Here is a 57,671-nt window from a genome sequence, read left to right on the forward strand (position 1 = left end):
GGTACAAGATGTGATAGCACATTAGAATCATTACTGAAAAAACTAGAGAATTTCAAGGTGACTTTTTACTATACAGATGGATGGGGGAGTTATGCTAGGTTATTAGACCCTAAAAAGCATATTATCAGTAAAAAATACACTCAACGGATAGAACGAAGTAACTTGAACCTTAGAACGAGATGCAAGAGGCTTGCACGTAAGACAATCTGCTTTTCCAAGTCATTGGATATTCATGATAAGGTTATTGGTACTCTTATTGAACGTATAGCTTTTTAATAGGCGTAACTGCAATATGGAGGCATGACCAAATCGAGCTTTAATTTCAAAAATTTGCTGCATTTATGTTTTTTTGGATTCCTGCTTTCGCAGGAATGACATAAAACTAGCCATGTAACAACGTCGGCTTAACCACGGGATGACACAGTGGGTTTTGCCGATCTACGCAACAACGCTTTCTTGCAATGATGGAAAAGCCTATCCATGCAACAATAGAAAGCAGTTTACTATATTCATTTATTCAGTTATATCCATTAAGTCAAAATTTTCTCCTAAAATACTAAAGTTAGTATCTTTCTCAAGACATAAAATATTAAAGCTAGTTTCTTCTTCGAGAATATATTCCATTAAGTTAAAATTTTTCTCAATGTATGAAATCATTGATTCGTCCGCCTTATCAGCCATTTCTAGAGCTTCAAATTGACACTCTCTTAAATAATATTGTGCTTTTTGATAATAATTAGATCTTTTGTGTATTTTACTATACATTTCTATAGCTTCAGCGTATTTATCTAGATTGTAAAAAGAACTACCGCAATTAAATAAAGCACTTTGATAGAGTGAGAAATGGTTATCAGAGATCTGACTATAATATTTTATGGCTTCTATAAATTTCCCTTGTTGAAAGTAACACTCTCCTATATTAAACAGAGCATGAGGATAAGATGTGCTACTTTGATCTATTTTGCTATAAGCTTCTATAGCTTCTTTATATTGCTCATTCCTAAAATAATTATTTCCTTTCGTAAGATTTGGATTAGCCATGGTTCCTCCGTATTTTAATTAGATTTTTTTATAAAAAAGTATATATTACCATGAAATATGATCCCCATGTTTCATGGTAATATATATGTATCTAATAAATGTGCAAGAGGTTTTTCGTCTGAGCTACGGAACAGCAGTAAGTTTTGATGAAGCAATTCAGTAAAAAATTCTGATTTACAGAATTTTTTTTAATTATTTTCTAGATTGCTATGCAGTCTTGTTAGATGGCTCATTCTATGTCATTCCCATGAGGCATTGTTGCGTGGATCAATTTCATCTCTGTCATCCCGTGGCTTGACCACGGGATCCAGTAAAAATACTAAAATTATTAGTATTTGTTTATTGTTTTTATGGACCCCGGGGTCAAGCCTATAGTACTGGGCAGTTTTTGAGAAGACCTCGATGACATCCCTGCGAAAGTGAGGATCCAGGCTAAAAAATCTTAATTTCAAAAATTTTCTGTATTTATACTTTTTTTTCTGGATTCCCGCTTTCGCGGGAATGACATAAAGAGCATTTACCGGCCCACGCAACAATGCCTATGGGGAATGTGATATAAGAGTCATGCAACAAAGCAATCTTATTGCAGGAATAACATCAAACTAACTATTAAACTTAGCATCAAATAGCTCTTTATGTATCACCGTCCAAATTAGGTGTATCTTCACTAAGTGTTTTAATTTCATTAAGTAAAAAGAATTGTGATTTAGCAATTTCTACTAATCTAGAACCTGTTTTAGTCCCAGTATTAGCATCAGCATCAGAAACATAACCTCCTTCTAAAGGTAATATGTGCACTGAAGTAGCAAGTGCTTCGATGTTTTCTTCAAAAACCTCTTGATAAGGCAGGTTATGAAAGAGGTCTATTATTTCTGCTTTTAACATCTCTATAATTGTTATATATTTCTTATGCTTATCCTTATCAGGATTAAATATCGAAAGATCAGCTTTATGCTTAATTAATAATCTGCAAATATCTTTATATGTAGGATTTTCCGGTTTATCTATAAGTGAATTTAATGCTAAAAGAACTACTTTACCTCTTTCTAACATTACAGCATTAGGATTACCGTCATGCTCTAATAAAACTTTAAGCATTTCTATATACGTAAGTGGATCGTGTTCCGGTTTAGAACCTAAAGCTTTATAATTGGGTTCATAGGCTGCGATTGCATCAGATACTACTAAAGCAACAGGATCTTCTGAGTGGTCATGTGCTGTTGCGCCATATTTAAACAACTTTTCTAAAATTTCGACATTACCTTTTATTATTGCTGATATAACGCCTTGAGATGCAATAGCTTCTTTTATTAGGTCGTGCCTCCGTATTGCAGTTTAGAGTAAATAGTCTATAATCCTCAAACAGTAATAAGAGAGAATTATAGTTAAGGAGTTATGGCAAAAATAGATGTTAAGTGTAGATATTGTAACAACACAGAAGAAGTAATAAAGTCAGGATATTCAATTTCAAAACAACAGAGATATCAATGCAAGCGGTGTAATCGATATTTTTAATTGGAGTATATTAATAATGCATCTAAGCCTGGAGTTAAGGAGCAAATAGTAGAAATGTCAATCAACGGCTCTGGAGTTAGAGATACAGTAAGAGTATTAAAAGTGGGTATCAATACAGTTATCCGTGTTTTAAAAAAATCTAGTATTAAAAAACAATAAATCATTCTATCAGTACAACAGAAGTAATTATTGCTCCTGAGATAGATGAACAATGGTCTTATGTACAGAATAAATCCATACAACGATGGCTTTGGTATGCCTTGGATAAGATTTCGTTAAAAGTAGTTGCTTATACGTTTGGTACAAGATGTGATAGCACATTAGAATCATTACTGAAAAAACTAGAGAATTTCAAGGTGACTTTTTACTATACAGATGGATGGGGGAGTTATGCTAGGTTATTAGACCCTAAAAAGCATATTATCAGTAAAAAATACACTCAACGGATAGAACGAAGTAACTTGAACCTTAGAACGAGATGCACGAGGCTTGCACGTAAGACAATCTGCTTTTCCAAGTCATTGGATATTCATGATAGGTTATTGGTACTCTTATTGAACGTATAGCTTTTTAATAGGCGTAACTGCAATATGGAGGCATGACCGAACCTATTAATTCTCTAATATCATCTAAGCTTTTGTGATTTTTTACTGCTTGAAGAACTGTAAAATCTATAATTGTTTTGGAAAGGGTTGAATCTACTAATTGCTTAATATCTTGCATGCTTCTATGTTTTTCTATTAAATTTTTAATAGAAAAACATAGAAGGTTATCTGAATAAAATGTATATACAAGTTGCTTGATATCTTTTATATCTTTGCTTTTTTCTATTAAAAAAACAAGAGATTTTATTGTATCAGCATTGTTATCTAATAACTCTAATATTATTTTTTATCTTTTATTTTAAATGCCCTATTTAGTGCTGTTCCATGTATAGGATCAATTTTGTTAATTTGATTAGTTTTGATAAGTTCTTTAATTTTTTCTTTAGTTTCTTCTTTAAATTTTCCTTTTAAAAGTTGTTTTTCAGTTTTCAAAGAATCTCTTAGAGCTTTAAACGAGAGGCTTTTACGCATAATTTACCTAAATTAATTTATAGCGTGCGTACTATAGATTAATCTAAATAAATTATCAATATCTTAATTAATAGTAAAATAATTTACGATCTCTTAACTTTAAGCTGTATTTGATGATTCTCTAATTCTACTTTACTTACATAATCAGGCGTGAAATTTTTAGCAAACTCGCCTAAAGTTTGTTCTTTAATAAAGTCTCCATAATTATCAATTATCTTAGATAAATCAAACTCGCTTATTATTGCAATTAAAATCCTGTCGGTTATAGAGAAATCGGCATCTTTTCGAGCCCGTTGTATAAAGCGTACAATGTCTCTTGCGTATCCTTCTTCTATTAATTCAGGAGTTAGCTCTAAATCAAGTATGAACAAGCTACTATCATCCTCAAAACTTGCTGCTCCTTTAATGTGTGAATACGGCTCTAAAACTAGCTTATATTCGTCGCTATTCAAGGTCTCACCGCATATAGCTAAACCGCCTCCGATAGCTTCCCACTCGCCTTTTTTAGAGGCGGATATTATCTCTTTCATTTTAGCGGGAAGACGTTTACCAAGCATTGGGAAATTAATCGATAGTTTTTTGCTTGCGTAATTCTCTAAATCATCACGATAAATTACTGATTTGACATTAATTTCATCTTTAATTAAATCTTCAAAGCTTTTTAGTTTATCATTATGTTTACTGATAATAGTTATACTAGCAAGCGGCTGCCTTACTCTGATATTTTCAGTGCTTCGGATAAACAAGCTATTACTGCAAATATCAAGTACGTTATCCATGGTAGCAACTAGCTCGTGATTTATCTCAAAGCTTGAGAGAGTAGGGTAGTTGCATAGATGGACAGAGATAGAACCGTCATTGCGAGGCGGTGTTGCCGGCGTGGATACTAAACCGTCATTGCGAGGCGCTGAAAGTGCCGCGGCAATCTCATGAGAATTTCCTGAGATTGCTTCGTCAAGACTTAAGTCTTTCCTCGCAATGACGTCCGGTCGTTTATGACATAACCCCAAATATATCGCCTCCGAAATCATAGGCACTAGTGCCGACATCGCAATTGCCATAGTCTCTAAACATGAATACAGAGTATTATAAGCATTTTGTTTATCTGCATCTTTTTCGCTTTTCCAAAACCTTGCCCTACTTCGTCTGATATACCAATTATTCAATACTTCAAAAAATTCTGAAACTGCGTGATAAGCCGTTTGCGTATCGAAATTATCTAAACTTTCTTCAATTTTATTTACTGCTATTTTGAGCTTAGACAATATATAAATATCAAGCACGTTTTGAGAAGTAAAATTAAGCTCACCTTTAAGCGAATCGGCATTAGCATACATCGTAAAGAAATGGTAGGCATTCCAAATAGGTTTGATGAATAAACGCAGAGTATCAAATACCATCTTACCGTCTTTATCGATTAACAGCTCCTGACCTTTAACAACGTTTGAAGAAAGCATCGTAACTCTTAAAGCGTCAGAGCCGTATTTATCAAATAGCCCCAGCGGATCGGCGTAGTTATTAAGACGCTTTGAGAGCTTTTGACCAGTAGCGTCTAAAATCACGCCGTGACATATACAGTTTAAAAACGGTGTGCGATCAAATAAAGCGGTAGATAATAACATTAAAGTATAAAACCAACCACGTGTTTGAGCTGAGTATTCAACTATAAAATCAGCCGGAAAATGATCCTCAAACCATTCTTTATTTTCAAAAGGGTAGTGGGCTTGCCCGTATGGCATTGAGCCGCTTTCAAACCAGCAATCAAACACATCTTTGATTCTACGCATTGTTGATTTACCGGTTGGATCGTTAGGGTTGGCCCGAGTCAGTTCATCAATAAACGGACGATGTAAATCAGTAACCTTAACGCCGAAATCTTTCTCTAATTCCCCTATAGAACCGTAAACATCTATACGTGGATATTTTGGATCGTCAGATTTCCATACAGGTAGCGGCGTTCCCCAAAATCTATTACGGCTTATTGACCAATCACGGGCATTTTCAAGCCACTTACCAAACAAATTATCTTTAACATGGAAAGGTATCCAGTTAATTTGCTGATTAAGCTCTACCATTCTATCTTTAAACTGTGTAACCTTTACGTACCATGATGGAACGGCCTTATATATAAGAGGCGTATCTGTTCGCCAGCAATGAGGGTAATTATGAATATACTGCTCGGTTTTTAGCCAATTTCCTTGTTCTTTTAATTTGATTATTATTTTGTCATTAGCATCAAATACTTGCAAGCCCTCTAAATCAGGAATTTCTTTGGTGAACTTACCGCTATTATCAACAGGGCAAACAAGCTCAATACCTTTCGATGCACAAAGTATTTGGTCATCTTCACCAAAGCCGGGAGCCATGTGTACGACTCCCGTACCGTCACCCTCAACCACAAAGTCGCCGGCAAATATCTTGAAGCTGTTTGGATGATTCTCGAAATAGCTAAATAACGGCTTATAGCTCAATCCTTGAAGCTCTGAGCCTTTAATAGTAGTAAATTTCTCATCCCCTTTTAGTTCTAGCTCTTTTGTATATTTAGAGACGGAAGAGGCGGCTATAATGTAATAAATATCTCCTTTCGGTACTAACGCATAATCGATATCACTACCGACGGCTAAGGCTAGATTTGAGGGAAGTGTCCAAGGCGTCGTGGTCCAAGCGAGGATTCTATATTCTATGTCACGTCTGTCCCCTTCAATGTCATCCCCGCGTAGGCGGGGATCCATTTTTCCCTGGATTCCCGCTTTCGCGGGAATGACATCGGTTAGTACAAAACTAACAGTTACAGCTTTATCTGCTCGCTCACGATAAGAATTATCAAGCCTTGTTTCAAAATTAGAAAGCGGTGTTTCGCATGCCCAAGAATACGGCATTACCCGCATAGATTCATACAATAACCCCTTATTATATAGCTCTTTAAACGCCCAAAGAACGGATTCCATAAAGTTCTTATCCATCGTTTTATAAGAATTTTTAAAATCCACCCATCGTGCTTGACGAGTTACATATTCTTCCCAGTCACTCGCATATTTCATTACCGAAGCTCTGCAATGGCTATTGAACTTCTCTATACCGAAATTAGTTATTGCAAGACGCCCTGAAATACCAAGTTCTTTCTCTGATTGCATTTCAGCAGGAAGACCGTGACAGTCCCAGCCGAAGCGACGCTCAACTTTCTTACCTTTTACGGTTTGATACCTAGCATATACGTCCTTAATAAAGCCGGTAAGCAAGTGACCGTAATGCGGCAAACCGTTTGCAAAAGGCGGACCGTCATAAAAAATAAATTCTGACTCTCCATTCCTATCATCAATAGATTTTTGGAATATATTATTGTCTTGCCAAAATTTTAGTATCTCTCGCTCTATAGCAGCAAAATCAGCATTTGAACTAACCTCAGGGTAATATTTAGTATTTGTCATTATTTTAGAAATTATTATAATAGTTTGGTTTATTATAATAGATAATGACACAGAGATAAATATATAATTTGTACTAAACTGTTTAATTTTAAGAGACAAATGAAAACCAAGGAACTTTCTAATACTAAAAACTGTGTTAACTCCTATTTGAAAAACCTACTCGATGTCATTCCTGCGAAAGCAGGAATCCATAAAATAAAACTAAAAAACAAAAAATGTATTGGGTATATATTATGTTCTAATAAGCATGGTACTTTATAGTGTATACAGAAGAGTTTACTTATATTAAAGAAGCAATCACAAGAGAGAAAAATTTGAAAAAGTGGAAACGTAACTGGAAAATAGAACTGATAGCAAAAGCTAACGGAAAGATTTAGTTGAGTAGCCCTATGGATTCCTGCTTTTTCAGGAATGACATAAACCTATCTATGCAACAACATCACAATTTCCTCGCAATGACGATACTATACGAATAATATTAAAACTTAGAATTTTCTTTATTTGCTTCTTGATATTTCTGCTTTAAAAATTCATCAACAAATGATTCTGATTTAGAACCATGTTGTTTAAACAATTCTTGAGCTTCTTTTACAGCCTTATGAAAAGTGATTAAATGTAATTCATTACTAGCTTTATTTATAAGTTTCATAGTATTTCTAATTTGATGAAAAATTAATATTACCCATTAAATATACCTACGTAAACATTCTAACTATGGGTATATTTGAAGGGTCGAGTAATTTTTTCATCTGTGAGAAAGTTTTTACTATATTTTCTACGGCAGCCTCAATAAATTTATCGGTTTCAATATAATTCTCCGATTCGTCTTGTATGTAAAAAAGAATAGAGGATACATAAACCGATAGCAATAAACCTCTTTTAGTATAATAGTTAAAATCAAGAGATTTATCTCCGGCATAACGCCAAATAGCATCACAGCTACGGAAAGCAACCTCAGTTCCTTGCATCGGGTTTAATGCAAAATAAGCAGCATTTTTGCTATGAATAATAGGGAGTACAGCTTTGATCCTAATCTTTACCGCTAAAGATATTTTTTCTCTTATTTTTGCCGGCTCTTCTATTGTCTTTAAGCTTTCTAGCATAATATTATCTAAGTAGCTTTCAAAGAATTCTATTATTTCAGATAAACCTTCCGGAAAAACTATTAAAGCATAACCTTTTGCAAAGCCGCATTTTTCTTCTGCTTCTTCAAGTAGTTTATTATTCCATTCATTAAACGGTAATAATTCTAATAAAGATTGCACGAAACTTATTTTTTTGATATGGTGTTCTTCTTTAATGCTCATATTTTTTAACCTTGACATATAACTTAATTATAGGGTATAGTTCAATAAACCACAATATCTTTTAAGGAGAGTAATTTTAGTGATACTAGTAAATGTTCACGCCGGTAATTGTGACAATACGCTTAAGAATTTTAAGAAAAAGCTACAAAGAGAGCTTTATTTTCGTAAGATGAAAGAACAGCGTTATTATGAAACACCTTCAGCGAAGCGTGTTCGTAAAGCACAAGAAGCAGCGAGAAGACGGAGAAAGTTTGCTCGTAAAAAAATGTTTGATGAATAAAATTTCAAACAATTTTAATACTAAATAAAAAGCTAGAAATATTAACATTTCTAGCTTTTTTTGTTATTTAGATTGCTTCGTCAAATTACTTTGTAATTTTCCTTGCAACAAAGCCACGGGTGCTGCCCGCATGGCTCGATGTCATTCCCGTGAGGCATTGTTGCGTGGACCGGTAAAACTCACTGTCTCACCCCGTGACTTGCTAACTAGGTACATAAAAACAATAAAAAACACTAATAATTTTAGTATTTTAACTGGATACCGTAGTCAAGCCACGGTATGACAGCAAAAGTAATGGATTCCTGCTTCCGCAGGAATGACATAAAACGAGCCATGCAACAACGCCTATGGCTGCGTAGCTCATGACGATTAGGTATCCACGCAGCGATGCCTCCGCAGGAATGACATTAAAGTACAAATATTCCCAATTAGCTTTTTTTATGTTATAAAGAATTGTTATAGCCATATAAACCGATCTATGCTTAGTTATCTTAAAAAAAATTTACGTTCTTATTTTTCTAGTAGAGTGCTAATTTTTACTTTAGCAACGGCAGCTATTATTTTTGCGTGTGCTACTTTTTATGTGATATCTTTAGAATCGAAGAATTTTAGTACGATTATTGGGTTCTTATTAATTGATTTAGCAATTTTTTTAATTTTAGGCGTTTTACTAACTCAAAAATTTTTTACTAAAAATAATAATAACGATAGTTCTAAATTACAAAATCGTATTGTAATTGCCTTTAGTTTAGTTGCAGCTATTCCAACTATAATTGTCTCAGTATTTTCTGTTTATTTTTTTAATCTTAGTGTTCAAGCTTGGTTTGATAAGAAGATTTCTACAGTTCTTGATCAATCCGTAATAGTTGCGGAATCTTATATTGCCGAGCATAAATTACAGCTAAAAGAAACGGCTCTAGCCGTTGCTGAAGATTTAAGCGATATGTATTATGATTTAATTCATAATCCCGCTTTATTTACTAAAACACTTAATACCGAAGCAGAGATGCGTTCGCTTGATGAAGCTATAGTTTTAAACAAATCTACTAATACTATAGTAGCTAATAGTTATTTAAGTTTTTCATTATCATTTGCAACTATTCCTGCACATTTAATTAAAAAAGCGGATTTAGGGGAGCCGGTGGAAGTAAAATCCGATCCAACCAAAATAAGGATGCTGATTAAATTAAAAGAATATAATGATGTGTATTTATTAGCCGGTAGATTAGTAGATAATAAAATTATCGATCATATAGATGCAACTAACGGAGCAGCTGCCGAGTATAATAGCCTTAAAAACGAAATAGATAATATACAGATTAAGTTCTCTATAATGTTTATCTTTATTGCCTTGTTACTTCTTTTTGTAGCTATAAGTTTTGGAGTTATATTTACCGCTAAAATAGTAAAGCCTATTAAAAAGTTAGTTACTGCAACTGACAAAGTTAAAGACGGTGATTTAACGGTACAAGTGCCTGAAAATGAAGTGGATAAAGACGAAATAGGTACGCTTTATGCGGCATTTAATAGAATGATCAAGCAGCTTTCTCGTCAGCAACGCGATTTAGTTATAGCACAGAGGGCTATGGCTTGGTCGGATGTTGCAAAAAAAGTAGCCCATGAAATCAAGAATCCGTTAACTCCTATTTTACTTGCTTCTGAAAGATTACTTAAGAAATTTAGTCCTGAAATTAAGGAAAAGGCAGAATTTGAAAATTATTTAAAAATGATTATTCGCCATACTAACGATATTAAAAATATAGTGTCCGAATTTGTTCTTTTTGCACGTCTTCCTGCTCCTAAATTTACGAAAAGTGAATTAGTTTATTTAGTTAAGCATATTGTTGAAGCGCATAAATTACTTAATGATAACATTTTGTATAAATTTGAGTCTAACGTAGATCAATTTGATTTTATGTGTGATGCTACCCAAATAAATCAAGTTATGATCAATTTATTGAAAAACGCAGAAGAGTCAATAGAAGGGCGAGAATCCGGAAAAATAGAAGTTACTATAGATGCTAAAGACGATTTTATTAGCGTTATTGTAATAGATAACGGTAAAGGATTTCCGCCTGAGTTAATAGGCAAAGCTACCGAAAGCTATGTTACGACCAGCAGTAAAGGTATGGGAGTAGGGCTTGCTATAGTTAAAAGAATAGTCGAAGAACATTGTGGCATTCTAGATATAGCGAACAGAGAAGAAGAGGGAGCAATAATCGATATAAAATTCGATTTAAAAGAATTGGATTTGAAAGTCGGACGTTTCGGAGGTTAGAATTATAGTATAGGACAATTCTTGAAAAACCCTGTATGCCATCCCTAGCCCAGCATTATTGCATGGATCAATTCTACCGCTGTCATCCTGTTACTTGATCACTTAATAATAGGCAAAAAGTTATGAATATAGAAATTACAGAGCTTTTAGCAAAAGAACTTATTGCAGAACAATTCCCTAATTGGGCTAATTTATCAATTAAATCGGTTGAATTTAGTGGTCACGATAATAGAACCTTTCATTTAGGCGATGAAATGTTGATTAGATTACCAAGTGCAGAAAAATATGTAGAGACGGTTTCAAAAAAACGGTCATGCCTCCATATTGCAGTTATGCCTATTAAAAAGCTATACGTTCAATAAGAGTACCAATAACCTTATCATGAATATCCAATGACTTGGAAAAGCAGATTGTCTTACGTGCAAGCCTCTTGCATCTCGTTCTAAGGTTCAAGTTACTTCGTTCTATCCGTTGAGTGTATTTTTTACTGATAATATGCTTTTTAGGGTCTAATAACCTAGCATAACTCCCCCATCCATCTGTATAGTAAAAAGTCACCTTGAAATTCTCTAGTTTTTTCAGTAATGATTCTAATGTGCTATCACATCTTGTACCAAACGTATAAGCAACTACTTTTAACGAAATCTTATCCAAGGCATACCAAAGCCATCGTTGTCTGGATTTATTCTGTACATAAGACCATTGTTCATCTATCTCAGGAGCAATAATTACTTCTGTTGTACTGATAGAATGATTTATTGTTTTTTAATACTAGATTTTTTTAAAACACGGATAACTGTATTGATACCCACTTTTAATACTCTTACTGTATCTCTAACTCCAGAGCCGTTGATTGACATTTCTACTATTTGCTCCTTAACTCCAGGCTTAGATGCATTATTAATATACTCCAATTGAAAATATCGATTACACCGCTTGCATTGATATCTCTGTTGTTTTGAAATTGAATATCCTGACTTTATTACTTCTTCTGTGTTGTTACAATATCTACACTTAACATCTATTTTTGCCATAACTCCTTAACTATAATTCTCTCTTATTACTGTTTGAGGATTATAGACTATTTACTCTAAACTGCAATACGGAGGCACGACCTGATTTAGTAATAATTTGGACTTTTCTTCAAAATGAAGCAAGAAAAGTTTTTAAAGAGAAGCTACCCTTAGATGATGATACTTGGGATAGAGCAAGAGGCTGGGCTTTGTGGAAAGCTTTAATTGCTCCATTAGATGGTCTTTATGCTGTTAAGAATTTACAAATTATTCATGATATTTTATATGAGCATGAAAAGTTATGATTTAGATAGGTATTTATTAAATACTATATCAATGAGTAAAGATATATGCACAGTATATAATAAAGAATATTAGCATTAGTTATGATTAGATTTTAACTAAAGTTTTGTAATGATTATAAGCTGTAAAAGCAGGATCTAAATTAGATATATAGAACAAAAATAAAAAAAATAAAATAATTTCAAAATTGTAGTTGACAGGGCTGATTATATTGCATATAACTACACCTATTCCAAAGCGATAAATGAAAAAAAGTCGCAGCTGTTTTTAAAAGTAAATAATTAGATATAGATAGTGACAGTAAACATGTACATATCACAAAAGTGGTAATTAAACCTGTCAATTTTTTAAAGTAAAACTGACAGAATCAAACTTGAGAGTTTGATCCTGGCTCAGAACGAACGCTATCGGTATGCTTAACACATGCAAGTCGGACGGACCAATTGGGGCTTGCCCCAATTAGTTAGTGGCAGACGGGTGAGTAACACGTGGGAATCTGCCCATCAGTACGGAATAACTTTTAGAAATAAAAGCTAATACCGTATATTCTCTACGGAGGAAAGATTTATCGCTGATGGATGAGCCCGCGCCAGATTAGGTAGTTGGTGAGGTAACGGCTCACCAAGCCGACGATCTGTAGCTGGTCTGAGAGGATGATCAGCCACACTGGGACTGAGACACGGCCCAGACTCCTACGGGAGGCAGCAGTGGGGAATATTGGACAATGGGCGAAAGCCTGATCCAGCAATACCGAGTGAGTGATGAAGGCCTTAGGGTTGTAAAGCTCTTTTAGCAAGGAAGATAATGACGTTACTTGCAGAAAAAGCCCCGGCTAACTCCGTGCCAGCAGCCGCGGTAAGACGGAGGGGGCTAGCGTTGTTCGGAATTACTGGGCGTAAAGAGTGCGTAGGCGGTTTAGTAAGTTGGAAGTGAAAGCCCGGGGCTTAACCTCGGAATTGCTTTCAAAACTACTAATCTAGAGTGTAGTAGGGGATGATGGAATTCCTAGTGTAGAGGTGAAATTCTTAGATATTAGGAGGAACACCGGTGGCGAAGGCGGTCATCTGGGCTACAACTGACGCTGATGCACGAAAGCGTGGGGAGCAAACAGGATTAGATACCCTGGTAGTCCACGCCGTAAACGATGAGTGCTAGATATCGGAAGATTCTCTTTCGGTTTCGCAGCTAACGCATTAAGCACTCCGCCTGGGGAGTACGGTCGCAAGATTAAAACTCAAAGGAATTGACGGGGGCTCGCACAAGCGGTGGAGCATGCGGTTTAATTCGATGTTACGCGAAAAACCTTACCAACCCTTGACATGGTGGTCGCGGATCGCAGAGATGCTTTCCTTCAGCTCGGCTGGACCACACACAGGTGTTGCATGGCTGTCGTCAGCTCGTGTCGTGAGATGTTGGGTTAAGTCCCGCAACGAGCGCAACCCTCATTCTTATTTGCCAGCGGGTAATGCCGGGAACTATAAGAAAACTGCCGGTGATAAGCCGGAGGAAGGTGGGGACGACGTCAAGTCATCATGGCCCTTACGGGTTGGGCTACACGCGTGCTACAATGGTGTTTACAGAGGGAAGCAAGACGGCGACGTGGAGCAAATCCCTAAAAGACATCTCAGTTCGGATTGTTCTCTGCAACTCGAGAGCATGAAGTTGGAATCGCTAGTAATCGCGGATCAGCATGCCGCGGTGAATACGTTCTCGGGCCTTGTACACACTGCCCGTCACGCCATGGGAGTTGGTTTTACCTGAAGGTGGTGAGCTAACGCAAGAGGCAGCCAACCACGGTAAAATTAGCGACTGGGGTGAAGTCGTAACAAGGTAGCCGTAGGGGAACCTGCGGCTGGATTACCTCCTTAAAGACTAAATTAGTACATTGCTTATATTTATATAAGTAATTACTCAGTCCAAATATTTACTGTCACTATCTTTAACTAATTGTTTGCTTTTAACTACTAAGCAGTTTCTTCTACAGATCTTAAAATCTTTCTATAACATCTTCCCAAGTCATACGATAAAACTACTTTTAGCAGCTTTGTTATAGCTATTAGTTAGCAATAAGATAATATACAATATATAATTGACATATCAACTTTAACTTTATTTAAAGTACTAAATAATTAATTTAAAGGTATAAAATGAAACTGTATAAACTTGTTACTATATTAATGAGTACCATAATCTTGAGCGGTTGTGCTACAATTTTTTCCGGTACGACTCAAGATATTCATGGTAAGGTTATAGATAATAAGAATAACGCTACTTTAGAAAATGTAATATGTACTGTTTCCGATGGTACGGGAGGAAGTTATGCCTTACAAAATAATCCAGGGATAGTAAAGGTACGTAGAACTTCAGGGGCAGTGTTAGTTGATTGTAAAAAAGAAGGATATAAACAACTTAATATTGCTGTTGGAGATAATTTTAATAGCGTAACTCTTATTAACGTGTTGTTTTGGCCAGGGTTTATTGTAGATGCCTTAAGTGGATCATATAAAAAATATCCTTCTCATTATTTAGTAGCAATGGAGAATATTGCTCCTTGTGCGAAATAAGAAATTATTTATATTTTAAATAATTGCGAGGAAAAATTGAAAATTTTGATGAAGCAATCTAATTAAATTCTGAATTACCATGCCCTCTACGTTTGCGGTGTTGTCGCATGGCTCAAAAATGCGTTTTATGTCATTCCTGCGAAAGCGGAAATGATATAAATAAATCATGCAACAATGCTTACGTTCATTCGCTAATAGCGATATCTGTTGATAGTTAGCAATACCTGTCAACAGAATCTAGTAATTCTTGACATATTTTTATATTAATAATATCTTTCTATTAAAATTTGGGAGATATTTAGATTAACTTATGAAAATAGCTAAATCACAGGCAAAGATACTTTTTTTCAGCATTAGATGAATGGAATAATACCGGTTTACTTGATGATAATACGACTATATTACTTAAAATCGATATGGAAATATTAAATTTTGATTGGAAGAAATTAGCTAGATATTCTTTTTAGATTTCTTTAATATGTATAGTTATTGCTATTAATGCTATTTTGTCTGATCGTTATCTACGAGAATTATTAGAATATATTTTTAATGCCCCGTATCTGCTGAAATTTATTACCTTATCAACTTTATCGGGAATAATATATTTTGTTGGTTTTAAAAGACAGCAACAAAAACCAGAGAAAATTTTTAGCAATGGGGTAATATTATTTTTAGGGGTCTTAACCACTGCTTGTGCTATTTATCAACTAGGAAAAGCATTTGATTCAGGGAGTGGACATTTTTCCATTTTATTGCTTTTATCTTTTATTGTTTATGCCATATTAGGATATTTCTCTAAATCAAATTTAATTTGGTGCTTTGCTTTAATTTCACTAGGTAGTTGGATGGGAGCAGAAACCGGGTATATGTCAGGATGGGGAGCATATTACTTAGGTATGAATTATCCATTACGTTTTATATTATTTGGAGGAATCTTAACATTTTCTGCTCTTGCACTAGAGGAAAATAAAAAATTCAATCATTTTACTCAAGTAACTCTTGTAATTGGTTTATTATATTCATTTATTGCAATGTGGTTATTATCAATATTTGGAAATTATGACCCTGAAGATTATAGCACCTGGCGGTTGGTAAAGCCGATAGAATTATTTCATTGGTCTTTATTATTTGCCTTAATGTCCGGAGCAGCTATTTATCACGGTTTAAAACAAGATAATTCGATAACTAAAGGATTTGGAGTTACTTTTTATTTATTAATTTATATACAAGATTTTTTGAATATTTTTGGAATACAACTCATAAAGCAGTATTTTTACAATTCTAAGAATAAGCTTTTGGCGGCTTGGAAACAAAGCGGAGAAAATTTGGAATCTTACTGCAAAAAAATAATTAATATATACAAGTTCTGCTATTGTAAGGAACGTATATATTCAGATGGAACTTAAAAAAACTAGCAGCAATATCTTTGTAAGCTCTTGGATGCTGAACATTTAATAACTGTTGTCATTCTTCATCTTGTGAACTCTTTGCTTTTTTAGCTGCAAATTATAAGAAAGTAGTTTTTAAGCAATAATATATAAATTAATTATTTTTAATTCACAAAATTTCTTAATAAAACATAATAAATATCCTACAATAATATTAAAAAACATTAAGGGCAAAATATATGAATTATTTAGGATATGGTGGTATTTCTCTTGGAACAATACTTGCAATAGTAATATCGTTTAATGTGAATAAATCAATATTATGGGCTATCATTCATGGATTTTTTGGATGATTTTATATAGTATATTATTTGTTATTTAGAAAATAAACTTCTTGCATAACCCCCTTTTAAAGATGATTTGTACGTTAATCCAGTATTGCCGCGTAGACCTGCTTTTCGTCACTGCGAGAAGAACTACGTAGTAATTCGACGAAGCAATCCAGTAAAAATGCTGATTTACAGAATTTTTTTAATCTTTTTCTGGATTGCCACGTCGCTTCGCTCCTCGCAATGACGACTGGGAGTCCACGCAAGCAAGCCTTTCTCGCAAGGCGTTGTTGCGTGGAGATTAAAAAAAGTCAATATAGCGCTTAGAGTATAAAAATAATTAAATTTTATATAATTCTAAAAGCTATATTGAGCTTTCCCAAGGGCAATCATTTCATTTAATATATTTATCTTAGTAATTACTTCGTTTTTTCTTCCTTTCTCTGTTTTTTGTTGTAAGTTAAAGCCAAACGTTCGCTTCAACCTAAACATAAACGATTCAACCCTTGACCTTTGATGATGTAGAAGTCAAGATTTAATCTTACAGACATTATAAAAATTATATCTGAATGTCTGATAAGTTATGACTGTCAGATGAGTATTCAAGATATAAGATTTCATTATTCTTTTCAACAGCTAACTTTTTACTATCCATAAAAGTCTGCATAGGTGTTTTTCCATAGCAATATTTACCGGAATGCGGTCTTTCATTATTATAATATTCTAGCCAAATATCAAGATCTAGTTGTAGATCATCAAGATCAGTATAGATCTTTTTACGCATAGCAGTATCAAAGAATTCTTGTTTCATAGTTTTATTAAAACGTTCACACATACCATTTGTTTGAGGAGAATATGCTTTAGTAGTAGTATGCTCAATACCCTCAATGCTTAAGAACAATTCAAAAGCATGATGTTCTATATTACCTTTATACTCACCACCTCTATCAGTTAAAATACGAAGTACTGGTATTTGCTGACTCTCATACCATGGTAACACTCTATCATTAAGCATGTCAGCAGCGGTAAGTGCTGTTTTATCAGTATATAGTTTAGCCTCTGCAACCCGAGTGTAACTATCAATAAACACTTGAGAATATACCTTGCCTATGCCTTTAAAATTACCTACATAATATGTGTCTTGGCATCCTAGATAACCTGGATGCTGTGTATCAATCTCACCATGAGCTTCTTTCTCGCTACGCCGTTTCTCTAATACTTGTAACTGAGCTTCGGTAAGAACAATACCATCCTGAGCCATTTTGGCTTCTAATGCTTTAAGTCTTTTATTGATATTATTTAAATCATTACGTAGCCAAATAGGTCTAACTCCTCCAGGTGATACAAGAATACCAGTCTTTTTAAGCTCATTTGATACTCGCAGCTGACCATAAGCGGGGTATTCTATTGCCATATCTAATACTGCTCTCTCTACGGCAGGATCAACTCTATTCGCTATAATTGGCTTCTTCCGACTAATCTCATATAATGCTTCTTCTCCTCCTGTTTCATATAACTCTTTAAACCTATAATAACTGTCTCTACTGTAACCCATAGCTTTATATGCTGACGATATACTACCAAGACTCCTAGCTAATTCTAGTAATCCTATTTTTGGCTTTATTATTTTTTGATTTAGATTCATCTCTAATCCTCCATTTAATATTATCTTAATTTTACTAAATGTAAGATTAAATCTCAACTATTACATACAAATCACACACAGCTCAATATAGCTTTTAGAATTATATAAAATTTAATTATTTTTATACTTTAAGCACTATATTGACTTTTTTTTAATCTCTACGCAACAACGCCTTGCGAGCAGGCATTGTTGCATGGACCTGTTTATCCGTCATTGCGAGGAAAAATTGAAAATTTTGACGAAGCAATCCAGTAAAAATTCTTAATTTACAGAATTCTTTTAATTATTTCCTGGATTGCCGCGCCGCTTCGCTCCTCGCAATGACGGTCAGGTGTCCACACGAGCAATGCCTTGCGAGAATGACATAAAGAGTCACGCACTAGTTAATCGTTTTATTATCTCTTCCCGATCAATCAAAGGTAAAACTCCTGCAATTTCCGGCCCTGATTCTCTGCCGGTTAAAGCAAGGCGAAGAGGCAGAAATAACTCCTTACCTTTCTTGCCTGTTATATTTGTTATTTCTTTAGTCCAAATACTCCAGCTATCTTTGATAATTTCCCCTTGCGGTAATAATTCTGCTGCTTGTTTTAAATATTCTTTATCTAAATTTAGAATTTTTACATTCGGAGTTTTATGACAAATCTCCCACCAATCTTTTACATCACGTAATTTTTGTAAATTGGGTCTTACCGATAACCAAAAATTTTTATCAATATACTCGGCATCGATTTCTTTAAGGCGGTCTTTTACTTCGTCAAAATCTAAACTTATTAATAATTTATGATTTAATCTTTCCAAATCTTCCGGTTGATAGATAGTCGGGCTTTTAGAAAAACTACTTATCTCAAATTGATTTGCTAGCTTCTCCATTGATTTATAAGGCAAGATTTGTGCCGATGAACCAAGTAAACTAAAAAAGCTAGCTATTGCCATAGCTTCGATTCCGATTTCTTTTCTAAGAGTTGCAATCTCAAATCCCCCGACTCTTTTAGAAATTTTCTCATCCTTGTTAATAATTAGGCTTAAATGTCCAAAAGTCGGAGGAGTAGTATTTAAAGCCTCAAACATTTGAATTTGAATAGCGGTATTGCTAACGTGATCTTCGCCCCTAATAATATGAGTAATCTCATAATCAATATCGTCAATAACCGAGCATAACATATAGGTCATACTACCGTCTGCTCTTATCACTATTGGATCGCTTAAAGCCTTACCGTCATATTTAACTTCGCCTTTGATCATATCATGCCAGCTAATAGGTTCATGATTTACCAAAAATCTATAATGCGGTTTTCTTCCTTGCTCTATATATTTGTGTGTTTGTTCTTCTGTTAGATTTAAGCTAGCTCGATCATAAATCGGCGGTAATCCCTTAGATAATTGAAATTTACGCTTTAATTCTAACTCTTCCGGAGTCTCATAGCAGGCATATAATCTTTTTTTGTCTAATAATAGATTTTTGATTTCATCATATCTACTTAAACGACTTAATTGATTAAATGTCTGATCCCAATTAAGATTTAAAAATTTTAAATCTTCTTCTATAGCGTCTTTATATTCCTGTTTACTACGCTCTAAATCTGTATCGTCAAATCTTAAAATAAACTGCCCGTTATGCTTCTTTGCATATAGCCAGTTAAGCAATGCTGCCCTGATATTTCCAACATGTAACATACCGGTCGGCGACGGAGCAAATCGTGTTATAATTTTTGTCATTTTTACTTATTTTTTCCATTATTTGTATCCTTTTATGTCATTCCCGCGGAAGCGGGAATCCAGCCACTAAAAAGTCTTAATCACTAAATTTTTAAAATTTAAAGCTCGATTTATCTCGCTTTATGCTGGATTCCTGCTTTCGCAGGAATGACATTAATTAAGTCACGGGGTGATACTAAACTATTTAAGCCCGTTTCTTTTCTAACTTCGCTTTATTATCTTCAATTAATTTCATCGCATCATCTAAGCTTAAATTTAGAAAATCATATTTTTTAGGTATTGAAATAAATTTACCCATATATTTTATGTAAGGACCGAATTTACCGTATCCTATCATAATTTCCTCGCCACTATCTTTATGAATACCTATTTTTAGCGGTAAGCTTAGAAGCTTTAATGCCATTTCAAGCGTGATGTCGTTTTGATTTAAGCTAGCAGGCACGGGGCTACGTTTTGGCTTTACTTTGCCTTCTTGTTCGCCGAGCTGAACATAAGGTCCGTAAGGTCCTTTTTTCAGATATATTTCTATTCCGTCTTTATCAGTGCCTAAAATTTTATTCTCATTAGGAGTAGCGGCAAAATCGCCTTCATTTTCGTTATTATCGTTATCGCTAACAATAGATTTTCTAAAAGTGCATTCAGGGTAATTACTACATGCTAAAAACGCTCCGAACTTACCGAGCTTTAAGCTAAGCTCGCCTGTTTTACATGAAGGACAAGCTTTAGATTCTTTATTTTCACCGAACAAGTGATAATCAAGAGCTTTCTGTACATAGCTAATAATCTCGGTGATTTTTTGCTCATTTACCGATTCAATATTATGGTTAAAACCGCTCCAAAAATTATTTAAAGCAGCTTTCCACTCAAGCTTACCTGCAGCTATTTCATCTAACTCATTTTCAAGACCTGCGGTAAAATCATATTCTACATATTTCTTGAAAAAACCGACTAAGAATACCGTTACCAAACGTCCTAATTCTTCAGGCATAAATCGCTTTTTCTCAAGAGAGACATATTTTCGATCTTGTAAAACCGATAAAATACTAGCATAGGTCGAAGGGCGACCGATCCCAAGCTCTTCAAGTTTTTTCACTAAGCTTGCTTCCGAATATCTTGGAGGAGGTTCTGTAAAATGCTGGTTCGGAATAATTTCTTTAGTTTTAAGCGGTTCTTGTTCTTTTAAAGACGGCAGCATTTTATTTTCTTCTTCAGCCTCATCGTCCACACTTTCACGATAAACCGTATAAAACCCGTCAAATGTTATAGTTGATCCGTTTGCTTTTGCCAAATATTCTTTATTTTCCGAAGCTAAACTTGCAACTACCAAATCCATTATCACATTTTCCATTTGGCAGGCTATAGTCCTTTTCCAAATTAGTTCATAAAGCTTATAATAATCCTTTTCCAGCTTTTCTTTTAAGCTATCAGGAGTATAAGTAATATTTGTCGGTCTTATAGCTTCATGAGCTTCTTGAGCATTTTTTACTGTGGATTTATAAATTCTAGGGCTATTCGGTAAATACTTGTCACCGTAATTTTTATCGATTAACTTACGTATATCAGCTATTGCATCATTTGATAATGTAACGCCGTCAGTTCTCATATAGGTAATAAGCCCTATAGTTTCCTTACCTATGTCAACGCCCTCATAAAGTTTTTGTGCTATTTGCATAGTCTTTTTAGCACTAAAACCTAATTTTCTTGCTGCTTCTTGTTGTAGTGATGAAGTAATAAAAGGAGGTTGCGGTGCACGTTTTTGTTGTTTCTTTTCTATCTTATCAACATGAAAATTTTGAGATTTTAATTTTTCGGTTAAATCTTTGGCGTCTTTTTCGTTAATAATTGAGAATTTTTCTAACTTCTGATCGTTTACGTGAGTCAATTTAGCAGTAAATAATTCATTATTACTATTTTGCATTTTAAGGCTAATATCCCAATATTCTTCCGACTTAAAACGCTCTATTTCATCTTCTCGCTCACATATTAATCGCAGAGCCACGGATTGTACACGCCCCGCCGATTTACATCCAGGTAATTTACGCCATAAAAGAGGTGAAAGGGTAAAGCCGACTAAATAGTCTAAAGCTCTTCTTGCTTGCTGGGCATTTACTAAGTTAGCGTCAAGTTTTCTAGGATTCTCAACGGCATGAATAATTGCTTTTTTAGTGATTTCATTAAAGGCTACCCTTTTGAAAAAATCATCGGATTTAACCTTATTTTTTTCTTTTATTACCTCTGCAACATGCCACGAGATAGCTTCACCCTCACGATCCGGATCGGTTGCAAGATATACTGCATCAGCTTTTTTTGCATCTTTAACTATGGCATCTACATATTTACCTGCTTTATCGGAAATATCATATTTCATCGCAAAATTTTCATCAGGTAACACTGAGCCTTTTTTAGAAGGTAAATCTCTAATATGACCGAATGATGCAATGACCTTAAACTCATCACCTAAATATTTATTTATCGTTTTTGCCTTTGCAGGCGATTCTACTATTACTAATTTCATCGATGGTTATTTTTCATTGTAAAATAATTATTCTATTATTATTTGCCCTACTCTTTACTATGTCATTCCCGTGAAGCATTGTTGCGTAGATCTGCTTTTCGTCACTGCGAGAAGAACTACGTAGTAATTCGACGAAGCAATCCAGTAAAAATGCTGATTTACAGAATTTTTTTAATCTTTTTCTGGATTGCCACGTCGCTTCGCTCCTCGCAATGACGACTGGGAGTCCACGCAAGCAAGCCTTTCTCGCAAGGCGTTGTTGCGTGGAGATTAAAAAAAGTCAATATAGCGCTTAGAGTATAAAAATAATTAAATTTTATATAATTCTAAAAGCTATATTGAGCTTTCCCAAGGGCAATCATTTCATTTAATATATTTATCTTAGTAATTACTTCGTTTTTTCTTCCTTTCTCTGTTTTTTGTTGTAAGTTAAAGCCAAACGTTCGCTTCTGTAGAAGTCAAGATTTAATCTTACAGACATTATAAAAATTATATCTGAATGTCTGATAAGTTATGACTGTCAGATGAGTATTCAAGATATAAGATTTCGTTATTCTTTTCAACAGCTAACTTTTTACTATCCATAAAAGTCTGCATAGGTGTTTTTCCATAGCAATATTTACCGGAATGCGGTCTTTCATTATTATAATATTCTAGCCAAATATCAAGATCTAGTTGTAGATCATCAAGATCAGTATAGATCTTTTTACGCATAGCAGTATCAAAGAATTCTTGTTTCATAGTTTTATTAAAACGTTCACACATACCATTTGTTTGAGGAGAATATGCTTTAGTAGTAGTATGCTCAATACCCTCAATGCTTAAGAACAATTCAAAAGCATGATGTTCTATATTACCTTTATACTCACCACCTCTATCAGTTAAAATACGAAGTACTGGTATTTGCTGACTCTCATACCATGGTAACACTCTATCATTAAGCATGTCAGCAGCGGTAAGTGCTGTTTTATCAGTATATAGTTTAGCCTCTGCAACCCGAGTGTAACTATCAATAAACACTTGAGAATATACCTTGCCTATGCCTTTAAAATTACCTACATAATATGTGTCTTGGCATCCTAGATAACCTGGATGCTGTGTATCAATCTCACCATGAGCTTCTTTCTCGCTACGCCGTTTCTCTAATACTTGTAACTGAGCTTCGGTAAGAACAATACCATCCTGAGCCATTTTGGCTTCTAATGCTTTAAGTCTTTTATTGATATTATTTAAATCATTACGTAGCCAAATAGATCTAACTCCTCCAGGTGATACAAGAATACCAGTCTTTTTAAGCTCATTTGATACTCGCAGCTGACCATAAGCGGGGTATTCTATTGCCATATCTAATACTGCTCTCTCTACGGCAGGATCAACTCTATTCGCTATAATTGGCTTCTTCCGACTAATCTCATATAATGCTTCTTCTCCTCCTGTTTCATATAACTCTTTAAACCTATAATAACTGTCTCTACTGTAACCCATAGCTTTATATGCTGACGATATACTACCAAGACTCCTAGCTAATTCTAGTAATCCTATTTTTGGCTTTATTATTTTTTGATTTAGATTCATCTCTAATCCTCCATTTAATATTATCTTAATTTTACTAAATGTAAGATTAAATCTCAACTATTACAATATAGAACATCATGCTTTTGAATTGTTCTTAAGCATTGAGGGTATTGAGCATACTACTACTAAAGCATATTCTCCTCAAACAAATGGTATGTGTGAACGTTTTAATAAAACTATGAAACAAGAATTCTTTGATACTGCTATGCGTAAAAAGATCTATACTGATCTTGATGATCTACAACTAGATCTTGATATTTGGCTAGAATATTATAATAATGAAAGACCGCATTCCGGTAAATATTGCTATGGAAAAACACCTATGCAGACTTTTATGGATAGTAAAAAGTTAGCTGTTGAAAAGAATAACGAAATCTTATATCTTGAATACTCATCTGACAGTCATAACTTATCAGACATTCAGATATAATTTTTATAATGTCTGTAAGATTAAATCTTGACTTCTACAATTAATAGCGGCTATCATCAAAGGTTAAGGGTTGAATCGTTTATGTTTAGGTTGAAGCGAACGTTTGGCTTTAACTTACAACAAAAAACAGAGAAAGGAAGAAAAAACGAAGTAATTACTAAGATAAATATATTAAATGAAATGATTGCCCTTGGGAAAGCTCAATATAGCTTTTAGAATTATATAAAATTTAATTATTTTTATACTCTAAGCGCTATATTGACTTTTTTAATCTCCACGCAACAATGCTTACGCGGGAATGACGATTAGGTCGACGCCAATTTTTCAAATTAAACGAGTATACTACAGCTTCTCAGCATGTGAGCTTAAATAATGTGCTATACCTTCATGTGATGGGGTAATTGCTTCCTCACCTTTATGCCAGCCGGCAGGACAAACTTCGCCGTGCTTTTGATGATGAGTTAAAGCATCAATTACTTTTAATGCATAATTAATATCGCGACCAATAGGTAAGTCGTTAACTAGCATGTGACGTACTATGAAATCCTTATCAATTAAAAAAGTTCCACGCAAAGCAACACCATCTTCATTAAGTACGTTATATTTTGAAGAAATATCCTTTTTTATATCGGAAACCATTGGAAATTGTACTTGTCCAAGCCCGCCTTTATTATGCGGAGTATTTTTCCAAGCTAAATGGCTAAAATGAGAATCAATGCTAACAGCTACTACTTTAGTACGTCTTTCGGTAAATTCACCAAGCTTATTGTGAAATGCTATAATTTCCGATGGACAAACAAAAGTAAAATCCAGGGGATAAAAAAATAACACTATATTATCCCCTGCAGCATAATCGCTAAGTTTAAACTTTTCGTCTATATTATTATTAGGCATAATAGCTTTAGCTGTAAAATCCGGAGCGGTTTTGCCGACAAATACTGACATATTCATAACCTTTTATTAATTAATAATCTGATATCATATATAAAACTAATTATTATTACAATAATAAATCTTTATAAATTGCTACTTATCTTTTTTCTTTTCTGAAGAAGCTTTTAATTGGTTAAATATAGTTAACGCTCCAGTTACAAAACTACTAGGTTCTGAAAGGTTTGCAGGTAAAATTACGGTGTTGGTATCTTTAGCCAAATTACCGAATGCACTAATATACTGCTCAGCTATTTTAAGAGCTACTGCATCGCTTCCTCCTGTTTTTTGTACGGCAGCTGCGACAATCTCAATACTATTTGCCGTAGCGGTAGCGACTAAGCCTATTGCTTCAGCTTCACCTTTTGCTCTGTTAACTTGATCCGTATAAGAAGCTTCTGAATTCAGTACGATTTGTGCTTTTTCACCTTCTGCATGGTTAATTTTTGCTTGTCTATTACCTTCCGACTCTAGAATTTGAGCTCTTTTTTGACGCTCTGCAGCTACCTGCAATTCCATAGCTTTAAGGATAGTTTGAGGAGGCTGTATATCTTTAATTTCATAACGCATACATTGTATGCCCCAATTTATAGCAGCCTGATTAATAGCTGCTACAATCGCTACGTTTAAAGTTTCGCGCTCTTCAAAAGTTCTATCTAAAGGGAGTTTACCGATTTCCGAACGCATAGTAGTTTGAGCAAGCTGCGTTATGGCATAGTAAGGATTGTTAACCCCGTAAGATGCTGCCATCGGATCAATAATTTTAACATATAAAACACCGTCGATAGATAATGTTACGTTATCGTTTGAAATAGCTGTTTGAGCGGTAACGTCTATAGCTTCTTCTTTTAAAGTATGTTTGTATGCTACTCTCTGAATGACAGGGATTAGTAAGTTTAAACCGGGTTGTAGTACTTTGTCAAACTTCCCCAATTTCTCCACTACCCATGCTTGTTGTTGAGGTACAACTTTAACCATTTGTATTATAACTAAAATCGCTATAATACTGAAAATTAATAATGCATATTCCATAATTCAATACCTTTTTTATTTCCACTCTATATTATTTTTAATTATAAAAAAAGGATTTAAATTAAACGGTACTTAATTATATATTTTTTTATCTATGAAATAAGTTTTAATTAATTTGAGTAAGGGAAGAATATTTGAATATTCTTCAAGTTGTTCATTTATATTTTTTATCTCATTTAAAGCACTATTAAAATCTTTCTGTAATCAATAAGTTTCAGCGGTTTTATTTTGTTCTAGTATTTTAAGTAAAATACTTTGGAAAAATCTATAATAATAGTCGTCTAGTTTAGGTATATCAGACATAATAATAAATCATATAATTATTGAGATTTTAATTTATATATAAATTTTTTAATAATTCAATAATTTTTAACTAGATTTACATATACTTAAGTCTTTATCTATTATGTCGGAATCTATATTTAAACAGTCAAGGATTGAATGAAATACATAATCATGGTTAATTTTGGTATTAGCACAATTTTTAATTGAGTCTACCGATTCAGGATATTTTTCTCTAAAATCATCTGATACCCAAACTATAAGTGGCACTGTTATTTGTTCTGCAAGTAGTGAACCACCGTGACCGTAATAACCATTTTCTCCAAGTGATTCACCATGATCGGATACATATAATAAAAATGCTTTTTTACCTTTAAGCAAATCTATTAAATTAGATAATAAAATCGGTGTATAAAATTGAATTATCATAACTGTTAACTAACTCAAGCTTATCGCAATCGCTTGCACCTCCCTTAACCTTAATAGGACAGGTGGGGGTAAAACGTTCAAATTCTTTAGGATATCTTGCGTTATAGTTCCAGTGACTTCCTGAGGTATGAACTACTAAAAATTGTTTCTCTGAATTTGTTATTATTTCTTTTATAAAAGGCAATATTTTTTCATCATGAGCATTTAGAGAGAATAGGGCAGAGCCACCCGGTACTATAGTAAAATTAATATCATTATATATATACTGAGGTCAAAATTTGCAAAACTCCTCATTAAAGTTTGGGTACCAATCCAAGTAGTATGAAAGCCAAGATTTGTTAAAATTGATAAAAATCTGTTCTCTTGTCTAGTATTTTTAATTTGACTTGCAGGATAACGTGAAAGTAATGACGGTACGGAAAGAGAGGTAAGATTAGAAGAGGATTTAGCTTTGAAAGAAATTAGGTTTTGAGTAGTCTTTAAATAAGGAGTCGTATCTCTTTCATAACCGTTAATATCGAAATGATCAAATCTTGCCGATTCTCCTATAACTAAAACACCTATAATATCTTTATCTGACGTATCTATAAAGTTATATTACTTACTAATATCTATACAGGCATAATTTTTACCGGTTAGGTTTCCGGCAAAGTTAAGGTAGCTATTATGTAAATACTGAATGGGACAATAATTTTTTAGTATCTTAAATGAAGGAGTAATAATATTATATACAAAAATAAGTAAGCAAGCGGCAGATAATAATTTTGTTACGAATGATTTAGAATTTTCGGCGGCAAAAGATTTGAGAGTACAAAAACAGCTAAAAAGGCAAAAAATTATCCATATTATTAATTTAATGCTGACTAATTCATAAACTTCGTTTAAATCCGTTGAGAAAAAACTACCTATTACTTGTTTAGTAGGATTGATTTTGAAGAAATAAATGTAATAACTAGCAATAGCGGATGTTATAAATAAAAACCCTACGCCGATTTTTAACACTAATGTATGTATGCTAAGACCAAAAAATGCTATAAAAGAAAATATATAAATATAACAAAAATCTTTTGATAATTCTAATATCCCTCTAAAAATCGTTGCTTTATAATAATCAAATTTATAAATCATTATTGCGGTATTAAATAACAAACAATAAATAAAGGCTAAAATCGCTGATAATTTAATTAATTTCGTATCTAAATGCTTTTGAATAGTTTTTAGCATATATAATAATTAATAAAGTAATTTTTATAACTACCATGATCATAAAAAATCTTCAAGAATTTTATCCGCTTTTAATACCAAATGCTCCACTTATTGCTATTGATTACGGAAGCAAAAAATTAGGAATCGCATTATCTAATCAAGAACGTAATATTGCTATGCCCTTAAACACTATAATTGAGATAAATAAAAAAATCGTTATCACTTCCTTACTTAATATTATAGAAAAATATAAAGTTTGCGGTGTTGTAGTAGGTCTACCGATTGATATGAACGGAGCAGTAACAGAGCAAACAAATATAGTAATAAAATTTGCAGAAGAATTAACAAAATCTATAAACTTGCCTATATATTTACAGGATGAAAGACTAACTACAAAAGCTGCGAATAATTTTCTTAAATCATTCGGTGTTAAAAGAAAAGACCGTAATAACAATGATGATGCAGTAGCTGCTAGTATGATTCTTGAAACCGTGCTTGATTCTATGAAAAAACTTTAATTAGGAAAGAATTGAGGAGTTGTTGCATGCATCGAAAAACCTACTCAATGTCATCCCCGTAAAAGCGCACAACTGTCCGAAGTTAAAATGAGCAAAAGCTATTTAATAGCTAAAAATGATATTTTTAACGTAAAACATTAAAAATACTACCAGTAATAATTGTAAAAACCATTGCTTATTCTACTTATTTTTCAACTTCGGACAGTTGTGGTAAAAGCGGGGATCCAGAAAAATAACTTCAATATCCGATATAGAAGTTGTATATTCAACAAAATAAGCCTATAAAAACTTGTTTTTATAGGCTTTTACTTCTTTCCCGCCTACGCGGGAATGACATAAAACAGTCCATGCAACAACACTAAGAATTTATGACAAACAAATTACCTACTATTTCACCTAGTCAAATTCTACTTGAAGAATTTATGGAACCTATGGGTATTAGTCAAAGTAAGCTTGCTCGTGATATTGATGTACCTGTTACTAGAATCAATAATATAATTAAGCATCATCGTTCAATTAATGCTGATACGGCACTCCGCTTAGGTAAATATTTTAATGTTAATCCTCGTTGATGGATGAATATGCAAAATCAATATGATTTAGAACTTGCAAAAGATGAAGGTTGGAAAGTTAAAGAAAGTAGAATAAGAACCTTTTCTATGGCAAGTTAATTATTTTTTATGATAGTACAAAAAAGTTATATTGATAATAACGGTAGACTAGTTATTCCTATAAAAGTAAGGTAGAAATTAAAACTTAAAATAGGAGATAAAGTAACAATTAAGTATAACAATTCAGAATTAATAATATCAAGTTTTTATTCAAATATAGAAAAAGCAAGAAACATACTGGATAAGTATAAAGATATTGATTTATATAAAGAATTAAAGCGTATGAGAAAAGAAGAGGATATAAATTAATTCGTTGATAATTATATAATTTCTAGCTTTTCAAAAACCTTATTGTAAAGATATATTATTTATGATAGAAACTATGCAAAATAAATAAAATATATCATGAAAATATTAATTCTAGGTGTTACCGGTATGCTGGGTAACAGTATGTTTAGATTTTTAAGTCAGGATAGTAAGTTTGACGTTTATGCGACAGCTCGAAATAATCCCGCTCGTTCTTATTTTTCTAAAGATTTATCCGATAAATTAATTACAAATGTAGATGTTGAGAATCATGATTCGTTAGTTGAAGTATTTAATAAAGTAAAACCCGAAATCGTCATAAATTGTATAGGGCTCACAAAACAACTAGCTGATGCAAACGACCCGTTAAAAGCATTGCCAATAAATAGTTTGTTACCACATAGGCTAGCTAATTTATGTAAATTAGCTAATTCAAGGTTAATCCATATTAGTACGGATTGCGTGTTTTCAGGAAAAAAAGGTAATTATAAGGAAAGTGATTTTCCGGATTGCTATGATCTTTACGGTCGTTCTAAGTTTCTTGGCGAAGTAGATTATCCTCATGCTATCACTTTGCGTACTTCAATTATAGGTCATGAACTAGCGAGTAATAGAAGCTTAATCAATTGGTTTTTAAGTGCAGAAGGGCAAGTGAAAGGTTTTGAAAAAGCTATTTATTCAGGATTCCCGACAGTAGAGCTTGCAAGAATAATAAGGGATTTTGTATTACCGAATAAAGAACTGCATGGGCTTTATCATGTTGCATCAAAACCGGTTAATAAGCTAGAATTGTTAAAATTAGTAGCAGAAATATATAATAAAGAAATCGATATTATTCCGTCAGATGAGCTTGTGATAGATCGCTCAATGGATAGCACACGTTTTAATGAAGCGACGGGCTATAACCCGCCAGGGTGGCCTGAGCTTGTAAAGCGTATGTGTGAATTTGGGTAAATCGTCATTGCGAGCAGTCGTAGACTGTGTGAATACCGAGTCGTCATTGCGAGAAGAATTACGTAGTAATTCGACGAAGCAATCTCAGGAGTTTGTTATTATCTCATGAGATTGCCACGTCGCTTCGCTCCTCGCAATGACGATTTGGCGTCCACGCGAGGAGACCTTGTTGCGTAGATATAAAAAAAGTAGCTGCGAACTAAGAAAAGTAGTAAATCGACAAAAAACTTAACCACAAGTGTGTATGTCAAAGCTACAAAAAGTTTGCAACTGGAAAGAATATAACAGAAGTTTAAAGAAAAGAGGAACAATAATTTTCACATTTTGTGAAGAATATTTAAAAGAGTTATATTATGGAGGGGAACAGAGGCAAGGAGGAGCGAGAAGATATAATAGCAAGATGTATGAATATTTGCTAACAATTAAGCTGTTATTAAGATTGCCATGGCGAGCAACAAGCGGATTTGCAGAAGGAATGTTTAGCAAAATATTTGCGGGTAAGGATTTAAGAATACCGGATTATGCCCATGCATCAAGAATCGCTAGTAAGCTAAAGTTACGAGTAAAAAATATTGGAGTACAAGAGAAAGGTTCAGGGAAAGAGATAGTATTTGATAGTACCGGAGTAAATGTATATAGCACCAGTGGGTGGCATCAAAGGAAATACGGTAAGGATGGATTATAACGGTAAGGATGGATTATATCGTAAGAGAGAACAGTGGAAGAAGATACATGTAGCAGTCGATTTAGATAGTATGGAAGTACTATCTGTAGCCTATACGGATAGTAACACAAACGACTGTGAAGTTGTTGGTGATATGAGCAAAGAGATAACAGGCAAAGCTAAAACCGTTATAGCAGATGGAGCTTATGATACGCAGGAGTTTAGAAAGATAATATATGATTGGGGAGTACAAGATTTAATGCCCCCAGCACGAACATCTAAGTCACAAGATGAATTAAAGAATAAAAGCAAGGTAGAGAAAGAACATTTAGCTTACAGAGATAAAGTAATAAAAGGAATTAGAGAATATAAAAATTTTGATGAAGGTTTAAAAGCATGGAAAATTAATAGCGGCTATCATCAAAGGTCAAGGGTTGAATCGTTTATGTTTAGGTTGAAGCGAACGTTTGGCTTTAACTTACAACAAAAAACAGAGAAAGGAAGAAAAAACGAAGTAATTACTAAGATAAATATATTAAATGAAATGATTGCCCTTGGGAAAGCTCAATATAGCTTTTAGAATTATATAAAATTTAATTATTTTTATACTCTAAGCGCTATATTGACTTTTTTTAATCTCCACGCAACAACGCCTCCTCGCAATAACGATTATGCAACAATTTTTCCTAGCAATGACGGATAAATAATAACAAAAATAGGTACTAAATAAATAATGTTTGTAGATAAAACTTTAATGATTACAGGAGGCACCGGTTCGTTTGGTAATGCGGTGCTTTCTCGTTTTCTTAAATCCGATATTATCAATGATATTAAAGAAATTAGAATTTTTAGTAGAGATGAAAAAAAGCAAGAGGATATGCGTATTGCTTTAAATAACTCAAAACTTAAATTCTATATCGGGGATGTACGTAATTATAAAAGTATTGATGAGGCGATGCACGGCGTTGATTATGTATTTCATGCCGCCGCTTTAAAGCAAGTTCCGACTTGTGAGTTTTATCCTATGGAAGCAATCAATACTAATGTCTTAGGTGCTGAAAATGTTTTAAGTGCTGCTATTAATAACAAAGTTACAAAAGTTATTGTACTGAGTACCGATAAGGCTGTATATCCAATTAATGCAATGGGATTATCTAAAGCATTAATGGAAAAGCTAGCAATAGCAAAAGCACGTATGCGTTCTCCAGGTGAGACTGTGCTTTGCGTCACTAGATACGGTAACGTTATGGCATCTCGTGGTTCGGTAATTCCTCTTTTTATCAATCAAATAAAACAAGGTAAGGAATTAACCATTACAGAACCGTCAATGACACGTTTTTTAATGTCGCTTGTAGATTCCGTAGATTTAGTTTTATATGCGTTTGAGCATGGGCGTCAAGGAGATATTTTTGTACAAAAATCTCCGTCAAGTACAATTGAAGTACTTGCAAAAGCGTTACAAGATATATTCGATAGCAAAAATGAAATACGTTTTATCGGTACACGTCACGGCGAAAAACATTACGAATCGCTAGTATCATCTGAAGAAATGGCAAAAGCTGATGATTTAAGGGATTATTATCGTATTCCTATGGACGGGCGTGATCTTAATTATGCAAAATATTTTGTTGAAGGTGAAAAGAAAGTAGCTCTTTTAGAGGATTACACTTCCCATAATACAAAACGTTTAAATTTAGAAGAAGTAAAAGAGTTATTATTGACGCTTGATTACGTACAAGAGGAGCTAAAAAATGCTTAAAGTAATGACGATTGTCGGTACTCGTCCTGAACTCATTAAACTATGCTGCGTGATTTCCGAGTTTGATAAATATACTAATCACCTCCTAGTTCATACCGGTCAAAATTATGCCTATGAGTTAAATCAAGTTTTTTTTGATGATATGGGAATTAGAAAACCTGATTATTTCTTAGAAGTAGCGGCAGATAATACGGCAAAATCCATCGGGCTTATTATCGAAAAAGTAGACGAGGTACTTGAGAAAGAAAAACCCGACGCTGTTTTATTTTACGGTGATACTAATTCATGTCTATCGGCGATTGTCGCTAAACGCCGTAAAATCCCGATTTTTCATATGGAAGCAGGAAATCGTTGTTTTGATCAGCGTGTACCTGAAGAAATAAACCGTAAAATAATCGATCATATCAGTGACGTTAACATTACGTTAACCGAACATGCTAGACGTTATTTAATTGCTGAAGGCTTGCCGCCTGAGCTTATTTTTAAATCAGGCTCGCATATGCCTGAAGTCCTTGACCGTTTCATGCCTAAAATATTAAAATCGGATATTTTAGATAAATTATCATTAACCGCTAAGCAGTATTTCTTAATTAGCTCACATCGTGAGGAAAATGTCGACGTCAAAAATAATCTGAAAGAATTATTAAGTAGTTTACAAATTCTTATTAAAGAGTATAATTTCCCCGTAATCTTCTCAACACACCCAAGGACTAAAAAAAGGCTTGAGGATTTAGAGGGGTTTAAGGAGCTTGGTGATAAAATAAGGTTTTTACCAGCTTTTGGTTTTACGGATTACATCAAGCTTCAAATGAATGCGTTTTGTATTTTGTCCGACAGCGGTACTATTACTGAAGAAGCATCAATACTTAATTTACCTGCTTTAAATATTCGAGAAGCACATGAACGTCCTGAAGGTATGGATACCGGAACGCTTATTATGTCGAGCTTTAAAGCGGAGCGGGTACTACAATCGGTGAAAGCTATTACGGAAGAACACGAGAATAATAAACGCTTGCAAGATATCGTGCCGGATTATGCCGAAGCGGGTCTTGTATCAAAGAAAATATTGCGTATAGTTTTAAGTTATGTGGATTATGTTAATCGTACGGTTTGGTTTAAATGACAGAAAAGGATAAAATAGTTGAAGAATGGTATTCGGCAGATATATTTCATACTAAAATAAAAGAATTTATAAATCCTGTTTCTAGTATTATGGATATTGGATGCGGGATTCATCCGCAACAATATATAGTTCCTAATTTACTTATTTGTGTAGAACCATATCAAGAATATGCTGAAATATTAAAAAAGAATTTATCAGGAACTAATTCAATAATAATTCCTTTAGACGCAAAAGCTACTCTTACTACATTTTCCGATAAATCTATTGACTCAATATTTTTAATTGATGTTATAGAGCATATGCCTAAAGAAATCGGGAAAGAAGTATTAATTGAATGCGAACGGGTAGCTCGCAAACAAATTATAATATTTACCCCTTTGGGTTTTATGCCGCAAGAAATACATGATACTGACGGCTGGAATTTACATGGAGGAGAATGGCAAGAGCATAAATCCGGATGGCATCCTGAAGATTTTCCCGGATGGAGTATTATAGGATGTAAAGAATTACATACTCATAATGCTAAGAGTGAGCTTCTTACTACTCCTTATGGAGGATTCTATGCAATAAAAAATATAGTATATACCGAAAATTATTTTAATGACGTATATGGAGAAAATATTTTATTTAATGCTACAAATCATTTAGAAAATTTAAAAGCTATATTTCCTGATTTTAAAGAAAAAGTTATAAACAATGAAATTGTAAAAAATAGTTTAAAATGCAGTTTATGGATGTGTCAACGCACAACAGAACTATTAATTGAGAAAGGAGCGACAACCTCTTTAAAAGAAATTCTAGAAATAGTAGAGAGAGAAAAAATAAATTTTGCTATTAATACAGCTCAAGAATATTTATCTAAAATAAATAAATTTGCTTCACAATTTAAAGATATCAATAAGTTATACGAGCAAATAAATAATTTACAAGAATTATTAAAATCTACTACAGACCAACTAACAGAGCAGTTAATCATTAATACTGAAGAATTAGAAATACTTAAGGAACAGTTAGAAACCAAGGAACAAGAACTAAAAATCAGTAATGAAAACCGCTCTATTTTTATAAAGATTTACGCTAAAATGATAAGAATACTAAATAAGTTGAAAGCGATATGAGTGGGATAATATTATTATTTACAATTTTTTAGGATATAGCTTCTTTTTTAGAAAACTATTTAAAATAGAATTTTCTCATGCATTAGTATTTTCAACTTCTGGAATTTTATCAATATATTTTATAGCTTCTATATTTTATATATTGGATTTGGTGATTTATGCCTCTTTTGTCTTAGGAGTAGGATTCTTTCTTTATTGTATTTTTGATTCTTTTAGACAAAGTAAAGATATTAGAAATATAGGAGAATTATTTGGAGTTGACGTAATCATATTTATTTTAGGTATGATTGCTTATTATATATTCGTAAAAGACTATCCTAGTTATTATTTTTGGGATGAATATTCTCATTGGGGGCTTACTTTAAAAGAAACAAATATTTATCATGGTTTTAGGCTACCTAACGATCCTACATCAGTTATAAATAAGTTTAACGGTTATGCAAAACTCGCTAGTATTTTTCAATATAGTATAAATAAAATTATTGGTTTTAAAGAAAGTTTAAATGTATTTGCTAATGGCTTTCTTTATTTTATTTTTTGTTCAGTAGCATTAGTAGAAAAAAGATTGCTTTTAGGTATATTTTTATACTTAATGCTAATCTTATTTTCTATGTATGATATAATAGTAAGTATTAATTCGTTACATGTTGATGCAACTGTAGGATGTATATTTGGTGCGACTATAGCTATTTATCTTCAATCTAAAAAATATAATAACATATTATTAAGTTTAGTTCTAATATCACCTTTATTATTTATTTTACCGAATATTAAAGAGGTAGGATATTGGTTATCATATATAGCAATTTTTATAATTACCGTTGACTTGATTTTCAATAAAAAATATTCCAATTTATGGGTAATAATAATTTTATTATTACCTATTTTGAGTAATTTTATATGGTGTAATTATGTCAATAGCTTATGTATAGAAACTGTATGTGATTTTGAGTGTACTTCTTTTAAACAAGTGCCGTTTGCTTCTATTTATAATCTTTTATTAATTAATTCTGAGCAAGTAGCTATTGTAAAATTAATAATAAGTTATATGGTTCATTATGCTTCTTTTCCAGAGGTATGCTATATTTATGGTATAACGGCTATAGCAATAATTTTTATTTGGCAAAATTCTAGAGAGCAATTAAAAAATTTTTTAAGAGTTTATATTATTTTATTAATTGGATTTGTTTTGTATATTGTTTTTAGAATAGATTTATATTTAACAAAATTTATTAGTGAAAAAGCAAAAGTAGCGGCATGTTATTCTAGATATTTTAATAGTTATACTTATGTATTTTGTTTTGTAACAATAAGTTTTATTAAGAATTCATTTGATAATTCTAACTTAAATTTTAGAAGTTTAATTTGGTTTTATATTATTGCCATAATTTTAAGTGTAATGTCTTTAAAAAATATTGTACATAAATTAAAGGATGTCTCTATACTTAGCAACGTAGCCTCTGACCCAATAGTGCGTCAAAATAAAATAAAAGCTTTAATTAAAAATGGAATAAAAGATGGTTCAGAATTTAAGGAGAATAATTTTAAACTATTAGATTGTTATATTTATAATTATCTAGAGGCTCCAAATACTGATAACAACATATTGTTGAAATGCTTAGAGGATAGACAAGGTATATTTTAAAATTTAAATGAAAATATTGCAAATAAATGGCTATGAATCTCCAGGGCGTAGGTTTCATGGTTTGTCTATAACGCCGATTTTAAAAAAATACGGTATTGAATCTAAGCATTTAGTATGGACTAAAGATACTCAAGATCCTGAGGTGCTAACATTTGAAGATATAATACCTAGAAAGATAAACCAAATCCTACAATTAATAGAAAAGCAGACGTCTCTACAGTCTATATTATATCGTAATGTTCCAAAAATAATAAAAATGCCGACTTTTCAAGAGGCGGATTTAATACATCTTCATATCATACATTCTGGTTACTTTAGTATTAGTGATTTATCAATGATCACAGATTTAAAGCCAACTATATGGACTTTGCATGATCCTTGGGCAATGACTGGTCACTGTATTCATCCATTTGAATGTAAACGTTGGATGATAGGATGTGGAGAGTGTCCTGATCTTACAATTCCTTTTCCCTTAAAAAAAGATAACACAAAATTACTATTTGATTACAAACGTCAAGCTTATAAAAATGCTAAGTTTGAATTAGTCGTTGCTTCCAAATGGATGTATGACATGGTTAAATTATCTCCTTTATTTGAAGAGGTATCAGTTCATCAAATTCCTTTTGGTTTAGATTTAAAATTTTTCTCACCAGATGTTGCACCTAAAGCTCGCAAGCAATTTGGAATATCTGAAGATATGCTGGTAATATGTTTTAGGTCAGACGATAATCCTTTTAAAGGATTACAGCATATAATTCAGGCTTTAGAAAAAATTGAAACTAAACAACCGGTGTGTCTTCTGACGTTAGGTAGTAATTATAATTTATTAAAAAAGTTTGAAAATCGCTTTAAAATTATTAATCTTGGATGGATTAATAATGAAGAAACTATAAGAAACGCATTAGTAGCATCCGACATTTTTTTAATGCCATCTATTGCAGAATCATTTGGAATGATGGCAGTAGAAGCATTAGCATGCAGTAAGCCGGTAATAGTTTTTGATAAAACTGCTTTACCTGAGGTAGTTTATGCACCTGAGGTAGGTATATCTGTACCGTTAAATGATAGTGAAGCTCTATATCAAGCATTACAAAATCTTATTGATAATCCTAATGAAAGAGCTGAACGCGGTAAGAAAGGTCGTGAAATAGCTGAATTATATTATAATGAAGAAACACAAGCAAAACATTTAGCTGAATTATATAAAAATATTGTCAACAAATGAAAGTTTTACTTTTAACTGATATGCCACCTTGTCAAAATTTTACTGCCGGTTTAGTACTAAATCGTTTAGTAAAGTTTTTACCTGTTGAACAGATTGCTATTTGTTCAATTCTTAATCCAGCTTTAAATCCAATAATACCAGAGGATTTACAAGAAATTCCTCATTTAATATTACAAAAGCCTAGAGAAAGTGCATTGCGTATATTAAAGGGTCCCTTGAGCGATATATCATCTTTTACTTTTGAGTTGTTTAATGCTGCACAGGTAAAATACAATCTACTACCTAAAATTATTGAATTTGCAAAACAACAAGAAGTGACTGCATTATGGGTAGTATTAGAAGGTCAAACAATTATTCGTTTGACAAAAATACTTGCATTTAAATTAGGTTTACCTTTATTTACTCAAATATGGGATCCTTTTGAATGGTGGCTTCGGGATAATAAAATTGATGAGTTTACTCAAAAAAGGCTTTTAAAAGAATTTGATAAAGTAATTAAATATAGCACTTGTTGTGCTACTGCGTCATGGGCAATGTCTGAAAGTTATGAAGCTAAATATAATATGTCTACCATACCGGTCATTGCAGGGTTACCAAAAGAATTAGCACGCATGCCAGCTGCATCGCCTCATAATAGAAATGAATTTATAATTAGTATGGCTGGGCAGTTTTATGCTCAAGCTGAATGGTTAAGTCTTATTAATGCTCTTAATCAAGCTAACTGGATTATTGCGGGTAGGAAAATTAAAGTTCGGATAATGGGTGGAGGTTTTCAAGCATTTACACAACTACCTGCTAATTTTGAGTATTTAGGATGGTGTTCTCAAGAAGAAACTATTAATTTACTTAATGAGTCAGATCTTCTTTATATGCCTTACTGGTTTTCTGAAGAATTTCGCAAAGAGTCTAGTACGAGTTTCCCTTCAAAATTAGTTACATATTTTGCTTCCGGTAGACCGGTTTTTTGCCATGCTCCTGATTATTCTTCACCAAGCAAATATATAACAGAAAATAATGCAGGATATTTATGTAATTCTCTTGCTGCCGATAAAATAATATATGAGCTTGAAAAGGTAATAACAGATGAGGATTCTTATAAAAAATTTGCTACAAACGGTTCAAAATGTTTTTTACGAGATTTTACGTTAGAGCATATGAAAGAAACATTCCTTAAATTTTTAAATATAAACGATAATGAAAATAAATAATAGTCGTATAGTTTGGGTAGATTTAACCAAGTCTTTAGCTATTTTCATGGTAATTATAATTCATTCGATAGCTTCATTATTCTATGAATATTCCTCTTCACCTTTTTCTAAAAATTTTATACTGTCTAATTTTATAAATTCTTTTTTTAGAGTGGCTGTTCCTTTGTTTATATTATTGTCAGGTGTTTTAGTGCTTCAAAATACTATGCCGATAGAAAAATTATGGCATAAAGTAAAAAGGTTATTAATTCCATTAATATTTTGGAGCATTTTATATAAATATTGGGTTTACTATAATATCGGAAAAAAGTTTAATATTTTTTCTATATTAAATAGTATAATTCATGAACCTGCAATGTATCGTCTAGAATTTGTTTATTATATGCTTGGGGTTTGTTTACTATTTCCAATTCTTGCTTTAATTGTTAATGAAATGATTAAAGATACAAAATTTGCTTGTTATTTTTTAATATTATGGTTTGTAATTAATAGTGTTAATTCTTATTACTTTTTATCGATAACAAATTGGATGGCAATTAGTAATTTTCTCAATTATTCCGGTTATGCGGTTTTAGGTGCATATTTAATAAGAAAAAATATCGGTTTAAAATTTCCTATATATTATTGGCTAATTTTATATTTAATAGGAAGTATTATCACTTTTATTATAACTTGGAAACTAAATATAAATTCTTCTGTACCTGATGAAACTGCATATGTATATTTAACACCAAATGTTATAATCGCATCTATAGAAATATGTGTAGTATTACAAAAAGTTAATGTGCAGGTTTATTATAATAAGCTATTAAAATGTATTTCTAACAATTGTTTCTTCATATATTTTTTTCATGTTTTAGTTATAGAAAAATTAAAAGTGCAAATATTAGTAATTCCTATACTGAACCCTATATATTCTCCAATAATAGGAAGTTTAATTCTGGGCATCGCTACTTTTATAATTAGCTTGCTAATTAGTATATTAATTAGATTAATTCCTCATGCTCAAAAGTTAGTTGGATGAAACAAAATACATATTCCCCCCTAGTTTCGATTATTATTCCCGTATATAACGGTGCTAATTATATGTGTGAAGCTATAGACAGTGCCTTAGCTCAAACTTACAAAAATATTGAAATTATTGTTGTTAATGACGGTTCTAAAGACAATGGAAAAACAGAAGAAATTGCATTATCGTACGGTGATAAAATACATTATTTTTCTAAAGAGAACGGAGGTTGCGCCTCGGCGTTAAATATTGGCATAAAAAATATGCAAGGTGAGTATTTTTCATGGCTTAGTCATGATGATGTATATTATCCTAATAAAATTGAACATCAAATTAATATATTAAGTAAATTAGATAATAAAAATACTGTTGTTTATTGTGGTTATGAGTTAATTGATGAAAATTCTCGTTTACTAGGCTTTATAAGACTTGATGATAAATATCCAAAAGAAAAATTAAATATATCATTATTTCCGGTTTTGCGAGGATTAGTATACGGCTGTGCTTTATTGATACCTGCAAAATATTTTAAGAAGATAGGGGTATTTGACGAATCGCTAAAATATACTCAAGATTATAATTTATGGTTTAAACTTTTTCGTATAGCACATATTTATTTTGATTCTGAAGTTCTTGTAAAGTGTCGTCAGCATTTAGCACAAACTAGTCGTACTGAGATTAATCAATTAGAAGAATGCGAAGAATTATGGTCAGGTTTTTTAAAAGAGTTAACAGAAGAAGAAATGCTAATAATGGGAAAAGGTTCCATAGCTGCGTTTTTATTTGATACCGTAGCCTTTTTAAAAAATCATACACAATATAAAAAATCAGAAAAACTAGCTCTAGAAATGGCGAATAAGTATTTGAAAGAAACTAAAGTTAGCGTGATTATTCCTATATATAACAGGATAAATTGGACTATAGAGGCTATAGAAAGCGTACTTGCTCAAACCCACGCCAATTTTGAAGTGCTTGTAATAGATGATGGATCAACAGAGGATATATCAGAATTAACTAAAATATGTAAAAAAGATAAGAGGATAAAATATTTCCGTAAAGAAAATGAAGGACCTGCATCCGCTCGTAATTTAGGAATTAAAAAGGCTTCTGGAGAATATATTGCCTTTCTTGATTCAGATGATTTATTTATGCCAAATAAAATAGAAACTCAATTAGGATTTATGATGGAAAATAATTTTGTATTTTCTCATACTTCATATCAAAGAATAGATGAAGAAGGAAAGGATATATGTTTTGTGGATTCCGGTAATGTTAGTGGTAAAGTTTTTCCACAAATTATCCAAACCTGTACAATAACAACAACAACAGTGATGGGTAGGACTTGGTTATTTAGGCAAAACTTATTTCCTGAAAATATTAAAATTGGCGAAGATTGTTGTATTTGGATTTCTATTGCAAGTAAGAATTTAGTAGGAGGTATTAATAAGGCGTTATCTAAATTCCGCGTTAACGGTAATAATGCATTTATAAACCCTACTAAATATTCTCAAGGGTTAATAAATATTGCTGCGTACGTTGTTAATGATAATTATTTAAGTAAATATAGCTCACTAACGGCTAACTTATTATCCAAAGCCATAATTCAATTAAAGTTAATAAAAGAGAATTCTGACATTACAGAAAATGATTCTAATGGTATAATAAAAAAAATACGATCAGGCTTTTCTATTGCCCCAAGTTTGATTAGGCTAGCTATTTACTCTATAAAATATAATGGAGTAAAAGCAACGATCTCTAGAATACAGAGATGGATTAAAAATATGTATACTCGATGAACTTCAAAAATTGGTTACGTCATCCTACAAGTACTGCGGTGCTCACGTATTAAGTATACGCTCCGCTCCTCGTCTTGTGGATTCCCTGCTCTTTTTAAGTTGATCTTCGTATACCAACTTTTCATTTACTCGAAGTATATAGATAACTATTCCTCAATTATTTTAACTTTTGAGCCGTCGCCGATTTTAGTCATACCTTCGGTAACGACTAAGTCCCCTTCTTTAATATCCTTAGAGGTAATTTCAATTAAACCTCCTGTACGTGTGCCGATTTTTACATATAATTGTTTTACCGTATCACCGTCTATTTTATAAATAAAGTTACCTTGATTATTTCGTTGAATACAACTTTCAGGAACGGTTAGATTTTTGTGAGGATTAATTATAAGCGTAACATCTACGAAGCTATTATGCAGGATTTTTGTCCCCATAGGTAAAATAATTTTAGCTGTTAAAGTACCATTATCTGATAAGTAATGTGATACTGCCCCGATTGTACTTTTAATTTTTCCTGCAATTAAAACTTCAGTATCGACTCCAACTTTTCCGCTTAAAGATTCTGGCAATTCAATAAAAATACTTTGTGAGTTTTCTGTTCCGGTAATGCTAAAAAGATAGTCGCCTATTTTTACTTCATCACCGACCATAGACTTAATTACGCCTATTTTACCGGAGTAGGGTGCAGTAATTATCATGTCGTTATATGTTTTTAGAGCTTTGGAATAATTAAATTTAGCATCTTCAAGTTCGCTTTTTGACCTTTTATATTCCCCGTTGCTTACAAATTTTTTAGCAAATAAAACTTCTTTTCTATTATAATCTTCTTGTTTTGTATTTAATAAAGCTGCTGCTCTAGATTTAGTGGTTTCTGCTATGTTTTTATCTATAACTAGCAATATATCTCCTTTCTTTACTATTTCTCCTTGATGTGCTGAGACTTTTTCAACTACTCCAATGGCATTAGCATAATAATCACGGCTATTATCATTCTGACATTGCCCTACAATATTAAATATGTCGTAAAGTTCGGCAATTTGTACTTTAGTTGCTTTTACTCCTATAATTTCTTCTTCCTTTTTACTTGCCATAATAGAAAGTGAGATAAGTAAGGTAAAAAGAACAATGAGCTTTGTAGGCATAATATTATACTCTAAAGTGAATAGGTGTCATCTAGTTAGCTTGTCTGCGTTAGGTATTGCCCGCGTGGATGTATTCCACCTCTGTCATCCCGTGGCTTGACCTATAGTACCAGACAATTTTCACTTTATGTCATTCCTGCAGAAGCAGGGATCCAAAATAAAGCGAGATAAATCGAGCTTTAAAAAAGCTTTATTTGAAAAAAAATTATCTAATAAAAAAATCTTTGAAATCAAGATTTTTTTAGCATAGATCCCTGCTTTCGCAGGGATGACATAGAGAACTTTTTAAAAACTGTCCGGTACTATAGGTCAAGCCACGGGGTGACATATTGGATTTACCGCTCCACGCAACAATACCTCCAAGTTATGACAAAGTATGTTTTTTAAGTTCCTCGTCCGTTAACCATTTATATTCTTTTTCTAGAATTTCAAATCTGATTTTTTCTAATTGTTCATCAAGATCAGGTTCAGGAACGATAGCAGAACCCATAAATTCAAATCCTTGATAGTTAATTTTTAGTTTCTTACAAATTTCTTGTAATGATAGTAAATTTTCTTCTATATCATCAATAAATATTATTGATTGCGGATAATAATCTGTTTTGCGTAATACATATTCAAGTACGCTTCCTTTATCATATTCCGCAGTATAAATTATGCCATCTTTTAATGTAGGTTTACCGTAACCGATATTAAAATCCTCGATTGTTATTTCATCTTCTAAAGGTGAAAATTCTTGAAAATTTACCTTTAATTCAGTGAGTTCACGAATTCTCCATTCGATCATATCTTCAATTACGCCGAATTTACCGGTAGGAAGTTTAGTAAGCCCCATTGCCGGAATATTTTTTTCTTTAAGTAGAGTAAATATTTTTAAAATATCTAAATTAACGAATCTAGATTTTTTTCCTTTAAGAATAACGCTAAGTAATAATTCACATTTTTTTCTAGTAAGTCTTTTTTCAATGTTATTCATTAATGCTTTTCTATAATCATGTGTTAACCTAGATTCATCACTATCCATTACAATTACTTCGTCTACATCAAAAAGCACCAAGCTAGTATTATCGGCTTGTTTTACCGCTTCTATAACTTCTTTAAAATCATGAACTTTATTTATTTTACTATACATACTCTTTATTTTTTATTTATGGTTTAAAATCTAGATTGTGTTATTACCCTTGGATATTATCTATGTGAATCGTTTTATGTCATTCCTGCGTAGGCGGGAATCCAGTAAAACATATAAAAAACTTGTTTTGTATACGTTTATTTTATCAAATATGTAACTTAACTATATCAACATTAATGTTATTTTTCTGGATTCCCGCCTACGCGGGAATGATATAAAGCAAGTTGTCTAATTCATACAACAAAGTTTTAAATAACTACGGGTATCTATTATTTATTTTGTAACGTCACTTATCATTTCTTCTAAGGAATTTGTCATTACCTTTAAATCTTCTTCTCTAGATAAATTATGGTGACCGTCTTTAATTAGCTTCATTACTATTTGTTTACTTGTTATTTGTTCTAATAATTTTACTGAAACATTATAAGGCACGTCTTCATCTAACATTCCATGAATTAGATGTACCGGTATATTTATCTCAATCTGTTTCTTTGTCAATAATAAATGTTTTTTTGCATCTTCTATCAGTTTATAGCTTATAGCATATTTATGCTCACAATTTTTACCTCTTACTTCTAATATTCCCTCTTTTTGCATCTTATTTTGATCGTTTAGAGATATATTTTGCCAAATATCTTCAGTAAAATCGGAAGCGGGAGCTAAACACACAAGCCCTTTTATTTTATCAGGGAATTTTAAAGCTGCAAGAAGTGCTAACCATCCTCCCATGCTCGAACCTACTAATATTGCCTTCGTATCAATTAATTTGTCTAAAATTATTGATACTCCTTCTAACCAATCACTAATTGTTTGCTCCTCAAATCGTCCCGATGCGTTTCCATGGCCGAAATTATCAAAAACAATAAAATTATAATTGTTTTTTTTACAATAATCTATTAAATAGATAGCCTTAGTTGATTGCATACTAGACATCAAGCCGTGTAAAAAAATTACAGATGGAATATTTGTATTAATTATTCTATAATTATCATAGACAATAAATTTGTCTTGTGTTTTATTATAAAGCTTGTGCATTTTAAATAATTATTTTAATAGATTGAGATTTAATGCCTTCATTAAAGTCAAGTAAACGATACAATAAATATACTATTTTGCAAGTAGTTCCTGCTCTAGTCTCGGGAGGGGTTGAAAGAGGTACTATAGAAGTTGCAAAATATCTTAAAATTCTCGGTTATACTCCTATCATAATTTCAGCAGGTGGTACTCTAGTTCAAGAGTTAGATAAGGAAGATATATTGCATATTGAAATGAATAGTAGCAGTAAAAACCCTTTTGTATTTCTGAATAATGCAAAATTGATAGCAGAAATAATCAAAAAATATAATGTTGATATAGTTCATACAAGATCAAGGGCACCGGCATGGAGTTCATATCTAGCAACAAAATGGACGAACGCTAAATTTCTGACTACTTTTCATGGGGTTTATAATATTCCGAATAGTTTTAAAAAATATTATAATAGCATAATGCTCAAAGGCGAGAAAGTTATTGCTGTATCCAATTTTGTAAAACAACATTTGCTTGAAAACTATAAAATTGATGAAGACAAAATAGTAGTAATTGAGCGTGGAGTAAATTGTGATTATTTTGATCCGGCAAATTTAACGCCCGAAAAACTTAAAAAATGTCGTGATAAATATGATGCACCGAGTAACGTGCCGATAATATTAATGCCTTCTAGAATGACAAGCTGGAAAGGACATCTTGTTCTAGTAGAAGCATTAAGTAAGTTAAAACATAGAGATTTTTATTGTTTGATGGTTGGCGATATATCTAGACATCCCAATTTTACTAATAGAGTCAAAGAGCTTATATCTACTCTAAAGCTTCAAAATAAAATTCAAATTTTCGGTAATGATTCGGATATAATAAACCTATATGGGATTTCCGATATTATCGTTTCTGCCTCAATCGAGCCTGAAGCTTTCGGACGTACTATTATAGAAGGGCAGGCGATGGAGAAGCTTGTTATTGCAACTAATATCGGCGGGGCAGTAGAAACGATAAATAATAATATAACTGGTTTCCACGTAGAACCGAATAATGCCGAAGTGTTAGCAGAGAAAATCGATTATTGCTTCTCGATTTTAGGTACTGATACTGCTAAGAAAATCCAAGAAGCAGCAAGACATACGGTAATTAATAATTTCTCTCTTGATCTGATGCTAAGAAAAAACCTTGAAGTCTATAAAGAAATCTTAAAAAACTCCCATAATTGAACACCTAGATTTAGTATATACAGTATATAGGAGTGAATAGAATAGCTATTCTCCTAATAAGTTTATTTCAGCGTACAAATCTTCAAGATTTATATACTGATTATAAAAATTATTATAATCATGAGATTTACCGTCATGATGTACTACAAGCATTAAAGTTTCTGGTAAAAATTCTTTTAAAGCTTGTTGTGCATTTTCTATAGATATTTTATCCAGATTGGCAAACACCTAGTCTAAAATTAATATTTTAGGGTTTGAAATTATAGCTTTAATGATTCCAATTTTTTTCTTTTGACCGCCGCTTGGTGCATTTATTACATCATAATTTTTATCACTTAAGTGCGTAATTAATGTAGCTAGATCCAATTTTATAAATAGTGTGTTAATTTTTTCTTCTAATGATTGTTTATTACTTTTAATGATTGATTGATCAAGACCAGAGGTTATTACTTCAAATAAAGTAGATTGAGCAGGTATGTAACTATTCTGATCAATAAATATTATTTTTGGATTTTGATAATAGGTAGGTATGGAAATTTCACCAGCACTATGGCATGAGTCAGCAATACAATTTACTAAACTCTTTAAAAAAGTGGTTTTGCCTTTTCCTGAGGAAGCTGAAAGAAGATAATGTGCTCCTAATTTTAATACTAATTTTTCAAAGCTCAAAATAGTTCTTTCTTCTATAATTAGGTTATAATCAGAAATTACAAGTTCATCATTTGTATCATTAGTAGACCATGTTATTCCTTTTTTATCTTCAGAAGAAAGTGCCTCTATTAATTTTGTAATTCTCTCTTGCGATACGGTAATCCTCCCATTTTTAATCGCAATAGAGAGTAGAGAGTTAAGTTGCGAGAGCTAATTTTTGTATTGGTGTTATACCGCCAATAGCCATATTAAGTCTTTCGTTATTATAAGACCAAAGCCATTGAGTTGCAAGATCCTGTGCTTCTTGTATATTAACAAATAAATACTGATTTAACCAATCATATCTTACAGTTCTATTATATCTTTCAATATATGCATTTTGCTGAGGCATGCCTGGCTGAATGAATAATAACTTGATATTCTTTTCTTTTGCCCACTTGCTCAATAATTTACTGATATATTCAGGTCCATTATCACAACGTATAGATTTTGGCTTACCTCGCCATTCTATAATTTGATCTAGTGACCTGATAACTCTTCCTGCTGACAATAAAAAATCAGTCTCAGTACCAAGGCTCTCTCTATTAAAGTCATCAATCACATTAAATAAACGATATTTCCTACCATTCTCTAAACTATCGTGCATAAAATCCATGGACCAGCAATCATTTATTGTTTTAGACACTATAAGCTTTTTAGGCTTTGCTCTAAGTAATCTCTTCTTAGGCTTTATTCTCATATTAAGGGCTAGCTCCTTATATATCCTGTATACACGTTTATGATTCCAACCAAAACCTTTGATATTACGTAAATATAAAAAGCAGAGGCCAAGGCCTCAGTTCTTTTGATCACCTACTAAACGCATTAGCTGGCCTGCTATAATATCATCCTCAGATGATAGCTTCCTTTTATATCTATAGCATGTTTCGCTGACACCAAAGATCTTGCATGCACTCCTTATAGAAATATCTTTTTCTCCAGATATTATTTTAGCCATCTCCCGCCTTTGAGATGGCTTCCTAACTTTTTTTTCAAGTACTTCCTTTAATATATCAGCTCTTAGCCTTTCCTGGTCGTGCCTCCGTATTGCAGTTTAGAGTAAATAGTCTATAATCCTCAAACAGTAATAAGAGAGAATTATAGTTAAGGAGTTATGGCAAAAATAGATGTTAAGTGTAGATATTGTCACAACACAGAAGAAGTAATAAAGTCAGGATATTCAATTTCAAAACAACAGAGATATCAATGCAAGCGGTGTAATCGATATTTTCAATTGGAGTATATTAATAATGCATCTAAGCCTGGAGTTAAGGAGCAAATAATAGAAATGTCAATCAAATGTAATAGTTGAGATTTAATCTTACATTTAGTAAAATTAAGATAATATTAAATGGAGGATTAGAGATGAATCTAAATCAAAAAATAATAAAGCCAAAAATAGGATTACTAGAATTAGCTAGGAGTCTTGGTAGTATATCGTCAGCATATAAAGCTATGGGTTACAGTAGAGACAGTTATTATAGGTTTAAAGAGTTATATGAAACAGGAGGAGAAGAAGCATTATATGAGATTAGTCGGAAGAAGCCAATTATAGCGAATAGAGTTGATCCTGCCGTAGAGAGAGCAGTATTAGATATGGCAATAGAATACCCCGCTTATGGTCAGCTGCGAGTATCAAATGAGCTTAAAAAGACTGGTATTCTTGTATCACCTGGAGGAGTTAGATCTATTTGGCTACGTAATGATTTAAATAATATCAATAAAAGACTTAAAGCATTAGAAGCCAAAATGGCTCAGGATGGTATTGTTCTTACCGAAGCTCAGTTACAAGTATTAGAGAAACGGCGTAGCGAGAAAGAAGCTCATGGTGAGATTGATACACAGCATCCAGGTTATCTAGGATGCCAAGACACATATTATGTAGGTAATTTTAAAGGCATAGGCAAGGTATATTCTCAAGTGTTTATTGATAGTTACACTCGGGTTGCAGAGGCTAAACTATATACTGATAAAACAGCACTTACCGCTGCTGACATGCTTAATGATAGAGTGTTACCATGGTATGAGAGTCAGCAAATACCAGTACTTCGTATTTTAACTGATAGAGGTGGTGAGTATAAAGGTAATATAGAACATCATGCTTTTGAATTGTTCTTAAGCATTGAGGGTATTGAGCATACTACTACTAAAGCATATTCTCCTCAAACAAATGGTATGTGTGAACGTTTTAATAAAACTATGAAACAAGAATTCTTTGATACTGCTATGCGTAAAAAGATCTATACTGATCTTGATGATCTACAACTAGATCTTGATATTTGGCTAGAATATTATAATAATGAAAGACCGCATTCCGGTAAATATTGCTATGGAAAAACACCTATGCAGACTTTTATGGATAGTAAAAAGTTAGCTGTTGAAAAGAATAACGAAATCTTATATCTTGAATACTCATCTGACAGTCATAACTTATCAGACATTCAGATATAATTTTTATAATGTCTGTAAGATTAAATCTTGACTTCTACAAATCAACGGCTCTGGAGTTAGAGATACAGTAAGAGTATTAAAAGTGGGTATCAATACAGTTATCCGTGTTTTAAAAAAATCTAGTATTAAAAAACAATAAATCATTCTATCAGTACAACAGAAGTAATTATTGCTCCTGAGATAGATGAACAATGGTCTTATGTACAGAATAAATCCAGACAACGATGGCTTTGGTATGCCTTGGATAAGATTTCGTTAAAAGTAGTTGCTTATACGTTTGGTACAAGATGTGATAGCACATTAGAATCATTACTGAAAAAACTAGAGAATTTCAAGGTGACTTTTTACTATACAGATGGATGGGGGAGTTATGCTAGGTTATTAGACCCTAAAAAGCATATTATCAGTAAAAAATACACTCAACGGATAGAACGAAGTAACTTGAACCTTAGAACGAGATGCAAGAGGCTTGCACGTAAGACAATCTGCTTTTCCAAGTCATTGGATATTCATGATAAGGTTATTGGTACTCTTATTGAACGTATAGCTTTTTAATAGGCGTAACTGCAATATGGAGGCATGACCGCCTTTCCTCAGCATACATCTTTTTAAGCCGTGCATTTTCCGATTCTAACTCCTTTAATTTAGTAATCATCGGTAAAGCTATACCACCATACTTTGATCTCCATTTATAAAATGTCGCTGATGGTATTTTGTGCTCTCTCAGTATAGACGCTACAGGCATCCCACCGCTCGCTTGCTTTAAGATAGACATGATTTGGCTATCACTGTGCTTTGATATTGTCATTTATAGAATCTCCTCCTTTGTTTCTAGAAAATTCTACTCCTTTTGTCGATTGTTTTTGGGGGGTTACCTATTAGGGTCAATTACCCTAATATTAGGAGTTAAGTTTGTCTGAATTTCTTTTAAATTTTCCTGATAATTTAAGAAATCAGTCCCATAATATGTTAAGCTTAATATTACAGCTGTAGAAGTTAAATAAATTAGTACTGAATAATTAGGAAAAGTCGTGATGAGATTTGTAGTAATAGGGTAGATTAAACTTCCTTTAAATGTGGCAGAAGTAAGATAATGTTTCTGAAAATACCCTTCGGTTATTAAGATTTCATCAGCAAGAGTTGCCGAAACAAAAATACCACCTCCTTTTGTCCCATTTACAATAAAACCAGTGATACCGCTAATTATTAAATGCGTTCCATATGCTAACTTCTTGGAAAAGGTAGAAGCAGCATTATTTTTATTAAAATTTACCTTATTAGATGAGATTGTAGATATTATATCATCTATATCATAGCCTAAGTTAGAAAAAGATTTTATTACTAGATTTTTACGAAATAAAAAAGAGAATGCCATAATTATTAATTTTTATTAAAAAAATGGCATTATATGTTCTTAAAAATAATACGCAAGTAGAAACAATTATTATATATGGAGCATTGTTTATTAAAAATAGATATCATCATTGCAAGCAGGCGTTGTTGCGTGGATGCCGATGTCATTCCTGCGAAAGCAGGAATCCACTATAAAGCGAGATAAATCGAGCTCTTAATTTCAAAAATTTTCTGTATGTATACTTTTTTTCTGGATTCCCGCCTACGCGGGAATGACATCGTACGTTTTTTTTGAGCCGTGCAACAACTCTAGTCAAGCCATGGGGTGATAGAGGTGAAATTGATCCATGCAACAATATCTTTTGAGCAACTGAAAGAAGCGTGTCAATCCATTCTTGCTACGTCAAAATTTACAGTTTTTTCTTCTTAGCTCAGACGTTAAATGCTTAACTAATCTATCTTTAATAAACGCTGCCAAATTAGGTGATAAGTTGTGTTATAGTATAAAGGAAAAATGTAGGAGTAGGGAAGAAAGTAAAAAGGCAGATAAATAAAACCTGCCTTTTTGTAATTATTAACGAGAATATAACTCGATTACTAAATGAACTTCTGCTTCAAAAGGATATGGAACATCAGAAAGAGCAGGAACTCTTAAATATTTACCGGTTAATGAAGGTACATCAAATGATAAATAGCCTGGTATTGTTTGACCTTGTTTTGAAACAGATTCTTGGATAAGCGGTATTTGTTTTACGGATTCTTTGACTTCTATAACATCACCTTCCTTTAGTCGTATGCTTGCTATATCGGCTTTCTTACCGTTTAATTTAATATGCCCGTGTGAAACTAATTGTCTTGCAGCAAAAATAGTTGGAGCTATATTCATTCTATAAACAACTGTATCAAGTCTGCTTTCAAGTAACCCAATGAAGTTTTCACCAGTATTACCTTTCATTTTTTGAGCAAGTGCAAAAATATTTCTAAATTGTTTTTCAGTGACACGACCGTAATGGCATTTTAATCTTTGCTTAGCTTTTAAATGTAAACCATAATCTGAAGTTTTAATCATGGTATTCTGTCCATGCTGTCCTGGACGATAATTTCGTGTATTGAAAGCATCCTTGCTATCACCCCATAGACTTACTCCAAGTCTTCTACTAGCTTTATATTTAGAACGAACAACTTTTGTCACTGATAATATCCTTAACTTTATATTTGAATTACAAGAAAATATATACATTTCTTATATCAAAGTCAATCATTGATTTTTACCCTAAAACTTTTTATATTTAATTAAAAAATATTTCATATGAGTTCTTTAGTAACACCAATCAATTTAGATAAAATCAATCATTCACAGAGTACTGTTAAAGACTATATTTTACTTATGAAACCACGTGTGATGTCGCTTGTGATTTTTACAGGTTTTGTAGGTATATGGCTTGCTCCTTATTCCGTGCATCCTTTTATTGCCGGTATTGCAGTTGTTTGCATAGCTCTTGGGGCGGGTAGTGCAGGAGCAATTAATATGTGGTACGATAGAGATATCGATAGCTTAATGAAACGTACTCAAAAAAGACCTATTGTCAGAGGTGCTATAGAATCTGATGAGGCTTTATCTTTTGGTTTGATAACGGGATTTTTTGCAGTATTTTTTATGGCTTTATGCGTTAATCTACTTGCGTCCTTTTTACTGCTATTCACTATTTTTTATTATATCTGTATTTATACTATTTGGTTAAAGCGTCGTTCTATACAAAATATCGTTATTGGCGGAGTATCGGGAGCATTACCTCCTGTGATAGGTTATGCAGCGGTAAGCAATACTATATCTCTAGAGTCGATTATATTATTTTTGATTATTTTTATTTGGACGCCACCGCATTCATGGGCTCTTGCTTTATTCTGTAACGATGATTATAAAAACTGTAGAGTACCGATGATGCCTGCAGTAAAAGGGAATTTATATACTAAGAAACAAATTCTAATTTACAGCACCCTTTTATTTATTGTTTCGTTAATGCCTTTTTTTATCGGAATGAATAATTTTATATATTTAATAACTTCCGGTATTCTTGGGTTAGTATTTCTATATTATTCCGGTTCTTTATTCTATGACACCTATGATAACAAACAAGCTAAACGATTTTTTGCTTATTCGATATTTTACTTGTTTTTTATATTTTTACTTTTGTCCTCAACTAGCACTATATCCACTATTAGCTGAGGGATAATAGTATTGGGTTATTTTTATGGAAGATAAAATTGAAACTCAACGTGAAGAAACATATCATAGGTTTATTTTCATGCAAGTGATTTTTTATTTATAACTGTAATTTTTAAATAAGAAGGGTTAGAAGATATATCGGATTTGATTCCAAGGGAGTAACCTGTCATGCAACATACCCCATCGTTTGATAAAATTACTCTTAATACCGGCTTTATAACGTACAGCCTTGCCTCCATATTCGCTTACTTTATTTTCCTGTATATTTGGTTGCCAAATTAAGGCTTCACTCTCTAATCTATTTGAGGCAATATTTCTTTCATGCTGCTTTTCGTTATGTGTTAAAAATATACATTCCGCTTTTATAAACGGTTTATATTGGTTGTTTATGTATTGATCTAAATCTTCAAATAACTTTGTATATTCGGTAAGCCAGCCTTCATAAGCAATAATAGGAGAAAAGTTTAGATGAACTTCGTAACCTGCTTCAATAAAAATATTCACCGCTTTTATTCTCTCGATAATCGGACTCGCTTTTGGCTCTAATATCTTACTTATCCTTGCCGGCACCAAACTAAATCTAATCCTTATTGTGCCTTCAGGATTAAAATTAAGTAGTTTATGATTAACATATTTAGTAGCAAAAGTTGCTTTAGCATGCGGATGTTCTTTAAAGAAATTAAATATCTTTAACCAATTAGTGTGTTTCCAATGCAGACTTACATCGGTAGAACAACCTATATCATATGTCCAATATTTAGAATCTGTTTGATTGGAAATTTTAGTCGGTAAACTTGCTACATGTTTATCTAATACGTCAAGTATTTGATCTATATTTTCATTTATATATAATGTTTCATAGTTGTGACGCATTGCATAACAATAACTATTTCTACAACCTCCTGCACAGCCATATATAAAGTTAGGAGTTATGTAATCCGCTGATCTTCCATTAGGGCGTACATGCAAAGTTTTCGTATTTTGTACTATTTTCTTAATCATACAATTTTAAATTAAAGTTTATGTAAAATACTTACTTAGCTTTACAAGCTTCAGATTTATTTACTTATATTGAAATTGTAGTTATAAATTATTAATTATAAATATATCATAAGTTATGGAAAAACCAAGCTATCTAAATTTTGAGAATAAAAATTGGTCGTGCCTCCGTATTGCAGTTTAGAGTAAATAGTCTATAATCCTCAAACAGTAATAAGAGAGAATTATAGTTAAGGAGTTATGGCAAAAATAGATGTTAAGTGTAGATATTGTAACAACACAGAAGAAGTAATAAAGTCAGGATATTCAATTTCAAAACAACAGAGATATCAATGCAAGCGGTGTAATCGATATTTTCAATTGGAGTATATTAATAATGCATCTAAGCCTGGAGTTAAGGAGCAAATAGTAGAAATGTCAATCAACGGCTCTGGAGTTAGAGATACAGTAAGAGTATTAAAAGTGGGTATCAATACAGTTATCCGTGTTTTAAAAAAATCTAGTATTAAAAAACAATAAATCATTCTATCAGTACAACAGAAGTAATTATTGCTCCTGAGATAGATGAACAATGGTCTTATGTACAGAATAAATCCAGACAACGATGGCTTTGGTATGCCTTGGATAAGATTTCGTTAAAAGTAGTTGCTTATACGTTTGGTACAAGATGTGATAGCACATTAGAATCATTACTGAAAAAACTAGAGAATTTCAAGGTGACTTTTTACTATACAGATGGATGGGGGAGTTATGCTAGGTTATTAGACCCTAAAAAGCATATTATCAGTAAAAAATACACTCAACGGATAGAACGAAGTAACTTGAACCTTAGAACGAGATGCAAGAGGCTTGCACGTAAGACAATCTGCTTTTCCAAGTCATTGGATATTCATGATAAGGTTATTGGTACTCTTATTGAACGTATAGCTTTTTAATAGGCATAACTGCAATATGGAGGCATGACCTGTTTTTTTGGGGGGGTGCCAAGTCACAAGATGAATTAAAGAATAAAAGCAAGGTAGAGAAAGAACATTTAGCTTACAGAGATAAAGTAATAAAAGGAATTAGAGAATATAAAAATTTTGATGAAGGTTTAAAAGCATGGAAAATTAGGTCATGCCTCCATATTGCAGTTATGCCTATTAAAAAGCTATACGTTCAATAAGAGTACCAATAACCTTATCATGAATATCCAATGACTTGGAAAAGCAGATTGTCTTACGTGCAAGCCTCTTGCATCTCGTTCTAAGGTTCAAGTTACTTCGTTCTATCCGTTGAGTGTATTTTTTACTGATAATATGCTTTTTAGGGTCTAATAACCTAGCATAACTCCCCCATCCATCTGTATAGTAAAAAGTCACCTTGAAATTCTCTAGTTTTTTCAGTAATGATTCTAATGTGCTATCACATCTTGTACCAAACGTATAAGCAACTACTTTTAACGAAATCTTATCCAAGGCATACCAAAGCCATCGTTGTCTGGATTTATTCTGTACATAAGACCATTGTTCATCTATCTCAGGAGCAATAATTACTTCTGTTGTACTGATAGAATGATTTATTGTTTTTTAATACTAGATTTTTTTAAAACACGGATAACTGTATTGATACCCACTTTTAATACTCTTACTGTATCTCTAACTCCAGAGCCGTTGATTGACATTTCTACTATTTGCTCCTTAACTCCAGGCTTAGATGCATTATTAATATACTCCAATTAAAAATATCGATTACACCGCTTGCATTGATATCTCTGTTGTTTTGAAATTGAATATCCTGACTTTATTACTTCTTCTGTGTTGTTACAATATCTACACTTAACATCTATTTTTGCCATAACTCCTTAACTATAATTCTCTCTTATTACTGTTTGAGGATTATAGACTATTTACTCTAAACTGCAATACGGAGGCACGACCGAAAATTAATAGCGGCTATCATCAAAGGTCAAGGGTTGAATCGTTTATGTTTAGGTTGAAGCGAACGTTTGGCTTTAACTTACAACAAAAAACAGAGAAAGGAAGAAAAAACGAAGTAATTACTAAGATAAATATATTAAATGAAATGATTGCCCTTGGGAAAGCTCAATATAGCTTTTAGAATTATATAAAATTTAATTATTTTTATACTCTAAGCGCTATATTGACTTTTTTTAATCTCCACGCAACAACGCCTTGCGAGGGAATGACGACTAGCTATTCAGACAGGTAATGCCTTGCGAGCTACACTTCAGTCTCTTCTAAGACCACTGTAGAATCAGCAAGTTTAGTAATTTTTTCAATTTTTAACCGAGCTTCTTTTAGTTTTTTCTCACAATGATTCTTAAGTAAAATACCTCTTTCAAAGCTATTAACTGCCGTCTCTAGACTCTCTTGTCCGTTATCTATTTTTTTAACAATTTCCTCAAGCTCTTTTAAAGCTTCTTCAAAGCTAATATTTTCTTCTAAAGTTTTAGTATTAGTCATTTATTTTTATTTTTTAATGGTTATCTGTAGTAGTTTTGTTTTCAGTTGTTTGTGGTATAAGTAATTTTTTTAGCTCACTACTATCAAAAGTTTTCTTAGGAGCAAAAATACTCCCTTGCATTTTTATATTAAGATGTGCCAAACTATCTTTATCGGAACTTGTATTTGAGGGATTTAATTTAACAAGCCTTGCCGGTACGTAAAATGATAAAATGCTAGATGCATCCATATCAAAATTATATATATTAACTGCAAAAGAAGCCGCACCGCTACTATATTGTGTTGCAAATTTTACTTTCTTTAACATGGCAATACCTTTTTGTAGTTCAATATCACCGCTTATGCCACTAATATTTTCTTGTCCTATGGTTATACCAGTATTTATATCTTTATCTAAATTTTGCACCTTATAATCAGCTGTATTAATTTTTTCTATAAAAGAATCAATTCCAAAATTATTAACATCTATATTGTTTATAGCAAATTGTGATTTTGTAGTAAGGTTATATAGCTGGCTTTGAAGGCTATTACCGTTAGTCCCTAAACTACCGCTTATACTTACTTTTCCGCTACTTGCAGTAAATATTTTAGGCATAAGAGCCGAAACTTTATCTAAATCTATTGTATTTAAAACATATACGAAATTTATAGAATAAGGTTCCAATAAAATATTGCCGCTACCTTGAAGCTTGCCGCCTAATAATTCTGCTTCAATATTATTAAATTGTAATAGATTATTATTATTTGCTACATAAAA

General features: G+C 32.5%; 53 protein-coding genes, 1 rRNA gene and 9 pseudogenes (2 of these 63 cut by a window edge). 33 read left to right on the plus strand and 30 right to left on the minus strand.

From position 1 onward, the window contains the following. On the plus strand, positions 1 to 276 hold the 3' portion of the coding sequence (locus tag AC0ODJ_RS04010) for an IS1 family transposase (RefSeq protein ID WP_474465068.1). Its footprint begins 24 nt before the window's first position; the window shows 276 of its 300 coding nt (coding positions 25-300); its start codon lies off the left edge, out of view; its stop codon occupies positions 274 to 276. A 237-nt stretch (positions 277 to 513) separates the two neighbouring features. On the opposite strand, the gene AC0ODJ_RS04015 is transcribed toward AC0ODJ_RS04010, so the two are convergent. Together AC0ODJ_RS04015 and AC0ODJ_RS04020 are read right to left on the minus strand one after the other, a co-directional pair. Beyond that, entirely contained in the window at positions 514 to 1,041 is a 528-nt protein-coding gene (locus AC0ODJ_RS04015; protein ID WP_218460541.1) for a tetratricopeptide repeat protein, read from the minus strand. Between the two features lie 633 nt (positions 1,042 to 1,674). Beyond that, positions 1,675 to 2,280, minus strand: a complete 606-nt coding sequence (locus AC0ODJ_RS04020; protein WP_474465069.1) for a hypothetical protein — start codon at positions 2,278 to 2,280, stop codon at positions 1,675 to 1,677. Between the two features lie 156 nt (positions 2,281 to 2,436). Here AC0ODJ_RS04020 and AC0ODJ_RS04025 point away from each other — a divergent pair. Then, positions 2,437 to 3,130 (plus strand): annotated as a pseudogene (locus AC0ODJ_RS04025) (IS1 family transposase). Here the strand turns inward: AC0ODJ_RS04025 and AC0ODJ_RS04030 are convergent. The 5 genes from AC0ODJ_RS04030 to AC0ODJ_RS04050 all read right to left on the minus strand — a co-directional run bounded on the left by AC0ODJ_RS04030 (position 3,127) and on the right by AC0ODJ_RS04050 (position 8,367). Continuing rightward, positions 3,127 to 3,279 carry a hypothetical protein gene (locus tag AC0ODJ_RS04030; protein WP_218460485.1) on the minus strand — a complete coding sequence of 51 codons (153 nt, stop codon included), beginning with the start codon at positions 3,277 to 3,279 and terminating at the stop codon, positions 3,127 to 3,129. The pseudogene AC0ODJ_RS04025 and the gene AC0ODJ_RS04030 sit on opposite strands and share 4 nt — an antisense overlap. Before the next feature lie 161 nt (positions 3,280 to 3,440). Next, complete coding sequence (locus tag AC0ODJ_RS04035) at positions 3,441 to 3,593, minus strand: hypothetical protein (protein WP_474465070.1); 153 nt, start codon at positions 3,591 to 3,593, stop codon at positions 3,441 to 3,443. Between the two features lie 122 nt (positions 3,594 to 3,715). After that, the gene (gene ileS / locus AC0ODJ_RS04040) at positions 3,716 to 7,060 is read right to left on the minus strand and encodes an isoleucine--tRNA ligase (RefSeq protein ID WP_218460487.1); all 3,345 of its coding nucleotides are present in this window, start codon (positions 7,058 to 7,060) and stop codon (positions 3,716 to 3,718) included. A 478-nt stretch (positions 7,061 to 7,538) separates the two neighbouring features. Next, positions 7,539 to 7,709 carry a hypothetical protein gene (locus AC0ODJ_RS04045; protein WP_218460488.1) on the minus strand — a complete coding sequence of 57 codons (171 nt, stop codon included), beginning with the start codon at positions 7,707 to 7,709 and terminating at the stop codon, positions 7,539 to 7,541. 46 nt (positions 7,710 to 7,755) lie between these two features. Continuing rightward, complete coding sequence (locus tag AC0ODJ_RS04050) at positions 7,756 to 8,367, minus strand: COQ9 family protein (protein ID WP_218460489.1); 612 nt, start codon at positions 8,365 to 8,367, stop codon at positions 7,756 to 7,758. Positions 8,368 to 8,446: 79 nt separating this feature from the next. Between AC0ODJ_RS04050 and rpsU the strand changes: the two genes are divergently transcribed. The 4 genes and pseudogenes from rpsU to AC0ODJ_RS04070 form a co-directional block, all read left to right on the plus strand. Then, positions 8,447 to 8,647, plus strand: a complete 201-nt coding sequence (rpsU, locus tag AC0ODJ_RS04055) for a 30S ribosomal protein S21 (protein WP_218460490.1) — start codon at positions 8,447 to 8,449, stop codon at positions 8,645 to 8,647. 151 nt (positions 8,648 to 8,798) lie between these two features. Then, positions 8,799 to 8,911: pseudogene (locus AC0ODJ_RS04060) on the plus strand (proline/betaine transporter); the annotation flags it as partial. A 214-nt stretch (positions 8,912 to 9,125) separates the two neighbouring features. Next, the gene (locus AC0ODJ_RS04065) at positions 9,126 to 10,925 is read left to right on the plus strand and encodes a sensor histidine kinase NtrY-like (RefSeq protein WP_218460491.1); all 1,800 of its coding nucleotides are present in this window, start codon (positions 9,126 to 9,128) and stop codon (positions 10,923 to 10,925) included. Between the two features lie 122 nt (positions 10,926 to 11,047). Continuing rightward, a pseudogene (locus AC0ODJ_RS04070) lies at positions 11,048 to 11,191 on the plus strand (acetyltransferase); the annotation flags it as partial. A 73-nt stretch (positions 11,192 to 11,264) separates the two neighbouring features. Here AC0ODJ_RS04070 and AC0ODJ_RS04075 read toward each other — a convergent pair. Continuing rightward, a protein-coding gene (locus AC0ODJ_RS04075; RefSeq protein WP_240466735.1) for an IS1 family transposase occupies positions 11,265 to 11,959 on the minus strand; the annotation gives its coding sequence in 2 pieces (ribosomal slippage) (positions 11,265 to 11,686 and positions 11,686 to 11,959; 696 coding nt in all). A 651-nt stretch (positions 11,960 to 12,610) separates the two neighbouring features. Here AC0ODJ_RS04075 and AC0ODJ_RS04080 point away from each other — a divergent pair. The 3 genes from AC0ODJ_RS04080 to AC0ODJ_RS04090 all read left to right on the plus strand — a co-directional run bounded on the left by AC0ODJ_RS04080 (position 12,611) and on the right by AC0ODJ_RS04090 (position 16,211). Continuing rightward, positions 12,611 to 14,109, plus strand: a 16S ribosomal RNA gene (locus tag AC0ODJ_RS04080). A 324-nt stretch (positions 14,110 to 14,433) separates the two neighbouring features. Beyond that, positions 14,434 to 14,805 carry a hypothetical protein gene (locus AC0ODJ_RS04085; RefSeq protein ID WP_474465071.1) on the plus strand — a complete coding sequence of 124 codons (372 nt, stop codon included), beginning with the start codon at positions 14,434 to 14,436 and terminating at the stop codon, positions 14,803 to 14,805. Positions 14,806 to 15,311: 506 nt separating this feature from the next. Continuing rightward, on the plus strand, positions 15,312 to 16,211 hold the full coding sequence (locus AC0ODJ_RS04090) for a hypothetical protein (protein ID WP_474465073.1): 900 nt from the start codon (positions 15,312 to 15,314) through the stop codon (positions 16,209 to 16,211). A gap of 668 nt (positions 16,212 to 16,879) precedes the next feature. Here the strand turns inward: AC0ODJ_RS04090 and AC0ODJ_RS04095 are convergent. The 5 genes from AC0ODJ_RS04095 to AC0ODJ_RS04115 form a co-directional block, all read right to left on the minus strand. Further along, positions 16,880 to 17,014: a hypothetical protein gene (locus AC0ODJ_RS04095; protein ID WP_474465039.1), complete on the minus strand. Its 135-nt coding sequence runs from the start codon at positions 17,012 to 17,014 to the stop codon at positions 16,880 to 16,882. Between the two features lie 67 nt (positions 17,015 to 17,081). After that, the gene (locus AC0ODJ_RS04100) at positions 17,082 to 18,167 is read right to left on the minus strand and encodes an IS481 family transposase (RefSeq protein ID WP_474465598.1); all 1,086 of its coding nucleotides are present in this window, start codon (positions 18,165 to 18,167) and stop codon (positions 17,082 to 17,084) included. 372 nt (positions 18,168 to 18,539) lie between these two features. Then, complete coding sequence (gltX, locus tag AC0ODJ_RS04105) at positions 18,540 to 19,883, minus strand: glutamate--tRNA ligase (RefSeq protein ID WP_474465074.1); 1,344 nt, start codon at positions 19,881 to 19,883, stop codon at positions 18,540 to 18,542. Positions 19,884 to 20,067: 184 nt separating this feature from the next. After that, on the minus strand, positions 20,068 to 22,398 hold the full coding sequence (gene topA, locus AC0ODJ_RS04110; RefSeq protein ID WP_218460524.1) for a type I DNA topoisomerase: 2,331 nt from the start codon (positions 22,396 to 22,398) through the stop codon (positions 20,068 to 20,070). Positions 22,399 to 22,887: 489 nt separating this feature from the next. Then, on the minus strand, positions 22,888 to 23,973 hold the full coding sequence (locus AC0ODJ_RS04115) for an IS481 family transposase (protein ID WP_121834048.1): 1,086 nt from the start codon (positions 23,971 to 23,973) through the stop codon (positions 22,888 to 22,890). A gap of 64 nt (positions 23,974 to 24,037) precedes the next feature. Here AC0ODJ_RS04115 and AC0ODJ_RS04120 point away from each other — a divergent pair. Together AC0ODJ_RS04120 and AC0ODJ_RS04125 are read left to right on the plus strand one after the other, a co-directional pair. Further along, a pseudogene (locus tag AC0ODJ_RS04120) lies at positions 24,038 to 24,403 on the plus strand (integrase core domain-containing protein); the annotation flags it as partial. A gap of 27 nt (positions 24,404 to 24,430) precedes the next feature. Next, entirely contained in the window at positions 24,431 to 24,619 is a 189-nt protein-coding gene (locus AC0ODJ_RS04125) for a hypothetical protein (RefSeq protein WP_474465075.1), read from the plus strand. 126 nt (positions 24,620 to 24,745) lie between these two features. On the opposite strand, the gene AC0ODJ_RS04130 is transcribed toward AC0ODJ_RS04125, so the two are convergent. The 4 genes and pseudogenes from AC0ODJ_RS04130 to AC0ODJ_RS04145 all read right to left on the minus strand — a co-directional run bounded on the left by AC0ODJ_RS04130 (position 24,746) and on the right by AC0ODJ_RS04145 (position 28,300). After that, on the minus strand, positions 24,746 to 25,348 hold the full coding sequence (locus AC0ODJ_RS04130) for a peroxiredoxin (protein WP_474465076.1): 603 nt from the start codon (positions 25,346 to 25,348) through the stop codon (positions 24,746 to 24,748). Between the two features lie 81 nt (positions 25,349 to 25,429). Continuing rightward, the gene (locus tag AC0ODJ_RS04135; protein ID WP_218460352.1) at positions 25,430 to 26,365 is read right to left on the minus strand and encodes an SPFH domain-containing protein; all 936 of its coding nucleotides are present in this window, start codon (positions 26,363 to 26,365) and stop codon (positions 25,430 to 25,432) included. Positions 26,366 to 26,437: 72 nt separating this feature from the next. Beyond that, a pseudogene (locus AC0ODJ_RS04140) lies at positions 26,438 to 26,668 on the minus strand (hypothetical protein). Between the two features lie 66 nt (positions 26,669 to 26,734). Further along, a pseudogene (locus tag AC0ODJ_RS04145) lies at positions 26,735 to 28,300 on the minus strand (phosphoethanolamine transferase). Positions 28,301 to 28,335: 35 nt separating this feature from the next. Here AC0ODJ_RS04145 and ruvX point away from each other — a divergent pair. The 14 genes from ruvX to AC0ODJ_RS04215 all read left to right on the plus strand — a co-directional run bounded on the left by ruvX (position 28,336) and on the right by AC0ODJ_RS04215 (position 42,218). Continuing rightward, positions 28,336 to 28,800, plus strand: coding sequence for a Holliday junction resolvase RuvX (gene ruvX, locus AC0ODJ_RS04150; RefSeq protein ID WP_218460353.1), 465 nt, complete (start codon positions 28,336 to 28,338; stop codon positions 28,798 to 28,800). Between the two features lie 368 nt (positions 28,801 to 29,168). Further along, the gene (locus AC0ODJ_RS04155; RefSeq protein WP_256621221.1) at positions 29,169 to 29,372 is read left to right on the plus strand and encodes a HigA family addiction module antitoxin; all 204 of its coding nucleotides are present in this window, start codon (positions 29,169 to 29,171) and stop codon (positions 29,370 to 29,372) included. A gap of 9 nt (positions 29,373 to 29,381) precedes the next feature. After that, the gene (locus AC0ODJ_RS04160) at positions 29,382 to 29,471 is read left to right on the plus strand and encodes a plasmid maintenance system antidote protein (RefSeq protein ID WP_474465078.1); all 90 of its coding nucleotides are present in this window, start codon (positions 29,382 to 29,384) and stop codon (positions 29,469 to 29,471) included. A gap of 345 nt (positions 29,472 to 29,816) precedes the next feature. Continuing rightward, positions 29,817 to 30,671: a dTDP-4-dehydrorhamnose reductase family protein gene (locus AC0ODJ_RS04165; RefSeq protein ID WP_218460355.1), complete on the plus strand. Its 855-nt coding sequence runs from the start codon at positions 29,817 to 29,819 to the stop codon at positions 30,669 to 30,671. 244 nt (positions 30,672 to 30,915) lie between these two features. Next, positions 30,916 to 31,356 (plus strand): transposase, encoded by a 441-nt coding sequence (locus tag AC0ODJ_RS04170; protein ID WP_121843865.1) that lies wholly within the window; start codon positions 30,916 to 30,918, stop codon positions 31,354 to 31,356. Beyond that, a complete protein-coding gene (locus tag AC0ODJ_RS04175; protein WP_474464397.1) occupies positions 31,346 to 31,915 on the plus strand; it encodes a transposase in 570 nt (189 codons plus the stop codon). Before AC0ODJ_RS04170 ends, AC0ODJ_RS04175 begins: the two co-directional genes overlap by 11 nt. Before the next feature lie 153 nt (positions 31,916 to 32,068). Beyond that, positions 32,069 to 33,094, plus strand: a complete 1,026-nt coding sequence (gene capD, locus AC0ODJ_RS04180) for a UDP-glucose 4-epimerase (RefSeq protein ID WP_218460934.1) — start codon at positions 32,069 to 32,071, stop codon at positions 33,092 to 33,094. After that, positions 33,087 to 34,217 (plus strand): non-hydrolyzing UDP-N-acetylglucosamine 2-epimerase, encoded by a 1,131-nt coding sequence (gene wecB / locus AC0ODJ_RS04185; protein WP_218460935.1) that lies wholly within the window; start codon positions 33,087 to 33,089, stop codon positions 34,215 to 34,217. Before capD ends, wecB begins: the two co-directional genes overlap by 8 nt. Further along, positions 34,214 to 35,335 (plus strand): methyltransferase domain-containing protein, encoded by a 1,122-nt coding sequence (locus AC0ODJ_RS04190; RefSeq protein WP_218460936.1) that lies wholly within the window; start codon positions 34,214 to 34,216, stop codon positions 35,333 to 35,335. Before wecB ends, AC0ODJ_RS04190 begins: the two co-directional genes overlap by 4 nt. A gap of 142 nt (positions 35,336 to 35,477) precedes the next feature. Next, positions 35,478 to 36,980, plus strand: a complete 1,503-nt coding sequence (locus AC0ODJ_RS04195; protein WP_474465080.1) for a hypothetical protein — start codon at positions 35,478 to 35,480, stop codon at positions 36,978 to 36,980. A 7-nt stretch (positions 36,981 to 36,987) separates the two neighbouring features. Beyond that, positions 36,988 to 38,205: a glycosyltransferase family 4 protein gene (locus AC0ODJ_RS04200; protein WP_218460938.1), complete on the plus strand. Its 1,218-nt coding sequence runs from the start codon at positions 36,988 to 36,990 to the stop codon at positions 38,203 to 38,205. After that, complete coding sequence (locus AC0ODJ_RS04205; protein WP_218460939.1) at positions 38,202 to 39,413, plus strand: glycosyltransferase; 1,212 nt, start codon at positions 38,202 to 38,204, stop codon at positions 39,411 to 39,413. Before AC0ODJ_RS04200 ends, AC0ODJ_RS04205 begins: the two co-directional genes overlap by 4 nt. Further along, the gene (locus AC0ODJ_RS04210; protein ID WP_218460940.1) at positions 39,400 to 40,437 is read left to right on the plus strand and encodes an acyltransferase; all 1,038 of its coding nucleotides are present in this window, start codon (positions 39,400 to 39,402) and stop codon (positions 40,435 to 40,437) included. Before AC0ODJ_RS04205 ends, AC0ODJ_RS04210 begins: the two co-directional genes overlap by 14 nt. Further along, positions 40,434 to 42,218, plus strand: a complete 1,785-nt coding sequence (locus AC0ODJ_RS04215; RefSeq protein ID WP_218460941.1) for a glycosyltransferase family 2 protein — start codon at positions 40,434 to 40,436, stop codon at positions 42,216 to 42,218. Before AC0ODJ_RS04210 ends, AC0ODJ_RS04215 begins: the two co-directional genes overlap by 4 nt. A gap of 146 nt (positions 42,219 to 42,364) precedes the next feature. On the opposite strand, the gene AC0ODJ_RS04220 is transcribed toward AC0ODJ_RS04215, so the two are convergent. The 3 genes from AC0ODJ_RS04220 to AC0ODJ_RS04230 form a co-directional block, all read right to left on the minus strand. Next, a complete protein-coding gene (locus AC0ODJ_RS04220) occupies positions 42,365 to 43,360 on the minus strand; it encodes an efflux RND transporter periplasmic adaptor subunit (protein WP_218460945.1) in 996 nt (331 codons plus the stop codon). 361 nt (positions 43,361 to 43,721) lie between these two features. Further along, positions 43,722 to 44,489, minus strand: a complete 768-nt coding sequence (locus AC0ODJ_RS04225) for a DUF2608 domain-containing protein (RefSeq protein ID WP_218460942.1) — start codon at positions 44,487 to 44,489, stop codon at positions 43,722 to 43,724. 273 nt (positions 44,490 to 44,762) lie between these two features. Then, a complete protein-coding gene (locus AC0ODJ_RS04230) occupies positions 44,763 to 45,524 on the minus strand; it encodes an alpha/beta hydrolase (protein WP_218460943.1) in 762 nt (253 codons plus the stop codon). A 32-nt stretch (positions 45,525 to 45,556) separates the two neighbouring features. Between AC0ODJ_RS04230 and AC0ODJ_RS04235 the strand changes: the two genes are divergently transcribed. Further along, positions 45,557 to 46,729 (plus strand): glycosyltransferase family 4 protein, encoded by a 1,173-nt coding sequence (locus tag AC0ODJ_RS04235; protein ID WP_218460944.1) that lies wholly within the window; start codon positions 45,557 to 45,559, stop codon positions 46,727 to 46,729. A gap of 45 nt (positions 46,730 to 46,774) precedes the next feature. Here AC0ODJ_RS04235 and AC0ODJ_RS04240 read toward each other — a convergent pair whose 3' ends face one another. The 3 genes and pseudogenes from AC0ODJ_RS04240 to AC0ODJ_RS04250 all read right to left on the minus strand — a co-directional run. Further along, positions 46,775 to 46,957 carry an ABC transporter ATP-binding protein gene (locus tag AC0ODJ_RS04240; RefSeq protein WP_474465081.1) on the minus strand — a complete coding sequence of 61 codons (183 nt, stop codon included), beginning with the start codon at positions 46,955 to 46,957 and terminating at the stop codon, positions 46,775 to 46,777. Further along, positions 46,958 to 47,398, minus strand: a complete 441-nt coding sequence (locus AC0ODJ_RS04245) for an ATP-binding cassette domain-containing protein (protein WP_218460947.1) — start codon at positions 47,396 to 47,398, stop codon at positions 46,958 to 46,960. 178 nt (positions 47,399 to 47,576) lie between these two features. Further along, positions 47,577 to 48,464, minus strand: a pseudogene (locus AC0ODJ_RS04250) (IS3 family transposase); the annotation flags it as partial. A 69-nt stretch (positions 48,465 to 48,533) separates the two neighbouring features. Here AC0ODJ_RS04250 and AC0ODJ_RS04255 point away from each other — a divergent pair. The 4 genes from AC0ODJ_RS04255 to AC0ODJ_RS04270 are packed head-to-tail and all read left to right on the plus strand — an operon-like array spanning position 48,534 to position 50,425. Beyond that, on the plus strand, positions 48,534 to 48,731 hold the full coding sequence (locus AC0ODJ_RS04255; RefSeq protein ID WP_474465083.1) for an IS1 family transposase: 198 nt from the start codon (positions 48,534 to 48,536) through the stop codon (positions 48,729 to 48,731). Between the two features lie 53 nt (positions 48,732 to 48,784). After that, positions 48,785 to 49,870: an IS481 family transposase gene (locus tag AC0ODJ_RS04260; protein WP_121834048.1), complete on the plus strand. Its 1,086-nt coding sequence runs from the start codon at positions 48,785 to 48,787 to the stop codon at positions 49,868 to 49,870. Between the two features lie 40 nt (positions 49,871 to 49,910). Then, the gene (locus tag AC0ODJ_RS04265; protein WP_474465721.1) at positions 49,911 to 50,009 is read left to right on the plus strand and encodes an IS1-like element transposase; all 99 of its coding nucleotides are present in this window, start codon (positions 49,911 to 49,913) and stop codon (positions 50,007 to 50,009) included. A gap of 26 nt (positions 50,010 to 50,035) precedes the next feature. Next, the gene (locus AC0ODJ_RS04270; protein ID WP_474465724.1) at positions 50,036 to 50,425 is read left to right on the plus strand and encodes an IS1 family transposase; all 390 of its coding nucleotides are present in this window, start codon (positions 50,036 to 50,038) and stop codon (positions 50,423 to 50,425) included. Between the two features lie 31 nt (positions 50,426 to 50,456). Here the strand turns inward: AC0ODJ_RS04270 and AC0ODJ_RS04275 are convergent. The 3 genes and pseudogenes from AC0ODJ_RS04275 to rpsD form a co-directional block, all read right to left on the minus strand. Next, positions 50,457 to 50,678: pseudogene (locus AC0ODJ_RS04275) on the minus strand (transposase); the annotation flags it as partial. Between the two features lie 63 nt (positions 50,679 to 50,741). Next, a complete protein-coding gene (locus AC0ODJ_RS04280; RefSeq protein WP_256621450.1) occupies positions 50,742 to 51,245 on the minus strand; it encodes a hypothetical protein in 504 nt (167 codons plus the stop codon). Positions 51,246 to 51,797: 552 nt separating this feature from the next. Next, entirely contained in the window at positions 51,798 to 52,415 is a 618-nt protein-coding gene (gene rpsD, locus AC0ODJ_RS04285) for a 30S ribosomal protein S4 (RefSeq protein WP_218460783.1), read from the minus strand. A 117-nt stretch (positions 52,416 to 52,532) separates the two neighbouring features. Here rpsD and cyoE point away from each other — a divergent pair, with 117 nt between their 5' ends. Next, a complete protein-coding gene (gene cyoE / locus AC0ODJ_RS04290) occupies positions 52,533 to 53,450 on the plus strand; it encodes a heme o synthase (protein WP_474465084.1) in 918 nt (305 codons plus the stop codon). A 126-nt stretch (positions 53,451 to 53,576) separates the two neighbouring features. Here cyoE and AC0ODJ_RS04295 read toward each other — a convergent pair whose 3' ends face one another. Continuing rightward, positions 53,577 to 54,452 carry an SPL family radical SAM protein gene (locus AC0ODJ_RS04295; protein WP_474465086.1) on the minus strand — a complete coding sequence of 292 codons (876 nt, stop codon included), beginning with the start codon at positions 54,450 to 54,452 and terminating at the stop codon, positions 53,577 to 53,579. 237 nt (positions 54,453 to 54,689) lie between these two features. On the opposite strand from AC0ODJ_RS04295, the gene AC0ODJ_RS04300 reads away from it, so the two are divergent. Beyond that, positions 54,690 to 55,384 (plus strand): IS1 family transposase gene (locus tag AC0ODJ_RS04300; RefSeq protein WP_240466735.1). Its coding sequence is split into 2 segments (ribosomal slippage): positions 54,690 to 54,963 and positions 54,963 to 55,384, totalling 696 coding nucleotides; the frame shifts between segments, so codons are not numbered across the junction. A 207-nt stretch (positions 55,385 to 55,591) separates the two neighbouring features. On the opposite strand, the pseudogene AC0ODJ_RS04305 reads toward AC0ODJ_RS04300, so the two are convergent. Then, positions 55,592 to 56,286, minus strand: a pseudogene (locus AC0ODJ_RS04305) (IS1 family transposase). Between the two features lie 128 nt (positions 56,287 to 56,414). Between AC0ODJ_RS04305 and AC0ODJ_RS04310 the strand changes: the two are divergent. After that, entirely contained in the window at positions 56,415 to 56,549 is a 135-nt protein-coding gene (locus AC0ODJ_RS04310; protein ID WP_474465039.1) for a hypothetical protein, read from the plus strand. 122 nt (positions 56,550 to 56,671) lie between these two features. Here AC0ODJ_RS04310 and AC0ODJ_RS04315 read toward each other — a convergent pair whose 3' ends face one another. Beyond that, positions 56,672 to 56,914 (minus strand): exodeoxyribonuclease VII small subunit, encoded by a 243-nt coding sequence (locus AC0ODJ_RS04315; protein ID WP_008580037.1) that lies wholly within the window; start codon positions 56,912 to 56,914, stop codon positions 56,672 to 56,674. Positions 56,915 to 56,927: 13 nt separating this feature from the next. Beyond that, positions 56,928 to 57,671, minus strand: partial view of an exodeoxyribonuclease 7 small subunit gene (locus AC0ODJ_RS04320; RefSeq protein ID WP_474465087.1) — the 3' portion only. The gene runs 1,887 nt beyond the window's last position; 744 of the gene's 2,631 nt are visible here — the last part of the coding sequence; its start codon lies beyond the right edge, outside the window — the gene reads right to left on this strand; it ends in the stop codon at positions 56,928 to 56,930.

The sequence above is a fragment of the Rickettsia senegalensis genome (genome assembly GCF_056135685.1).

Coding starts and splice junctions, on each gene's coding strand:
- AC0ODJ_RS04190 (WP_218460936.1), top strand. CDS start 34,214: ATGACAGAAAAGGATAAAATAGTTGAAGAATGGTATTCGGCAGATATA.
- AC0ODJ_RS04160 (WP_474465078.1), top strand. CDS start 29,382: ATGCAAAATCAATATGATTTAGAACTTGCAAAAGATGAAGGTTGGAAA.
- topA (WP_218460524.1), bottom strand. CDS start 22,398: ATGAAATTAGTAATAGTAGAATCGCCTGCAAAGGCAAAAACGATAAAT.
- AC0ODJ_RS04215 (WP_218460941.1), top strand. CDS start 40,434: ATGAAACAAAATACATATTCCCCCCTAGTTTCGATTATTATTCCCGTA.
- AC0ODJ_RS04280 (WP_256621450.1), bottom strand. CDS start 51,245: ATGGCATTCTCTTTTTTATTTCGTAAAAATCTAGTAATAAAATCTTTT.
- AC0ODJ_RS04030 (WP_218460485.1), bottom strand. CDS start 3,279: ATGCAAGATATTAAGCAATTAGTAGATTCAACCCTTTCCAAAACAATT.
- AC0ODJ_RS04100 (WP_474465598.1), bottom strand. CDS start 18,167: ATGAATCTAAATCAAAAAATAATAAAGCCAAAAATAGGATTACTAGAA.
- AC0ODJ_RS04135 (WP_218460352.1), bottom strand. CDS start 26,365: ATGGAATATGCATTATTAATTTTCAGTATTATAGCGATTTTAGTTATA.
- AC0ODJ_RS04155 (WP_256621221.1), top strand. CDS start 29,169: ATGACAAACAAATTACCTACTATTTCACCTAGTCAAATTCTACTTGAA.
- AC0ODJ_RS04235 (WP_218460944.1), top strand. CDS start 45,557: ATGCCTTCATTAAAGTCAAGTAAACGATACAATAAATATACTATTTTG.
- AC0ODJ_RS04210 (WP_218460940.1), top strand. CDS start 39,400: ATGAAAATAAATAATAGTCGTATAGTTTGGGTAGATTTAACCAAGTCT.
- AC0ODJ_RS04050 (WP_218460489.1), bottom strand. CDS start 8,367: ATGAGCATTAAAGAAGAACACCATATCAAAAAAATAAGTTTCGTGCAA.
- AC0ODJ_RS04230 (WP_218460943.1), bottom strand. CDS start 45,524: ATGCACAAGCTTTATAATAAAACACAAGACAAATTTATTGTCTATGAT.
- AC0ODJ_RS04095 (WP_474465039.1), bottom strand. CDS start 17,014: ATGTTTAGGTTGAAGCGAACGTTTGGCTTTAACTTACAACAAAAAACA.
- AC0ODJ_RS04205 (WP_218460939.1), top strand. CDS start 38,202: ATGAAAGTTTTACTTTTAACTGATATGCCACCTTGTCAAAATTTTACT.
- AC0ODJ_RS04065 (WP_218460491.1), top strand. CDS start 9,126: ATGCTTAGTTATCTTAAAAAAAATTTACGTTCTTATTTTTCTAGTAGA.
- AC0ODJ_RS04225 (WP_218460942.1), bottom strand. CDS start 44,489: ATGTATAGTAAAATAAATAAAGTTCATGATTTTAAAGAAGTTATAGAA.
- gltX (WP_474465074.1), bottom strand. CDS start 19,883: ATGACAAAAATTATAACACGATTTGCTCCGTCGCCGACCGGTATGTTA.
- AC0ODJ_RS04130 (WP_474465076.1), bottom strand. CDS start 25,348: ATGTCAGTATTTGTCGGCAAAACCGCTCCGGATTTTACAGCTAAAGCT.
- AC0ODJ_RS04170 (WP_121843865.1), top strand. CDS start 30,916: ATGTCAAAGCTACAAAAAGTTTGCAACTGGAAAGAATATAACAGAAGT.
- ileS (WP_218460487.1), bottom strand. CDS start 7,060: ATGACAAATACTAAATATTACCCTGAGGTTAGTTCAAATGCTGATTTT.
- AC0ODJ_RS04295 (WP_474465086.1), bottom strand. CDS start 54,452: ATGATTAAGAAAATAGTACAAAATACGAAAACTTTGCATGTACGCCCT.
- AC0ODJ_RS04255 (WP_474465083.1), top strand. CDS start 48,534: ATGGCAAAAATAGATGTTAAGTGTAGATATTGTCACAACACAGAAGAA.
- cyoE (WP_474465084.1), top strand. CDS start 52,533: ATGAGTTCTTTAGTAACACCAATCAATTTAGATAAAATCAATCATTCA.
- AC0ODJ_RS04315 (WP_008580037.1), bottom strand. CDS start 56,914: ATGACTAATACTAAAACTTTAGAAGAAAATATTAGCTTTGAAGAAGCT.
- AC0ODJ_RS04165 (WP_218460355.1), top strand. CDS start 29,817: ATGAAAATATTAATTCTAGGTGTTACCGGTATGCTGGGTAACAGTATG.
- AC0ODJ_RS04260 (WP_121834048.1), top strand. CDS start 48,785: ATGAATCTAAATCAAAAAATAATAAAGCCAAAAATAGGATTACTAGAA.
- AC0ODJ_RS04115 (WP_121834048.1), bottom strand. CDS start 23,973: ATGAATCTAAATCAAAAAATAATAAAGCCAAAAATAGGATTACTAGAA.
- AC0ODJ_RS04015 (WP_218460541.1), bottom strand. CDS start 1,041: ATGGCTAATCCAAATCTTACGAAAGGAAATAATTATTTTAGGAATGAG.
- capD (WP_218460934.1), top strand. CDS start 32,069: ATGTTTGTAGATAAAACTTTAATGATTACAGGAGGCACCGGTTCGTTT.
- AC0ODJ_RS04310 (WP_474465039.1), top strand. CDS start 56,415: ATGTTTAGGTTGAAGCGAACGTTTGGCTTTAACTTACAACAAAAAACA.
- wecB (WP_218460935.1), top strand. CDS start 33,087: ATGCTTAAAGTAATGACGATTGTCGGTACTCGTCCTGAACTCATTAAA.
- AC0ODJ_RS04175 (WP_474464397.1), top strand. CDS start 31,346: ATGGATTATAACGGTAAGGATGGATTATATCGTAAGAGAGAACAGTGG.
- AC0ODJ_RS04045 (WP_218460488.1), bottom strand. CDS start 7,709: ATGAAACTTATAAATAAAGCTAGTAATGAATTACATTTAATCACTTTT.
- AC0ODJ_RS04200 (WP_218460938.1), top strand. CDS start 36,988: ATGAAAATATTGCAAATAAATGGCTATGAATCTCCAGGGCGTAGGTTT.
- ruvX (WP_218460353.1), top strand. CDS start 28,336: ATGATCATAAAAAATCTTCAAGAATTTTATCCGCTTTTAATACCAAAT.